The 54,394-nt window shown below is 70.4% G+C and carries 56 protein-coding genes, 1 tRNA gene and 1 riboswitch (2 of these 58 only partly in view); of the genes, 34 read left to right on the top strand and 23 right to left on the bottom strand.

From position 1 onward, the window contains the following. The 4 genes from M4V62_RS23575 to M4V62_RS23560 all read left to right on the top strand — a co-directional run. On the top strand, nucleotides 1-1,440 hold the 3' portion of the coding sequence (locus M4V62_RS23575; RefSeq protein ID WP_249589213.1) for a PTS transporter subunit EIIC. The gene continues 96 nt to the left of window position 1, outside the view; only the last 1,440 of its 1,536 coding nucleotides appear in the window; the start codon falls outside the window, past its left edge; it ends in the stop codon at nucleotides 1,438-1,440. A gap of 122 nt (nucleotides 1,441-1,562) precedes the next feature. Beyond that, nucleotides 1,563-1,838, top strand: coding sequence for a type II toxin-antitoxin system Phd/YefM family antitoxin (locus M4V62_RS23570; RefSeq protein ID WP_249589212.1), 276 nt, complete (start codon nucleotides 1,563-1,565; stop codon nucleotides 1,836-1,838). After that, nucleotides 1,835-2,104, top strand: a complete 270-nt coding sequence (locus M4V62_RS23565; RefSeq protein ID WP_249589211.1) for a type II toxin-antitoxin system RelE family toxin — start codon at nucleotides 1,835-1,837, stop codon at nucleotides 2,102-2,104. Before M4V62_RS23570 ends, M4V62_RS23565 begins: the two co-directional genes overlap by 4 nt. A gap of 20 nt (nucleotides 2,105-2,124) precedes the next feature. After that, the gene (locus M4V62_RS23560) at nucleotides 2,125-2,460 is read left to right on the top strand and encodes a helix-turn-helix domain-containing protein (protein WP_249589210.1); all 336 of its coding nucleotides are present in this window, start codon (nucleotides 2,125-2,127) and stop codon (nucleotides 2,458-2,460) included. Nucleotides 2,461-2,471: 11 nt separating this feature from the next. Here the strand turns inward: M4V62_RS23560 and M4V62_RS23555 are convergent, their stop codons facing one another. Next, nucleotides 2,472-3,668, bottom strand: coding sequence for an MFS transporter (locus tag M4V62_RS23555; RefSeq protein ID WP_249589209.1), 1,197 nt, complete (start codon nucleotides 3,666-3,668; stop codon nucleotides 2,472-2,474). 191 nt (nucleotides 3,669-3,859) lie between these two features. Between M4V62_RS23555 and M4V62_RS23550 the strand changes: the two genes are divergently transcribed. Then, nucleotides 3,860-4,615, top strand: a complete 756-nt coding sequence (locus M4V62_RS23550; RefSeq protein WP_249589208.1) for a polysaccharide deacetylase family protein — start codon at nucleotides 3,860-3,862, stop codon at nucleotides 4,613-4,615. A gap of 34 nt (nucleotides 4,616-4,649) precedes the next feature. Here M4V62_RS23550 and M4V62_RS23545 read toward each other — a convergent pair whose 3' ends face one another. The 3 genes from M4V62_RS23545 to M4V62_RS23535 all read right to left on the bottom strand — a co-directional run bounded on the left by M4V62_RS23545 (nucleotide 4,650) and on the right by M4V62_RS23535 (nucleotide 5,756). Beyond that, nucleotides 4,650-5,075 carry a PIN domain-containing protein gene (locus tag M4V62_RS23545; protein WP_249592952.1) on the bottom strand — a complete coding sequence of 142 codons (426 nt, stop codon included), beginning with the start codon at nucleotides 5,073-5,075 and terminating at the stop codon, nucleotides 4,650-4,652. Then, nucleotides 5,072-5,326 carry a type II toxin-antitoxin system VapB family antitoxin gene (locus tag M4V62_RS23540; protein WP_249589207.1) on the bottom strand — a complete coding sequence of 85 codons (255 nt, stop codon included), beginning with the start codon at nucleotides 5,324-5,326 and terminating at the stop codon, nucleotides 5,072-5,074. Before M4V62_RS23540 ends, M4V62_RS23545 begins: the two co-directional genes overlap by 4 nt. A gap of 217 nt (nucleotides 5,327-5,543) precedes the next feature. Beyond that, nucleotides 5,544-5,756, bottom strand: coding sequence for a hypothetical protein (locus tag M4V62_RS23535; RefSeq protein ID WP_249589206.1), 213 nt, complete (start codon nucleotides 5,754-5,756; stop codon nucleotides 5,544-5,546). A gap of 116 nt (nucleotides 5,757-5,872) precedes the next feature. Here M4V62_RS23535 and M4V62_RS23530 point away from each other — a divergent pair, with 116 nt between their 5' ends. From M4V62_RS23530 to M4V62_RS23505, 6 genes are all read left to right on the top strand, one after another. Next, nucleotides 5,873-6,715, top strand: coding sequence for a helix-turn-helix domain-containing protein (locus M4V62_RS23530; protein ID WP_249589205.1), 843 nt, complete (start codon nucleotides 5,873-5,875; stop codon nucleotides 6,713-6,715). Continuing rightward, complete coding sequence (locus M4V62_RS23525; RefSeq protein ID WP_249589204.1) at nucleotides 6,696-6,962, top strand: DUF397 domain-containing protein; 267 nt, start codon at nucleotides 6,696-6,698, stop codon at nucleotides 6,960-6,962. The genes M4V62_RS23530 and M4V62_RS23525 overlap by 20 nt, the downstream gene beginning before the upstream one ends. 290 nt (nucleotides 6,963-7,252) lie before the next feature. Then, a complete protein-coding gene (locus tag M4V62_RS23520) occupies nucleotides 7,253-8,065 on the top strand; it encodes a hypothetical protein (protein ID WP_249592951.1) in 813 nt (270 codons plus the stop codon). A gap of 77 nt (nucleotides 8,066-8,142) precedes the next feature. Then, nucleotides 8,143-8,394, top strand: a complete 252-nt coding sequence (locus tag M4V62_RS23515; protein WP_160505758.1) for a type II toxin-antitoxin system Phd/YefM family antitoxin — start codon at nucleotides 8,143-8,145, stop codon at nucleotides 8,392-8,394. Then, a complete protein-coding gene (locus tag M4V62_RS23510) occupies nucleotides 8,391-8,651 on the top strand; it encodes a Txe/YoeB family addiction module toxin (protein ID WP_160505759.1) in 261 nt (86 codons plus the stop codon). Before M4V62_RS23515 ends, M4V62_RS23510 begins: the two co-directional genes overlap by 4 nt. A gap of 361 nt (nucleotides 8,652-9,012) precedes the next feature. Continuing rightward, complete coding sequence (locus M4V62_RS23505) at nucleotides 9,013-10,236, top strand: esterase/lipase family protein (protein ID WP_249589203.1); 1,224 nt, start codon at nucleotides 9,013-9,015, stop codon at nucleotides 10,234-10,236. A 112-nt stretch (nucleotides 10,237-10,348) separates the two neighbouring features. Here M4V62_RS23505 and groL read toward each other — a convergent pair whose 3' ends face one another. The 4 genes from groL to thrC form a co-directional block, all read right to left on the bottom strand. Beyond that, complete coding sequence (groL, locus tag M4V62_RS23500; RefSeq protein ID WP_160505762.1) at nucleotides 10,349-11,974, bottom strand: chaperonin GroEL; 1,626 nt, start codon at nucleotides 11,972-11,974, stop codon at nucleotides 10,349-10,351. A gap of 288 nt (nucleotides 11,975-12,262) precedes the next feature. Further along, nucleotides 12,263-12,466, bottom strand: coding sequence for a cold-shock protein (locus M4V62_RS23495; protein ID WP_005315736.1), 204 nt, complete (start codon nucleotides 12,464-12,466; stop codon nucleotides 12,263-12,265). A gap of 424 nt (nucleotides 12,467-12,890) precedes the next feature. Continuing rightward, a complete protein-coding gene (locus M4V62_RS23490; RefSeq protein WP_249589202.1) occupies nucleotides 12,891-13,166 on the bottom strand; it encodes a MoaD/ThiS family protein in 276 nt (91 codons plus the stop codon). Nucleotides 13,167-13,268: 102 nt separating this feature from the next. After that, the gene (gene thrC / locus M4V62_RS23485; RefSeq protein WP_249589201.1) at nucleotides 13,269-14,576 is read right to left on the bottom strand and encodes a threonine synthase; all 1,308 of its coding nucleotides are present in this window, start codon (nucleotides 14,574-14,576) and stop codon (nucleotides 13,269-13,271) included. Between the two features lie 17 nt (nucleotides 14,577-14,593). Continuing rightward, nucleotides 14,594-14,728, bottom strand: a riboswitch (SAM riboswitch). A 168-nt stretch (nucleotides 14,729-14,896) separates the two neighbouring features. Here thrC and M4V62_RS23480 point away from each other — a divergent pair. The 4 genes from M4V62_RS23480 to M4V62_RS23465 all read left to right on the top strand — a co-directional run bounded on the left by M4V62_RS23480 (nucleotide 14,897) and on the right by M4V62_RS23465 (nucleotide 21,299). Continuing rightward, nucleotides 14,897-15,841, top strand: a complete 945-nt coding sequence (locus tag M4V62_RS23480; RefSeq protein WP_249589200.1) for a glucosyl-3-phosphoglycerate synthase — start codon at nucleotides 14,897-14,899, stop codon at nucleotides 15,839-15,841. Between the two features lie 56 nt (nucleotides 15,842-15,897). Then, complete coding sequence (locus M4V62_RS23475; protein WP_249589199.1) at nucleotides 15,898-17,985, top strand: DUF11 domain-containing protein; 2,088 nt, start codon at nucleotides 15,898-15,900, stop codon at nucleotides 17,983-17,985. A gap of 113 nt (nucleotides 17,986-18,098) precedes the next feature. After that, the gene (locus tag M4V62_RS23470) at nucleotides 18,099-19,511 is read left to right on the top strand and encodes an alpha,alpha-trehalose-phosphate synthase (UDP-forming) (RefSeq protein WP_249589198.1); all 1,413 of its coding nucleotides are present in this window, start codon (nucleotides 18,099-18,101) and stop codon (nucleotides 19,509-19,511) included. 147 nt (nucleotides 19,512-19,658) lie between these two features. Then, entirely contained in the window at nucleotides 19,659-21,299 is a 1,641-nt protein-coding gene (locus M4V62_RS23465; RefSeq protein ID WP_249589197.1) for a transposase, read from the top strand. A gap of 245 nt (nucleotides 21,300-21,544) precedes the next feature. Here M4V62_RS23465 and otsB read toward each other — a convergent pair whose 3' ends face one another. The 3 genes from otsB to M4V62_RS23450 are packed head-to-tail and all read right to left on the bottom strand — an operon-like array spanning nucleotide 21,545 to nucleotide 23,928. Then, complete coding sequence (otsB, locus tag M4V62_RS23460) at nucleotides 21,545-22,396, bottom strand: trehalose-phosphatase (protein WP_249589196.1); 852 nt, start codon at nucleotides 22,394-22,396, stop codon at nucleotides 21,545-21,547. Nucleotides 22,397-22,412: 16 nt separating this feature from the next. After that, nucleotides 22,413-22,652, bottom strand: coding sequence for a DUF3263 domain-containing protein (locus M4V62_RS23455; protein ID WP_249589195.1), 240 nt, complete (start codon nucleotides 22,650-22,652; stop codon nucleotides 22,413-22,415). Between the two features lie 10 nt (nucleotides 22,653-22,662). Then, nucleotides 22,663-23,928, bottom strand: coding sequence for an extracellular solute-binding protein (locus M4V62_RS23450; RefSeq protein ID WP_486388581.1), 1,266 nt, complete (start codon nucleotides 23,926-23,928; stop codon nucleotides 22,663-22,665). 132 nt (nucleotides 23,929-24,060) lie between these two features. On the opposite strand from M4V62_RS23450, the gene M4V62_RS23445 reads away from it, so the two are divergent. The 5 genes from M4V62_RS23445 to M4V62_RS23425 all read left to right on the top strand — a co-directional run bounded on the left by M4V62_RS23445 (nucleotide 24,061) and on the right by M4V62_RS23425 (nucleotide 29,657). Continuing rightward, nucleotides 24,061-24,954, top strand: a complete 894-nt coding sequence (locus M4V62_RS23445) for an SIS domain-containing protein (protein ID WP_249589194.1) — start codon at nucleotides 24,061-24,063, stop codon at nucleotides 24,952-24,954. Nucleotides 24,955-25,509: 555 nt separating this feature from the next. After that, complete coding sequence (locus tag M4V62_RS23440; protein WP_249589193.1) at nucleotides 25,510-26,490, top strand: ROK family protein; 981 nt, start codon at nucleotides 25,510-25,512, stop codon at nucleotides 26,488-26,490. Further along, on the top strand, nucleotides 26,490-27,632 hold the full coding sequence (nagA, locus tag M4V62_RS23435; protein WP_249589192.1) for an N-acetylglucosamine-6-phosphate deacetylase: 1,143 nt from the start codon (nucleotides 26,490-26,492) through the stop codon (nucleotides 27,630-27,632). The genes M4V62_RS23440 and nagA overlap by 1 nt, the downstream gene beginning before the upstream one ends. Nucleotides 27,633-27,799: 167 nt before the next feature. Further along, nucleotides 27,800-28,732, top strand: coding sequence for a 1-phosphofructokinase family hexose kinase (locus tag M4V62_RS23430; RefSeq protein ID WP_249589191.1), 933 nt, complete (start codon nucleotides 27,800-27,802; stop codon nucleotides 28,730-28,732). Nucleotides 28,733-28,799: 67 nt separating this feature from the next. Next, the gene (locus M4V62_RS23425; RefSeq protein ID WP_249589190.1) at nucleotides 28,800-29,657 is read left to right on the top strand and encodes a class II fructose-bisphosphate aldolase; all 858 of its coding nucleotides are present in this window, start codon (nucleotides 28,800-28,802) and stop codon (nucleotides 29,655-29,657) included. A gap of 21 nt (nucleotides 29,658-29,678) precedes the next feature. On the opposite strand, the gene M4V62_RS23420 is transcribed toward M4V62_RS23425, so the two are convergent. Together M4V62_RS23420 and cdgB are read right to left on the bottom strand one after the other, a co-directional pair. Next, the gene (locus M4V62_RS23420; RefSeq protein ID WP_249589189.1) at nucleotides 29,679-30,662 is read right to left on the bottom strand and encodes a CBM35 domain-containing protein; all 984 of its coding nucleotides are present in this window, start codon (nucleotides 30,660-30,662) and stop codon (nucleotides 29,679-29,681) included. An 87-nt stretch (nucleotides 30,663-30,749) separates the two neighbouring features. Then, on the bottom strand, nucleotides 30,750-32,423 hold the full coding sequence (gene cdgB / locus M4V62_RS23415; protein ID WP_249589188.1) for a diguanylate cyclase CdgB: 1,674 nt from the start codon (nucleotides 32,421-32,423) through the stop codon (nucleotides 30,750-30,752). A gap of 453 nt (nucleotides 32,424-32,876) precedes the next feature. Here cdgB and M4V62_RS23410 point away from each other — a divergent pair, with 453 nt between their 5' ends. Continuing rightward, nucleotides 32,877-33,368 (top strand): flavin reductase family protein, encoded by a 492-nt coding sequence (locus M4V62_RS23410; protein WP_249592949.1) that lies wholly within the window; start codon nucleotides 32,877-32,879, stop codon nucleotides 33,366-33,368. A gap of 73 nt (nucleotides 33,369-33,441) precedes the next feature. Here M4V62_RS23410 and arfB read toward each other — a convergent pair whose 3' ends face one another. Then, nucleotides 33,442-33,870 (bottom strand): alternative ribosome rescue aminoacyl-tRNA hydrolase ArfB, encoded by a 429-nt coding sequence (gene arfB / locus M4V62_RS23405; RefSeq protein ID WP_425575278.1) that lies wholly within the window; start codon nucleotides 33,868-33,870, stop codon nucleotides 33,442-33,444. Nucleotides 33,871-34,076: 206 nt separating this feature from the next. On the opposite strand from arfB, the gene M4V62_RS23400 reads away from it, so the two are divergent. The 4 genes from M4V62_RS23400 (at nucleotide 34,077) to M4V62_RS23385 (ending at nucleotide 37,572) form a co-directional block, all read left to right on the top strand. Continuing rightward, nucleotides 34,077-34,652, top strand: coding sequence for a TerD family protein (locus M4V62_RS23400; RefSeq protein WP_249589187.1), 576 nt, complete (start codon nucleotides 34,077-34,079; stop codon nucleotides 34,650-34,652). Nucleotides 34,653-34,862: 210 nt separating this feature from the next. Continuing rightward, a complete protein-coding gene (locus M4V62_RS23395; RefSeq protein WP_249589186.1) occupies nucleotides 34,863-36,113 on the top strand; it encodes a Tm-1-like ATP-binding domain-containing protein in 1,251 nt (416 codons plus the stop codon). 78 nt (nucleotides 36,114-36,191) lie between these two features. Beyond that, nucleotides 36,192-37,034, top strand: coding sequence for a phosphoenolpyruvate hydrolase family protein (locus tag M4V62_RS23390; protein ID WP_249589185.1), 843 nt, complete (start codon nucleotides 36,192-36,194; stop codon nucleotides 37,032-37,034). A 10-nt stretch (nucleotides 37,035-37,044) separates the two neighbouring features. Beyond that, the gene (locus tag M4V62_RS23385; RefSeq protein ID WP_249589184.1) at nucleotides 37,045-37,572 is read left to right on the top strand and encodes a GNAT family N-acetyltransferase; all 528 of its coding nucleotides are present in this window, start codon (nucleotides 37,045-37,047) and stop codon (nucleotides 37,570-37,572) included. Between the two features lie 4 nt (nucleotides 37,573-37,576). Here M4V62_RS23385 and M4V62_RS23380 read toward each other — a convergent pair whose 3' ends face one another. The 4 genes from M4V62_RS23380 to M4V62_RS23365 all read right to left on the bottom strand — a co-directional run bounded on the left by M4V62_RS23380 (nucleotide 37,577) and on the right by M4V62_RS23365 (nucleotide 41,478). Further along, nucleotides 37,577-39,025, bottom strand: coding sequence for a M1 family metallopeptidase (locus tag M4V62_RS23380; protein ID WP_425575277.1), 1,449 nt, complete (start codon nucleotides 39,023-39,025; stop codon nucleotides 37,577-37,579). A 76-nt stretch (nucleotides 39,026-39,101) separates the two neighbouring features. Beyond that, nucleotides 39,102-40,217, bottom strand: a complete 1,116-nt coding sequence (locus M4V62_RS23375; protein ID WP_249589182.1) for a YncE family protein — start codon at nucleotides 40,215-40,217, stop codon at nucleotides 39,102-39,104. Beyond that, nucleotides 40,214-40,819: an ankyrin repeat domain-containing protein gene (locus tag M4V62_RS23370; RefSeq protein ID WP_249589181.1), complete on the bottom strand. Its 606-nt coding sequence runs from the start codon at nucleotides 40,817-40,819 to the stop codon at nucleotides 40,214-40,216. The genes M4V62_RS23375 and M4V62_RS23370 overlap by 4 nt, the downstream gene beginning before the upstream one ends. A 101-nt stretch (nucleotides 40,820-40,920) precedes the next feature. Then, nucleotides 40,921-41,478: a GlcG/HbpS family heme-binding protein gene (locus M4V62_RS23365; RefSeq protein WP_249589180.1), complete on the bottom strand. Its 558-nt coding sequence runs from the start codon at nucleotides 41,476-41,478 to the stop codon at nucleotides 40,921-40,923. Nucleotides 41,479-41,720: 242 nt separating this feature from the next. Here M4V62_RS23365 and M4V62_RS23360 point away from each other — a divergent pair, with 242 nt between their 5' ends. Genes M4V62_RS23360 through M4V62_RS23350 form a run of 3 tightly spaced genes read left to right on the top strand, consistent with a single transcriptional unit; the run spans nucleotide 41,721 to nucleotide 44,223 of the window. Further along, entirely contained in the window at nucleotides 41,721-43,040 is a 1,320-nt protein-coding gene (locus tag M4V62_RS23360) for a sensor histidine kinase (RefSeq protein ID WP_425575276.1), read from the top strand. Then, nucleotides 43,037-43,681 carry a response regulator gene (locus M4V62_RS23355; protein ID WP_249589179.1) on the top strand — a complete coding sequence of 215 codons (645 nt, stop codon included), beginning with the start codon at nucleotides 43,037-43,039 and terminating at the stop codon, nucleotides 43,679-43,681. The genes M4V62_RS23360 and M4V62_RS23355 overlap by 4 nt, the downstream gene beginning before the upstream one ends. Nucleotides 43,682-43,725: 44 nt before the next feature. Continuing rightward, a complete protein-coding gene (locus tag M4V62_RS23350; protein WP_249592946.1) occupies nucleotides 43,726-44,223 on the top strand; it encodes a hypothetical protein in 498 nt (165 codons plus the stop codon). 697 nt (nucleotides 44,224-44,920) lie between these two features. On the opposite strand, the gene M4V62_RS23345 is transcribed toward M4V62_RS23350, so the two are convergent. After that, nucleotides 44,921-45,616, bottom strand: coding sequence for a pentapeptide repeat-containing protein (locus M4V62_RS23345; protein WP_249589178.1), 696 nt, complete (start codon nucleotides 45,614-45,616; stop codon nucleotides 44,921-44,923). 153 nt (nucleotides 45,617-45,769) lie between these two features. Here M4V62_RS23345 and M4V62_RS23340 point away from each other — a divergent pair, with 153 nt between their 5' ends. Together M4V62_RS23340 and M4V62_RS23335 are read left to right on the top strand one after the other, a co-directional pair. Further along, nucleotides 45,770-46,951, top strand: coding sequence for an FAD-dependent oxidoreductase (locus M4V62_RS23340; protein ID WP_249589177.1), 1,182 nt, complete (start codon nucleotides 45,770-45,772; stop codon nucleotides 46,949-46,951). Between the two features lie 127 nt (nucleotides 46,952-47,078). Then, a complete protein-coding gene (locus M4V62_RS23335) occupies nucleotides 47,079-48,092 on the top strand; it encodes a zinc-binding dehydrogenase (protein ID WP_249589176.1) in 1,014 nt (337 codons plus the stop codon). A gap of 12 nt (nucleotides 48,093-48,104) precedes the next feature. Here the strand turns inward: M4V62_RS23335 and M4V62_RS23330 are convergent, their stop codons facing one another. Next, nucleotides 48,105-48,584 (bottom strand): GNAT family N-acetyltransferase, encoded by a 480-nt coding sequence (locus M4V62_RS23330; RefSeq protein WP_249589175.1) that lies wholly within the window; start codon nucleotides 48,582-48,584, stop codon nucleotides 48,105-48,107. Between the two features lie 43 nt (nucleotides 48,585-48,627). Then, nucleotides 48,628-49,563 (bottom strand): aminoglycoside phosphotransferase family protein, encoded by a 936-nt coding sequence (locus M4V62_RS23325; protein WP_249589174.1) that lies wholly within the window; start codon nucleotides 49,561-49,563, stop codon nucleotides 48,628-48,630. Here M4V62_RS23325 and M4V62_RS23320 point away from each other — a divergent pair. Beyond that, complete coding sequence (locus M4V62_RS23320; RefSeq protein WP_249589173.1) at nucleotides 49,562-50,242, top strand: rhomboid-like protein; 681 nt, start codon at nucleotides 49,562-49,564, stop codon at nucleotides 50,240-50,242. The two genes, M4V62_RS23325 and M4V62_RS23320, sit on opposite strands and share 2 nt — an antisense overlap. Here M4V62_RS23320 and M4V62_RS23315 read toward each other — a convergent pair. After that, nucleotides 50,220-50,987, bottom strand: coding sequence for a DsbA family protein (locus M4V62_RS23315; protein ID WP_249589172.1), 768 nt, complete (start codon nucleotides 50,985-50,987; stop codon nucleotides 50,220-50,222). The two genes, M4V62_RS23320 and M4V62_RS23315, sit on opposite strands and share 23 nt — an antisense overlap. A gap of 125 nt (nucleotides 50,988-51,112) precedes the next feature. Between M4V62_RS23315 and M4V62_RS23310 the strand changes: the two genes are divergently transcribed. Beyond that, nucleotides 51,113-52,507 carry an NAD(P)/FAD-dependent oxidoreductase gene (locus tag M4V62_RS23310; RefSeq protein ID WP_249589171.1) on the top strand — a complete coding sequence of 465 codons (1,395 nt, stop codon included), beginning with the start codon at nucleotides 51,113-51,115 and terminating at the stop codon, nucleotides 52,505-52,507. A gap of 67 nt (nucleotides 52,508-52,574) precedes the next feature. Here the strand turns inward: M4V62_RS23310 and M4V62_RS23305 are convergent. Then, nucleotides 52,575-52,648: transfer RNA gene (locus tag M4V62_RS23305), tRNA-Thr, on the bottom strand. 207 nt (nucleotides 52,649-52,855) lie between these two features. Here M4V62_RS23305 and M4V62_RS23300 point away from each other — a divergent pair. Continuing rightward, nucleotides 52,856-53,992, top strand: coding sequence for an ABC transporter ATP-binding protein (locus tag M4V62_RS23300; protein ID WP_249589170.1), 1,137 nt, complete (start codon nucleotides 52,856-52,858; stop codon nucleotides 53,990-53,992). A gap of 207 nt (nucleotides 53,993-54,199) precedes the next feature. Beyond that, a protein-coding gene (locus M4V62_RS23295; RefSeq protein ID WP_249589169.1) for a hypothetical protein crosses the window boundary here: on the top strand, nucleotides 54,200-54,394 show its 5' portion. 264 nt of this gene lie beyond the right edge of the window; 195 of the gene's 459 nt are visible here — the first part of the coding sequence; the start codon lies at nucleotides 54,200-54,202; the stop codon falls past the right edge of the window.

Raw genomic sequence — 54,394 nt, 5'->3', positions numbered from 1 at the left:
CTGCGTCTGAGCCTCGCCGACCGCTCCCTCGTCGACGACGAAGCCCTGAAGGCGCTGCCCGCCGTGATGGGCGTGGTCGAGGACGACACGTACCAGATCGTCCTCGGCCCCGGCACGGTCGCCCGTGTCACGCCGGAGTTCGAGGCACTGGTGGAGGAGGCCAGGTCGGCTGAGCCCACCGCGGCCCCCGAACACGTCCTGACCGCCGATGAGTTGGCGGCGCAGGGTGCCGAGATCAGGGCGGCGAGGAAGGCGAAGAACTCCACCCCCTTCAAGCTCTTCCTGCGCCGCATCGCGAACATCTTCGTGCCGCTGATCCCGGCCCTGATCGGCTGCGGCATCATCGCGGGCATCAACGGCCTGTTGATCAACCTGGAGTGGCTGCCGGGCATCACCCCGGCGCTCGCGGCGATCGCCTCCGGGTTCATGGCGCTGATCGCGGTGTTCGTTGGCTACAACACGGCGAAGGAGTTCGGCGGTACGCCGATCCTGGGCGGCGCGGTCGCGGCGATCATCGTGTTCCCGGGTGTCGCGAACATCGAGGCGTTCGGTCAGAAGCTGTCGCCGGGCCAGGGCGGCGTCCTCGGCGCACTCGGCGCGGCGGTCCTTGCGACCTACATCGAGAAGTGGTGCAGGAGGTGGGTCCCGGAGGCGCTCGACGTCCTCGTGACCCCGACGATCACGGTCCTGCTCTCGGGCCTGGTCACGATCTTCGGCCTGATGTTCCTGGCGGGCGAGGTCTCGACGGGCATCGGCACGGCGGCGAACTGGCTCCTGGACAACACGGGCGCGTTCGCGGGCCTGGTCCTGGGCGGCCTGTTCCTGCCCCTGGTGATGCTGGGCCTGCACCAGGCCCTGATCCCCATCCACACGACCTTGATCGAGCAGCAGGGCTTCACGGTCCTGCTCCCCATCCTGGCGATGGCGGGCGCGGGCCAGGTCGGCTGCGCGATCGCGGTCTACAAGCGCCTCAAGCACAACAAGTCGATCCGTACGACGATCAAGTCGGCACTCCCCGCAGGCTTCCTGGGCGTGGGCGAACCCCTCATCTACGGCGTCTCGCTCCCCCTCGGCCGCCCCTTCATCACGGCGTGCGTGGGCGGCGCGGCGGGCGGCGCGTTCATCGGGTTCTTCTCGATGATCGGCGAGAAGGTCGGCTCCACGGCGATCGGCCCGTCGGGCTGGGCCCTGTTCCCGCTCCTGGACGGCAACAAGGGCCTGGGCCTGACGATCGCGATCTACGGCGGCGGTCTCCTCGTCGGCTATGTGGTGGGCTTCTTCGCGACGTACTTCTTCGGCTTCAGCAAGCAGATGCTGGTGGACTTGAACGCGGATGTGGATGCGGGCGAGTCGGTGGTGGCCCGGGGCGAGGCAGCCCCCTCGGCACCGACGCCCGTCGAAGGCGACGACGGCAAGGAGAGGCAGCCGGCGGCGGTCTGATCCTCCCGGTGGCCCCTGGGCCACCAGCGCCCGAGGGCGGCACCCCGCGCATGACGGGGGTGCCGCCCTCGGCTGATCTCGGGATCATGCCGCGTGTACACATTGATGCGTACACTTGCGTCATGAGCGAGAACGTCACCATCCGTGAAGCCCGCGCCCATCTCGCCGAGGTCGTCGACAAGGCCGAGGCGGGCGAGGTGACCGTGCTGACCCGTAAGGGGAAGCGCGTGGCGGCCTTGGTCCCCATAGAGGTCCTGGACGCACTCGAAGAGGCGAGCGACGAGCTGGCCGCGCGCGAGGCCGAGCAGCATCGCGACGACCCCACCGTCAGCATGGCCGAGCTCCTCGCAGACCTCTTCGAAGCAGACGGCGGCAAGGGCAAGGGCAACGCCGCGTGAAGTACGCCTTCCGCTTCACCACCTACGCTCAGCGCCAACTCCGCGCCATCGACCGACAACAAGCCCTGCACATCCTGACGGCTCTCACCGCACTCGGTGACGACCCACGTCGTGAAGACGCGGACAGCAAGAAGCTCACGGGCCATGACGGCCTGTACCGGCTGCGCGTCGGCAGCTTCCGAGTGGTGTACGAGATCCGTGACGAGGTCCTGGTGATCCTGGTCGTCCACGTGGGCAACCGGCGCGACGTCTACCGCAACCTGTAGCCCGAGGCAGGAAACACGAAATGAGCCACACCCGCTGGAAGCTGGCCCGCGAGAGGAAGCTCCGCGAGGGGTACGCCGAGTCACCGGAGGCCGAGGCCGACCGCGCCGAGATTCGCCTCGCCATGGCCTTCGCCAAGGCTGTGTACGACCGCCGCGCCGAACTCGGCCTGACCCAGACGCAGCTCGCCGAGCGGGCGGGACTAACCCAGGCCAAGATCTCCCGCATCGAAGGCGCGGACGCGGTACCCACCCTGCCCCTCCTCCGCCGCGTGGCCACCGCGATGAACGCCTCCTTGAACATCGCCCTGGACGCCGACCACGAGGAAGTCACGTTCATCGCCCACTCGGCGGCCTGAGGGATACGCGCCTACGCCCGCGCCCCCGCCCCCACCGGCCGCCGCAGCAGATAGACCCCCGCGGTCGAGACCAGCACCGCCATGCACGCGATGAACACGAGCCCCGCCCCCTCAAGACCCATCGGCCCCGTCAGCAGGCCCACGCCGATGACCGGCAGCGAGATGCCCGTGTACGCGACCACGAACAGCGTCGAGATCACCGCGGCGCGCCGGTCCGTGGGAGACGCCTCGGCCACCGCCGCCAGCGCCCCGCGGAACGCGAGACCCTGACCGCACCCGCCGACCAGCGCGCTCAGCACCACCAGCCACAACAGGTCCCACCGCAGCGCGCCCGCGAGCAACGCGAGGCCTACGAGGAGCCCGGCGCACCCCAGCGGCAGTGACCGCCCCACCCCGACCCGGCCCGTCGCCAACTGCCCTGCGGTCGAGGCGAAGAAGGCCAGCGCGACGACAAGGCCGCTCACCGCGTGGTTCTCCACGTCCAGGGACTCCGCGAGGAACTCCGGGCTGACCGAGGTGAACACCCCGAACAGCGCGAACCCCACGAACGAGGCGATCCCCGCGGGCACGAACACCGCCCGCACCTGCGGCGGCACCCCGGGCCGCTGCGGCCGCACCGTGCTCAGCGGACGCGGCTCCCGCACCGTCTCCGGAAGCCGCAGCAGGACGACGGCCGCGACCGCGACCAGCGCGAGGTGCACGGCGAACGGCAGGTACAGCGGCCAGGCGGCGTACTGCGCGAGCACACCCGCGAGCAGCGGACCGCAGCCGAGGCCGCCCATGTTGGCCGCCGTCGCCACGAACGTGGCCCGGGATGCGCCGACGTGCGGTGCCGTGTCCATCACGTACGCCGTGGCGGCCCCGGTGAACAGCCCGGCGGAAAGACCGGACAACAGCCGCCCCGCGTACAACCAGCCCATCCCGACGGCGCACAGGAAGCAGACGGCGCTCGCGGCCGCGCAGGCCAGGCCCCACAGCAGTACCGGACGCCTGCCCACGACGTCCGAGACGTTGCCCGCGAGAAGCAGCACGCCGATCACCGCGAAGGCGTACACGGCGTACACGACGGTGACCGTCAGCTCGGAGAACCCGAACTTCTCCCGGTAGAGGCCGTAGAGGGGAGTCGGCAGCGTCGTGCCGGCCATGCACACGGCGAACACCGCCCCGCTGAGGAGGCACTGCCGCCAACGTCGTTGATCAACGTCCATGCCGCCGACGCTAACCCCGCACACCGCCCCGTCCCCGGTCGCCGCTCGGGGTTGTCCGCGAACTTCCCCGGAATTGTCCTTGATCGGTAACGGACGCGCCCTCAGTGCATCCTCCGGCCGCCGAACCTCGTCCTGCCAGGTGGCCGCGAGGGACCGGAGCGCGGCACGGGACGGGACGCAAAGGGGCGGACATGGCGCGGCACAGCGTTGGACGTGGCTGGTACGGCAAGTTGATCGGGGCTGCGCTCGGGGTGACGATGCTCGCCACCGGCGCCTCCGTGTGGACGGCACAGGCTTCGGGCGACTCATCACCGCCAGCGAAGAAGCCCAGCGCCGTCAAGCCGGTCTCGGCGACCATCGCGCACGCCTCGGAGGCCGGTGAGCGCGGCATCAACCTCACCATCGACGACGGCCCCGACCCCCAGTGGACGCCCGAAGTCCTCGCCGTACTGCGGGAGTACGACGTGAAGGCCACCTTCTGCATGGTGGGGACGCAGGCCGAGGCCCACCCGGACATGGTGAAGAAGGTCGTCGCCGCCGGACACCGCCTCTGCGACCACTCGGTGTCGCACAACACCGGCATGGACAAGGACTCCAAGGCCTACCAGTCGAAGCAGATCCTCGACGCCGAACGCATGATCACCAAGGCGTCCGGCGGCGTACGCCCGATGTACTACCGCGCGCCCGGCGGCGCCTTCACCCCGCACAGCCGCAAGCTCGCCGCCGAGCGTGGCATGCGCCCGCTGGGCTGGAACGTCGACACCAAGGACTTCGAGCGCCCCGGCACGGACGCCATCGTCGCCACGGTCGAGCGAGAGCTGCCGAACGGGCCGACGCTCCTCTTCCACGACGCGGGCGGCGACCGCACCCAGACCGTCGAGTCCCTGCGCACGCTCATCCCCCGGCTCAAGAACCAGGGCTACACCTTCGGCTTCCCGGTCCGCTGACCTTCACGGCAGCCGCCGCTCACGGCAGCCGCCGCTACCGGTCCCCGAGCGGCCCTTCCCGCACATTGCGCTGACGCATCTCGACGGCGAACCTCTCAGCCGTCACGAAGTCGTTGTCGTCGTGCAGGACGATCAGGCCGTGGTGGGCCGCAGTCGCGCAGATCTGCAGGCCGACGGCGGAAAGTGCCTTGTGCGCCCCCTTCTCGGCAGCGCGCAGCTGCACGGCTCCGATCCACTTGGCCGCACCCTTGGGGACGGAGCCGTCTGCATAGAGGTCCGACAGCAAGGCACGGTAGGCCTCGTACTGCTTGCAGTTCCTGGCTGACATCAGGAACTCCGCACGTTGGGGATAGCACGAGCGGATGTCACCGTCCGCCGCGGCCTCACGCCATTTGGCGGCGAGCGCGTCGTCCCGCAGAATCCGCCAGAGCGCAGAGCTGTCCAACAGGTAGCGACTCACGTGCGCCATGCCTCCTTCTCGGCGCGGTGCGCCGCCTCAGCCCCTTCGACGTCCCAGTCCCGGCCGAGCTCGATGAACCTGTCGTACGCGGCGGCCCGCTCCAGCCGCTTGTTGTACTCCTCCAGCGCGTGCGCCACCGCAGCCGTCTTCGTCTTGTGGCCGCCAAGACGCTTGGCCGTCTCCACTGCCTCGTCGTCGATCTCGACGTGCGTACAAAGCGTGGCCGTCGCCTGCCTCCGCGATTCGCTCATGGCAACCGCCTCTCCCGGTTGAGCTGCCGCACCTTCTCCCGCAGCACCTCCCCTGGCGGTGCCTGCCCCACGGACTCCGGAGGGCAGTCCCACTCCCGCCCGCCACGCAGCGGCCTGAGCTGTACGAGGCCTCCCTCGCACCCCATCACTTGCCCGACACTGCCGTCCCTGAAGTCGACGGCGTACGTCCCTGTCTCCGGAACCATCGGGTCGCCGTTCATCGCGCACCCTCCAGTACGGCGGCGAGCCGCAGCGCGGTGTCGAGGTTGCAGCGCCCCAACTCGACCAAGGGGAGCGCCCCTTCGGCCGCCGCCGTCAGCGGGTCCATCCGCAGGGACGGCAGCCTGACGCCGACTTCTTCGAGCCCCGCTCTCAACTGCCGAACGGCCTCCTCCGCCGCCCGCACCCGCTCCTCCGCCGTCAGCGCCATGGTCTCTGCCTCTCACACTGGGTGTTGCTGTTTCCTCACCCAGCGTGGTCGGCGGTGCGTAGCCTGAGAAGCAGCCACGCCCCAACAAACCGGCTTGTTGGATGAGGAGTTGCCCCATGACGCGCCCCAAGGACCTCGACCCCTCGTCCAACCCCCGCGCCCTCCTGGGCTGCGAACTCCGTCACGCACGGGAGCGGAAGGGGATCAGCCAGGAGGCCCTGGGCGCGCCGCTGTTCGTCAGCGGCTCGTTCATCGGCCAACTGGAGGCCGGTACGCGTCGGATGCACCTGGAGTACGCGCAGCACTTCGATGAGGTTCTGGGTACGGGGGGCTTCTTCGCCCGCAATTGCGAGGCTCTCGCCAAGTCCAAGTATCCGGACCACTTCGCCGAGGCGGCGGAGATGGAGACGACCGCCACCACCATCAAGCACTATCTGCCGCTACTGATCCCCGGCCTGCTCCAGACCCCGGCGTACTCTGCCGCACTGTTCCGGTCCTACCGGCCGTTGGCCACGGACGACGAGATCAAGGAACTGGTAGCGACACGCATGGATCGCGGGCGCCTCGTCGAGGACCCAACAGCGCCCCTGTTGTGGGTGATTATGGATGAGGCCGCGATCCGACGTCCGGTCGGCGGCTCGGCCGTGATGGCTGAAGCTCTGCGTCGCGTAGCCGACCTGGCACGTCAGCACCGAATCATTCTGCAGGTAGTGCCGTTCAGCGCCGGGGCCCACGCAGGAATGGGCGGCTCCCTGAAGCTCATGGAGTTCACGGACGCCCCGACCCTCTGCTTCGTCGACGGGCTGGACACGGGACGTTTGATCGACGACCCCGCCACGGTCGCGCGCCACACCCTGACGTTCAGCCTCCTGCAAGCGTTGGGTCTTTCACCCCAAGAATCCCTGGCCGTAGTCGAGTCGGTGGCGCACGATTACGAACATGAGGAACAACACCCCTGAGCCCGGATCGAGCAGGATCGTTTGGCACAGGTCCAGCTACAGCGGCCCTGACGGCGGCAACTGCCTGGAGATGGCCCGCTGGCGCAAGTCCACGTACAGCGCCGGAGACGGCGGCGACTGCCTCGAAGTAGCCGACGGGTACCCCGAGATCGTCCCCGTCCGCGACTCCAAGAACCCCACCGGCCCGAAGCTCGTGTTCCGGGCCGCCAGTTGGTCCGAGTTCATCGCGAACCTCAAGGACAACTGACCCCGAGGCTCAAGCCACCAGCGCCGAGCCCTCTTTTCAAGGAACGGGAGGCGGGCCTCAACCCGCCCTCCCTCCCTTGGAGTTGGCACAGTCGATCACTTTCGGGCTTCGACTTGCCACGCAGCGTGACGACGCTCTAGCGTGCCCGATTAACGAACAAAAACAACCCCCGCCCGGTGCTGGAACACCTGCGGGGGTTTAACCATCACGATCGAAAGCAGAGTTTTCGACCCATGGCTGACGCCAAGCTTAGTGCTGCCTTCCGCCCCGCGCACGCGACCCCGCACCCGATGGCCAATCCGGGTTACGGAAAACGTTCGGCGCCCGAACAACGGCCCCGCACGAACGACGACTTCACGCACCTCCCGCCCCGAGAGGCAGCCATCGCAGCCTGCCTCGACCGGCTCCCCGACGGCGCGGACATCTCCGTAAAGACCCTGGCCAAGCACCTCCCATACGGCCAGTGCGCGCTCCGGACCGCCCTCAACAAACTTCAGGATGCAGGGCACTTGAGACGCGGCAGGGAACACCTGCGCGGCTCCGACAGCCCCCGCTGGATCACTCGAACGTGGTTTTCCAGAACCGCGCGCGACGACGCCTGGTGGACGGCCTTCACGCGCGGCGACGTACCGGAAACCGAGCCGGACAGACCCCGGCACCCGACCCGCAGCCGCGCGTTCATCCTCCTGGCGGCTCTCGGCCGGACGGCCCCCGTGCTCTCCCTCTCGTACGCGGACTGCGTCGCCCTGGAGCCCCAGGTCACCGAATGGTTCACGCGGGGCGCCACGGAGCCGGACATCCTCCGCGCCCTGACCGCAGGCCTCCCGACCCCCGTCCACAGCCCGGCGGCCCTGATCCGCAGCCGCCTCACGACAAAGCTCCCGCCAGAGCCAGCCCCCCGCCCCGTACTGCGCGTACTGGAATGCGGGAGATGCGGAGCACCCGGCCGCCCCGAGGCCCTGCCAGGCGGCACCTGCGGCCCCTGCCGGGGCGAACCCGGACCACCTCGCGCGGCGGCACCCCTGCCGCCCACAGCGGTCCACTCCCACGCGGCGGCTGCGCGCGCCGCCACCCGCAGCCCACAGGACGGGGCACACGCATGACCCATTTGCCCACCCAAGGTCCAGACCGTACAGTTTCCTGTACGTACAGGAAGTCGTACAACACCGAGGAGGCCGCGATGCGCACCATGACCTACACAGAGTCGCGAGCGAAGTACGCCGAGACGCTCAACGCCGTCACAGACGACCGCGAGGAAGTCATAGTGACCCGCGCGGGCCGGGAGCCGGTCGTCATCGTGGCGCTTGAGGAGTACGAGTCCCTGAAGGAGACGGCTTACCTGCTGCGGAACCCTGAGAACGCCCGTCGCCTACTGGCATCCATCGACCGCCTGGAGAGCGGTGGCGGCACAGTCAGGGAGCTCGCCGAATGAAGTTCGTCTGGGACGAATCCCCCTGGCAGGACTACGTCTGGTGGCAGACGCAGGACCGCAGGGTTCTCAAGCGGATCAATACACTCCTCCAGGACATCGCACGCAACGGCAACGAGGGCATCGGCAAACCCGAGCCTCTGAAGCACGGCTTCCAGGGCTACTGGTCCCGCCGCATCACCGATGAGCACCGCCTCATCTACAAGATCGTCGAGGACGAGATCCGTATCGCCTCCTGCCGGTACCACTACGAACGTTGACCCGCCGCGCGAAGGCGCAATGCCGGCAGCCCCTCCCCGGTCCTCTTCGCGACATACTTCCGCCGCGTCAGCACCCCGATGCTGACCGAGTTGCACGCTGACACGGCCTACGAGGCCCCGCCCTCGTAGGCCCCCGTCCGGGCCCTCGCCGGTCGGGGGCCCACCTCCGGAACACGCATGCCCCGGAAGGCGATGGTCACCGGACGAACCGGCCAACACACCCCTGTCCGAAAGGCCCCCGCTCCCCGAGTGGAAAGCCGGGACCACCTACCGGCTGCTACCCGACGTATCGAAGATGACACCGAACGTCATCGGAGTGCATGTCATCGAAGTCGGAGTCGCACCCCCGGAGGGGACCCTCATGACCGAGCCCAACGAACAGCAGATCGCCGAGGCCTTGCGCGCCCACCCCCCGATCACCCTGGCGCCGGGCCCCAGGGAAGCCCCCTCAGCCGCGCCGGAGCCCGACCAGACCTGGGAGCTGCCGGGCGGCACCGCGTGGGTGTATCTCGCGGATGCCGAGCAGGGCCTGCGCCGCCCGGTGATCCTCGCCGACGGCTTCAACATCGGGCCCAGCGACCTCGACTTCTCCTGGGAGACCCTGGAGCGCGGCCCGTACGCGTTCATCAGCGAACTGCGGGCCCGCGAGAGGGACGTCATCCTGGTCGGCTTCGACGAGCGCAGTGCCTCGATCCTGGACAACGCGGTGGTGGCCAAGGCCGCGATCCAGGAGGCGATCCGGCGGCGCACGGGCGAACACCGGCTGACGGTCGGCGGCTTCAGCATGGGCGGCCTCGTCGCGCGGTACGCCCTTGCGAAGATGGAGCACGACGGCGACGAGCACGAGACGACGCTGTACTTCTCCTACGACAGCCCGCACCGGGGCGCCTGGATCCCCCTCGCGCTCCAGGCCTTCGCGCACTACATCCGGCGCCTGAACGACTCGTTCTCGACGCAGATGAACAGCACGGCGGCGCGGCAGCTGCTGTGGCAGCACATCGCGGAGTGGGACGACACCCCGGAGACCGACAAGGAGCGCACCGAGTTCCTCGCGGAGCTGGAGCGGGTCGGCAGCTGGCCGCGGCACCCGCACAAGATCGGCGTGGCCAACGGCGTGCGCACCGGCGAGAGCAACGGCGTCCCGGCGGGTGAGCGGGCCTTCCGCGGCAAGGGCCTGGCCATCACGGGCACCAACCTCTACACCCAGTCCGCCGGGGTGGACCAACTGATCGCCCAGCTACGGGTGGTGACCCTGCGCAAGCCGAAGATCCACACCTCGGCCCTGCCCGAGATCGACGGCGCACCCGGCGGCACCCTGGAGGGCTTCGGCATCCTGGCCGACGAGCTCGACAAGATCCCGGCGCTCATCGGCCTCGGCTCGGAGGCGGAGATCCGCGAGCACTGCTTCGTCCCGTCGGTCAGCGCCATCGCCCTGCGCGAGATCGACGACCACAGCAAGCTGTACGACCCGGTCGCGGACTCCGAGGACAGCGAACTGGACGAGTACCTCTGCGCCTCCCAGAACGAGGGCCACACCCTGGTCACGGAAGAACTCTGCACCTGGATCCTGGACCGCCTGCCGTAGCCCGCACCGCTCCCGGCTCCCGGAAAACGCCCGAGGGCGGCACCCCTTCGTGAGAAGGAGTGCCGCCCTCGGTTCGCGTGGAGCGATGAACCGCTGATCAGCCAGAGGCGGATCAGAAGTCCATGTCACCGCCCGGCATGCCGCCGCCGGCCGGGGCAGCGCCCGCCTTCTCCGGCTTGTCGGCGATGACGGCCTCGGTGGTGAGGAACAGTGCGGCGATGGACGCGGCGTTCTGCAGGGCAGAGCGCGTGACCTTCGCCGGGTCGAGGATGCCCTCGGCGATCATGTCGACGTACTCACCGGTCGCGGCGTTCAGGCCGTGGCCGATGGGAAGGTTGCGGACCTTCTCGACGATGACGCCACCCTCAAGGCCGGCGTTGACCGCGATCTGCTTCAGCGGGGCCTCCAGGGCCAGCTTCACAGCGGCGGCACCCGTGGCCTCGTCGCCCTCGAGCTCAAGCTTCTCGAAGACAGCGGCGGCCTGGATGAGGGCCACGCCACCACCGGCGACGATGCCCTCTTCGACGGCGGCCTTCGCGTTGCGAACGGCGTCCTCGATGCGGTGCTTGCGCTCCTTGAGCTCGACCTCGGTCGCGGCACCGGCCTTGATGACCGCAACACCGCCGGCGAGCTTCGCCAGGCGCTCCTGCAGCTTCTCGCGGTCGTAGTCGCTGTCCGAGTTCTCGATCTCGGCGCGGATCTGGTTGACGCGACCCTGGACCTGGTCGCTCTCACCGGAGCCGTCGACGATCGTGGTCTCGTCCTTGGTGATGACGACCTTGCGGGCGCGGCCCAGGAGGTCGAGGCCCGCGTTCTCCAGCTTGAGGCCGACTTCCTCGGAGATGACGGTGCCACCGGTGAGGATGGCGATGTCGCCGAGCATGGCCTTGCGGCGGTCACCGAAGCCCGGGGCCTTGACGGCGACGGACTTGAAGGTGCCACGGATCTTGTTGACGACCAGGGTCGACAGGGCCTCGCCCTCGACGTCCTCGGCGATGATCAGCAGCGGCTTGCCGGACTGCATGACCTTCTCGAGGAGCGGAAGGAGGTCCTTCACGTTCGAGATCTTCGAGTTGACGATCAGGATGTACGGGTCGTCGAGCGACGCCTCCATACGCTCCATGTCGGTGGCGAAGTACGCCGAGATGTAGCCCTTGTCGAAGCGCATGCCCTCGGTGAGCTCAAGCTCAAGACCGAAGGTCTGCGACTCCTCGACGGTGATGACGCCTTCCTTGCCGACCTTGTCCATCGCCTCGGCGATGAGCTCGCCGATCTGGGTGTCGGCGGCGGAGATGGAGGCGGTCGAAGCGATCTGCTCCTTGGTCTCCACGTCCTTGGCCTGCTCGAGCAGGGCGCCCGAGACGGCCTCGACGGCCTTCTCGATGCCACGCTTGAGGGCCATCGGGTTGGCACCGGCGGCTACGTTGCGCAGGCCCTCGCGGACCAGCGCCTGCGCCAGGACGGTCGCGGTCGTCGTGCCGTCACCGGCGACGTCGTCCGTCTTCTTCGCGACCTCCTTGACCAGCTCGGCGCCGATCTTCTCGTACGGGTCCTCGAGCTCGATCTCCTTGGCGATGGAAACACCATCGTTGGTGATCGTGGGGGCACCCCACTTCTTCTCGAGGACGACGTTGCGACCCTTGGGGCCCAGGGTCACCTTGACGGCGTCGGCGAGCTGGTTCATGCCGCGCTCGAGGCCGCGCCGTGCCTCCTCGTCGAACGCGATGATCTTGGCCATGTGAAGTGGTCCTCCCGGACAGGGGTGGCATGCTTCCGGATCGCGCCAGCGCCCGCGACGGACGGCCTGCAAGCCTTGTGGTTCCTTGCCCCACCCGGCCTGCGGGCCTCACCGACCCGATCCAAGTTCTGTCACTCTCACTCGGAGAGTGCTAAGCCCAATGATTAGCACTCGACCCCTGCGAGTGCAAGCGCCTCTCACGGATCCCAGACGTACGAGGGGCCCGCACCCCCTGTGGGGATACGGGCCCTTCGTCACTCGCTAAGTCGCTGGCCGATCGCGCCGAGATCAGACGGCGAGCTTGACCATGTCCGCCTGCGGACCCTTCTGGCCCTGCGAGATCTCGAACTCAACTCGCTGACCTTCTTCAAGGGTGCGGTAGCCGTCCATCTGAATCGCGCTGTAGTGGACGAAAACATCCGCACCACCGTCGACCGCGATGAAGCCGTACCCCTTCTCCGCGTTGAACCACTTGACGGTGCCCTGAGCCATGCCTAACTCCCCTATTACTGGCCCTTGCACGGACCCGCACTTCGCGGACCCGGGTCAGACCTCACCCCCCCAATGGGTTGTGGAGGCGTGCGCCGGAACGCGTCGACCGCGGCTGAATGTATCTGTCCAACTGCCCTCTGCAACAGGTCAATCGGACGAGAATTCTGGGCACGCCTGATCGGAAATATGCGGAGGATTTACCGGAGTTCAGGGCAAGTCGGGCCAGACAAATGCCACGAGAAGGGCAAATGGGCAGTGCACTTTGGCTACTTCTTGTCGCCCTCGGGGCGACTTCGTATATGCGCTCGGCACAAACGGGGAAGCTCGCTTCCCAACTGTACCGCGCTCAACCACATGGAATTGCCCCCTCCGCTTCTCTCGCGGAGGGGGCAATGAAGATTACGCAGGGTGTTTCTTTAAAGGATCAACCACCGGCGACGGCGGGAATGATCGAGACCCCCGCGCCGTCCGGCGTCGCGGTCTGAAGGCCCTGCTCGAAACGGACGTCGTCGTCGTTCACGTACACGTTCACGAAGCGCCGCAGCTTGCCCTGGTCGTCCAGGACACGGGCCGCGATACCGGCGTGCTTGGCCTCCAGGTCGGCGATGACCTCGGAGAGGGTCGCCCCCTCTGCGGCGACCTCGGACTGACCGCCGGTGTAGGTGCGAAGAATGGTGGGGATGCGAACCTTGACGCTCATTGATTTCACCTCGGGGTGTGTGGGGCCCCTTCAGGGGCGCGGGGAACTGCGCGAGGACGGACCACGACCGCCGTCGACGACGGCGGTCAGGCCCTACGGCGGCTAGTCGGCGAGCCCGGCGGCGCGGAACGCGTCAAGGCTGGGCCGGATGGTAGCGGTGGCCTGCGAAGTCTCAGCGACAGCGTCAAGCGTTTTGAGGCCATCACCGGTGTTCAGGACCACCGTGGTCAGGGAGGGATCGATGAGGCCCGCCTCGATCAGCTTCTTCGTGACGCCGACCGTCACACCACCGGCGGTCTCCGCGAAGATCCCCTCGGTCCGGGCGAGCAGCTTGATCGCATCGACGACCTGCTCGTCGTTCACGTCCTCCACCGCACCGCCCGTGCGACGCGCGATGTCCAGGACGTACGGCCCGTCGGCGGGGTTGCCGATGGCGAGCGACTTGGCGATGGTGTCCGGCTTCTGCGGCCGGACGACGTCGTGCCCGGCCTTGAAGGCGGTCGACACCGGCGAGCAGCCCTCGGCCTGCGCGCCGAAGATCTTGTACGGCTTGTCCTCGACGAGGCCGAGCGCGATGAGCTCCTTGAGCCCCTTGTCGATCTTCGTGAGCTGCGAGCCCGAGGCGATCGGGATCACCAGCTGGTCGGGAAGGACCCACCCCAGCTGCTCGCAGATCTCGTACGCGAGGGTCTTGGAGCCCTCGCCGTAGTACGGCCGCAGGTTCACGTTCACGAAGCCCCAGCCCTCGCCCAGCGGGTCGCCGATGAGCTCGGAGCAGAAGCGGTTCACGTCGTCGTAGTTGCCCTCGATGCCGACGAGCTCGCCGCCGTAGACCGCGGCCATGACGACCTTGCCCTGCTCCAGGTCGTGCGGGATGAACACGCAGGAGCGGAAGCCGGCGCGTGCCGCGGCGGCACCGACGGCGCCGGCGAGGTTGCCGGTGGAGGAGCAGGAGAGGGTGGTGAAGCCGAACGCGCGCGCCGCCTCGATGGCCTGCGCCACGACACGGTCCTTGAACGAGTGCGTCGGGTTGCCGGAGTCGTCCTTGACGAACAACTTGCCCTGCTCGACGCCGAGTTCACGCGCGAGGTTGTCGGCCTTGACGAGCTTGGTCCAGCCGGGGTTGATGTTCGGCTTGGACGCCACGTCCGCGGGGACGGGCAGCAGAGGCGCGTAGCGCCAGATGTTGTCGGGGCCGGACTCGATCTGCTTCCGGAGCGCCTCGGGGTCACCGGTCGGCAGGTCGTACGCGACTTCGAGCGGGCCGAAACAGGCCTCGCAGGCGAAGATCGGGCCGAGCGCGTACAGCTCGCCGCACTCGCGGCAGGAAAGGCCCGATGCGGGGCCGAGGTCCACAGAACCCGTGGTGGAGGGGGTGTTTTCGAACGTTCCGACAGTCTGCGCAGCCATGGAGGCGAGGCCCTTTCTCCTCATCTTCCCCGTGACGCATCTCGTCACGAGACGGAATTGGCACCTTCCCCACCGAGACCTCGCGTGCGCGGTCGGCGGGATGGTTGCCGGGGCTTCAACGGGCCGTATCCCTCTGCCCCTCTGGATGAGCGGTATGGCGCCGGGGCTTTGGGGGCCCAGGGCATTTGTTACGCGTCGACCCCCGACATGCGATGGTCATCCGCGTTGTTCAAGACTGTAACCGACGGCCTGGACCCTTGAGATAGTCGTCCGAACCGCGAGATGGATCACATGTAGGCCACACACAGGAGGAGCAACCCGTGCTGGAAGAGGCCGAGCGCTGGCTGACCAGGCGTTCCTGGTCCGTTGCCGACCGTCCGCTCAGCGCACTCGTCGCCGCCAAACGGGCGTCGGGAGCCTCGGTGAGTGTCGTCCTGCCCGCGCTCGACGAGGAGGAGACGGTCGGGGAGATCGTCGCCGAGATCCGCCGGGAGCTGGTCGAGGAGGCCTGCCTGGTCGACGAGCTCGTGGTGATCGACTCCGGATCCCGGGACCGTACGGCCGAGGTCGCCCGTGAGGCGGGCGCGCGGGTCGTGCACCGGGACGAGATCCTGCCGCGCATCCCGGCCGTGCCCGGCAAGGGCGAGGTCCTGTGGCGCTCACTCCTGGTGACCGGCGGTGACATCGTCGCGTTCGTCGACGCGGACCTGAGGGAGTTCTCGGCGGACTTCGTCACCGGCATCGTGGGCCCGCTCCTGACCGAGCCCGACGTGGACTTCGTGAAGGCGATGTACGACCGTCCGCTGGCTGGAACCGCAGGTCAGGGCGGTCGGGTCACCGAGCTGATGGCGCGCCCGCTGCTGAACATGCACTGGCCCCAACTGGCCGGGTTCGTCCAGCCGTTGGGCGGCGAGTACGCGGCGCGCAGGTCACTCCTTGAGCGGCTGCCGTTCCCCGTCGGTTACGGAGTGGAGCTGGGCCTGCTCGTCGACGCCCTGCACACCGTGGGCCTGGACGCGCTCGCGCAGGTCGATGTCGGCGTGCGCAAGCACCGGCACCAGGACGGGCAGGCGCTGGGCCGGATGGCGGCGGCGATCTACCGGACGGCGCAGCTGCGGCTCGCGCGCGGCCATCTCGTACGCCCCGAGCTCACGCAGTTCGAGCGGGGTGCGGACGGGTTCGAGCCGCGGACCCATTCGGTGGACACGGAGGAGCGGCCGCCGATGGCCGACATCGCGGAGTACACCGCTCGCCGCGTGGCGTAACCGCCCAAGACCGGGCGTTTTGTCTACATTTCCCACTTATGTGGGTCAGACAGGTAATGGGAAGCGCGCGACGCATCGGCGGTGTGGCCCTGGCCACGGCCGGACTCGCGGCAGGGGCGCTCGGCGCCGCGGCCGCACCCGCCGCCGCGGATGTGATCGAGCCCTTCGCCAAGCGCTACGACGAATCGCTGTACGGCGACTTCAGGACCATCGGCAACACGGTCATGGGCTGCCCGACGACGCCCGCGGACATGGCGGCGCGCTGCGCCACCGCCGCGGACGGCCAGGGCCGCGACAACAACAACACCTTCGTCATGCAGCGGATCAACGCCGCGGGCATGGACCCCGAACACGGATCGAGCACCGGCCAGGTCGCGATCCCGCCCGGCGCGAAGGTCGCGTACGCACGCCTCTTCTTCGGCGGCAACGACGGAACGTACAAGGGCCCCAGCGGCGCCCAGCTGAGGCGCTGCGACATCTCGGGCGCCGACGTGCAGCCATCCCCCGGCGAACCCCTGGACGCGGTGCCCGCCGTCGGCGTGGACGGCGCGCCTCCCTCGAAGGTCACCCCGGCGAACCTGGTCAAGGACCCGGCGTCGACCAACGGCCCGCACTACTACACCGGCGAGGCCGACATCACGGGCCTCTTCAGCGGCGTCACCGGCACCGGAGCACCCGTCCCGGTCGCGGTCGGCGACATCTGGGCGCCCACCGGCAAGGGCTGCGTCGCGGGCTGGTCGCTCACCGTCGTCTACAAGTACGACGGCCCCAACGACGACCACGCCCCCGACCGCCGCAACGTCTACGTCTACGGCGGCCACGTCCTGCAGCGCTCCACGTCGCCCGCCACCAGCGTCACGGTCGACGGCTTCTACCGCACGGACGGCAAGCCGCGCGCCAGCGTCACCGCGTACGAAGGCGACTGGAACACCCCCGGCGACCGCTTCCTGGTCGGCGGCCAGACCATGACCGAGGCGCACACGGGCAGCACCAACAACTTCTTCATCAGCGAGGACGACGGCGCCCTCGACCCGAAGATGACCAACAACCTCTCCATCGACGCCAAGGAGTTCGACGTCACGGGCAGCGGTACCCGCGCCCCGGCCGCCGAGCCGATCCCGGTCGGCGCGACCTCCACGACGCTGAGCTTCTCCACGAAGGGCGACACGTACGTCCCCTCGGCGTTCGCGCTCTCCGTCCCGGTCCCCGACCTGGAGGTGACGAAGACGGCGAGCCCCAAGACGATCAAGCCGGGTGGCACGCTGACCTACACGGTCAAGGCGAAGAACATCAGCAAGCTCGACTACCCGAACGCCAAGTTCAGCGACGACCTGACGGACAACCTCGACGACGCGACGTACAACGACGACGCGAAGGCGAGCACCGGCGACGTCTCGTACACCAAGCCGAAGATCAGCTACACCGGCGACATCCCGGCCGGTGAGACGGCGACGGTGACGTACTCGGTCAAGATCAAGGACCCAGTCAGCGGCGACGGCAAGCTGCTCAACAACGTCGATGTCGAGACCCCGCGCTCCAACTGCGACGCGGGCAGCACCGACCCCAAGTGCGGGGCCGCGCCGGTCATCGAGCGGAAGCAGCCGCCGGTCAGGATCACCAACGTGCCCGCACGGCGGACCGCGCCGGTGTGCAGCGACGTCAAGAACACCATCACCATCAAGAACCCCTCGGGCAGCACGCGTACCGGAGCCACCGCGTCCTGGCAGGTGACGCCCGGCACCAAGCCCGTCGCGAGCAGCGGCAAGGTCACCAAGCAGGGTTCGAAGTACGTCTGGAAGGGCGACGTCCGCCCGCACGGCAAGGTCACCGTCACCCAGAAGCTGACGGTCTCCTGCACGGCGGGCCAGGTCAGGGTGGTCACCGTGACGGCGCCCGGCAGCAACTGCCCCGCATCCGTCCGGGGCGGCGACGACCCGTGCACCTCGGCGATCCTCGCCCAGCGCGTGCAGGCACGTCCTGCCCCGCAGGAGCCGCAGAACGGCCCCGTGGGACGCGCGGACGCCCCGCCCCAGCTGGCCGACACGGGCAGCGACTCGGACACGATGCTGTACGCGGGCCTCGCGATCGCCCTGTGCGCACTGGGCGCGCTCGCGGTGGCGGCGGCGAGGAGCAGGCGGGACTAGCCGCGGGTCCCTGGGTTCCCCGGATTCCCTGATTTCGCTGAATGTATACGGCCGGGCCCGCCACGGGTCCGGCCGTACGTTTGAGCGCTTCCGGGAAGGGCTAGGTTCGGCACATGGTCTCCGAGCACGCCGCCGCCCAGGTCCTCGTCGCGTCCAACCGCGGCCCCGTCACGTACGCCCTGGAGGACAACGGGGAGCTGACGGCCAAGCGGGGCGGCGGCGGACTCGTCTCCGGGCTGAGCGCGATCGGGGACTCCGACGGTTCCGACCCTGCTGCCCTATGGGTCTGCGCGGCGCTGGGTGAAGGCGACCGGGAGGCCGTGCGGCGCGGGGTGGGCGAGCCCGGGGTCCGGATGCTCGACATCGACGCGGGCTCGCACGAGGGGGTGCACGCCGACGCGTACAACGGCATCGCGAACTCGGTGCTGTGGTTCGTCCACCACATGCTCTACCAGACGCCGCTCGAACCGGCCTTCGGACCGGAGTTCCGGGCCCAGTGGGCGTCGTACGAGACCTACAACCGGGCCTTCGCCGAAGCGCTCGCGGAGAGCGCCGCTCAGGGCGCCGCGGTCCTCGTCCAGGACTACCACCTGGCGCTGGTCCCGGGGATGCTGCGCGAACTCCGCCCGGACCTGCGCATCGGCCACTTCTCGCACACGCCGTGGGCGCCGGTGGACTACTTCCGGATGCTGCCGGACGACGTCGCGGAACAGCTCCTGCGGGGCATCCTGGGCGCCGACCGGGCGGCGTTCCTGACGGGGCGGTGGGCGGACGCGTTCACGGAGTGCTGCGTGGCGGTCCTCGGCGGTACGTCGGGTACGCGGATCGGGGTGCACGGGCTCGGGGCCGACGCGGATTTCCTGCGGGAACGGTCGCGCCGTGCGGACGTGGAGGAGCGGCTTGTCGCGCTGCGGGAGCAGGTGGGGTCGGGCCGACGGGTGATCGTCCGGGTGGACCGGACGGAGCTGTCGAAGAACATCGTGCGGGGGCTGCGGGCCTACCGGGAGCTGCTGGCGTCCTGGCCGGAGTGGCGGGAGCGGGTGGTGCACGTGGCCTTCGCCTACCCCTCGCGGCAGGACCTCGCGGTGTACCGCGATTACACGGCGGAAGTGCAGCGGGTGGCCGACGAGATCAACTCCGAGTACGGGGTGGAGGGTTGGACCCCGGTCGTGCTGCACGTGAAGGACGACTTCGCACGGTCGCTGGCGGCGTACCGCCTGGCGGACGTGGCGCTGGTGAATCCGATCCGGGACGGGATGAACCTGGTGGCCAAGGAGGTGCCTGTCGTCTCCGACGAGGGGTGCGTGCTGGTGCTTTCGCGGGAGGCGGGGGCGTACGAGGAGCTGGGCGAGGACGCGCTTGTCGTGAACCCTTATGACGTGACGGGGACGGCGGCCGCGTTGCACGCTGCGCTGGCGATGCCGGTGGAGGAGCGGGCAGAACGAACGAAGCGGCTCGCTGCGGCGGCTACGGCGTTGCCGCCGGCGCAGTGGTTCCTGGACCAGCTGCGGGCGCTGGAGGGCTAGCCGCGGAGGGCACGCGACCCGTGCCGGACACGACCTCCAGAGGGCTGGGAACGGATTCTCTTCGGCCGAATGGGTGACCTGCGCGGGTACGGCTCGTTGATCAGGCCATGACGGGGAGGCGCAGTAGAGCGGCTGGGGGTGCGGGCAGTGGTTGCTGACGGGTTGCGGGTGCTGGCCTCACCGTTCGTCGCGCCCGCTGCGGGTGGGGTGGCGATCCGCGCCCGCCTGAAAGACCTCGGGCCCAACGATGAGGCGGTCCTACGTGAAGTCGGCCTGCATCTCGGGTCGTTGGCGTCTGGGGATTTGAAGGCGCGGTGTGCGGCCGGGGTAGGGCATGACGCCCCGGCATGGACAGTGCGCAAGCGGGCGTTGACGCCGCTGTCGTCCTCACGGTGGGCGGGGGCGATCACGAAGGCCAGCCATGATCAGTGGGCGCTGTCCCGGCGGGGACTGGCCGCACATATCGCTTCGTTGGAGGCGGGCATCGCGATGCTGCGCCAGCGCCTGGTCAAACCGCTGGGTTCGAAGGGCACGAAGCGCACGCCGGGCGGCTATCGCTCGCGGCGAGAGTGGCATGCCAAGTCCCGGCGCTTGGCGATCCTTGAGCAGCGGCACGCGCAGGCTGTGGCCGACTGGGAGGCGGGGCGGGTCCATGTGGTCCGCGGCGGTCGGCAGTTGGCCAACACGCGCCATCATCTGGCGGCAGCCGGCCTCGACGAACCCGCGTGGCGACGACGGTGGGAGGCGGCGCGGATGTTCCTGGCCGCCGACGGCGAGACTGGCAAGCAGGGCGGCAACGAGACAATCCGCATCACCCCAAGCGGCGAACTGACGATCAAACTCCCCGCCCCGCTGGCGCACTTGGCCAACGCCCCGCACGGGCGCTACCGGCTGCCCGACACCGTGGCGTTCGCGCATCGCGGTGAGGAGTGGGGCGACCGGGCCTTCGCTGATCGGGCAATCGCGTACCGCATCCATCACGACCCGGTGCGCGGGCGCTGGTATGTCACCGCCTGCTGGCAGCGTACCCAGCCGTCGGCCCTGACCGTGGAGGCGGCACTCGCCGGGCAGGGCGGTGTCATCGGCGTGGACACCAACGACGATCACTACGCGGCCTGGCGCCTGGACGCTCACGGCAACCCCGTCGGCGAGCCGCGACGCTTCTTCTACGACCTCACCGGCACCACGCAGCATCGTGACGCGCAGATCCGGCACGCCACCAGCCGCCTGCTGCACTGGGCCAAGGCCTGCGGGGCGGCGGCGATCGCGATCGAAGACCTCGACTTCACCAACGCCAAGACCCGCGAGAGGCACGGCCGCAAGAAACGCTTCCGCCGCCTGATCTCCCGCTTCCCCACCACGAAACTCGCGGCCCGCCTGGCCTCGATGGCCACCGAACAGCACATCACGGTGATCGCCGTCGATCCGGCCTACACCAGCAAGTGGGGCGCCCAGCACTGGCAAAAGCCGATGTGCACCCCCACCCGCAAGACCACCCGACACGACGCGGCAAGCATCGTGATCGGACGGCGCGCCCAAGGCCATGGAGCGCGGCGACGGACGGCACCGCCCCCACACCACCAGAGCGATGGTGTGGGGCATCGGACCGCCCAGGCCGCACCCCACGGCCTCAGGCGTGAGGGAACCCGCCCACCCCGCACCGGACCACCACCACGAGTGGTGTCACCACCGGGGACGCGAATGCGGCAACCCAGCTCGCCCAAGACCGTTCGGGACGAGCGCAGCGACCGGGAGTGGATCCACGCCCCACTCCCGCTCACTGTTTAGGAACGGTGCTGGCTCCCAAAGGTACGGATGCGGCCAGACGCCCCGTGCGCAGGATTCCTCCCGCCAAGGACAGCGTCAGTACGTACATGAACGACCTGTACTGGAACACCTTCCAGCCGCGCGATGCCACCGGCACTCCCCCGCTCGCGGGCTCGGCACGGCAGTCAACGACGGGATCACCCGCGACGACTTCGGCAACCCGATCCCGGATCTTCCCAACCTCGTTGCGGATCAGGGGGGTTGATTCAGTCCAGTCGAGCGGCGATGACGCCGAGCAGCGCCACCACGCCGCGCGGGCCGTCCACCACCAGGTCGGCCCGCTCGGCCAGTTCCGCCACCTCGCCGCTGCCGCTGCACACCAGGAGGCCCTTCACCTGGTCCGAGCGGAGCTTCTCCACGGCCGCGAAGGCGGGCAGGTCGCCCAGGTCGTCGCCCGCGTACAGGACGGTCTCGGCGCCCACCTCGCGTACGTAGTCGGCGAGGGCCACGCCCTTGTCGATGCCCGGGGGCCTCAACTCCAGGACCAGGCGGCCCGGTTCGACGATCAGGCCGTGGCGGGACGCCAGCTCGGCGAGGGGCTCGCGCAGCGCCTCGAAGGCGGCCTGCGGGTCCTGTGCGCGGCGGGTGTGGACCGCGACCGCGCGGCCCTTCTCCTCGATCCACGTGCCGCGCCAGGCACCGATCGTGTCCAGGAAGCCGGGCAGTTCGGCGCGCACGGACGCCACGCCCGGGTGCGGCTCGGCCGCGTGCACGGTGGAGGAGACGGCGTCCCAGCGCTCGGCTCCGTAGTGCCCGAGCACGACGAGGTGTTCGAGGGCGGGGACGCCCGCGAGGCCGCCGTAGCGCACCGCCACGCCCGCGGGGCGGCCGGTGACGACGGCGACCGACAGCACCTTCGGCGCGAGCGCGGCGAGTGCGGGGACGGCGTCGGGGTGGGCGCGGGCCTGCTCGGGGTCGGGCACGATCGGGGCGAGCGTGCCGTCGAAGTCGAGCGCGATCACGGCCTTCTCGGGCCGCGCGAGGAGCGCGGCGAGCCCCTCACGCCCGGCGGCGGTCACGGGCTCGGGCAGCTCGGGAGAGTACACAAGGTCACCCATGGGCCTGACCCTACGCTCAACGCTCCCCGCGCCGGGACTCCCTGACGCGCCGAAGCCGGTTGACGGTGACCGGATCGTGCGCCAGGGCGCGGGGGTCGTCGAGCAGGGCGTTCAGGAGCTGGTAGTAGCGCACCGGCACCAGGCCGAGCTGCTCGCGCACGGCCCGCTCCTTGGCGCCGGGACCACTCACCCAGTCGCGGCGCTCCAGGGCGAGGATCGCGCGGTCGCGCTCGGAGAGGCCGGTGTCGTCCGTCATACCGGCCACGCTATTCCGCGTTCTCCTCCGTCGCCGCCTTGGTCTGGATCTGACCGAGGATCGACGCCGGATTGCCGTTCTCGTCGACGGTCTTGCCGATGTACTTCTTGACGTCGACGGAGACCTGCGCCCAGGACGTCTTGCCCACGGGGTACAGCTGCGAGGTGGGCAGCTCGTCGAGGAACTCGGCGAGCGCCTTGTCGTTCTTGTTGCCCGTCATCTCCTGCGCGGCGGAGGTCGTCACGGGCAGCAGGTCGTACTCGCGCGAGAAGTCCAGGACGTTCTTGGTGCTGTAGGCGAAGTCGAGGAACTTGCCGATCTCCTCGCGGTGGCCCTTCTGCTTGAAGGCCATCATCCAGTCGGCGACGCCCATCGTGGCCTGCGCCTTGCCGTTCACCCCGGGCATCGGCACCATGCCGTACTTCACGCCCTTCTTGGCCGCCATCTGCATCAGCGTGGGGTGGCCGTTGAGCATGCCCACGTCGCCGCGCGTGAAGGCGGCGAAGGCCTCGGCGCGGTCGAGCTTGCCGGGGGGCGTGGGGCCCGTCAGGCCCTTGCCGACGAGCTCGTCCTTCAGCCAGGTGAAGGTCTTCACGTTCTGCGTGGAGTCGATGTCGTACGTGCCGACGTTGTCGGTGTAGCCGCCGCCACCGCTGAGCAGCCACTGCATCGTCTCGGCCTGCGCCTCTTCCTTGCCGAGCGGCAGGGCGTAGGGGATCTTCACGCCGCGCGCCTTGAGCGCCTTGGCGTCGGCCGCGAGGTCGGTCCAGCTCTGCGGCGGGGTGAGACCGGCGTCCTTGAAGATCTTCTCGTTGTAGAAGAGCAGGCGCGTGGAGGAGGCGAACGGCATGCCGTACTGGACGCGCTTGACCTCGCCCGCCTCGGAGAGGGGGGCCATGAAGTCGGCCTGGGTGGAGATGGAGACCAGGTCCTCGGTGCGGTACAGCTTGTCCTGCGCGGCGTAGTCGGCGTAGGCGCCGATCTGGGCCATGTCAGGGGCGTCGCCCGCCTTGACCATCTCCTTGACCTTGCGGTCGACGTCGGTCCAGGAGTAGACGTCGACGTCCACCTTGATGCCGGGGTTCTTGGCCTCGAACTTCTCGGCCAGCTCGTCCCAGTACTTCTGGGAGCTGTTGGCCTTGGAGTCGCCGTAGTCGGCGGCCACCAGCTTGAGGGTGACGTCGCCGGAGTCGCCCGGACCGCCGCAGCCGGCGAGTGCCGCCGCCATGCCCAGTGCGGCTATCGCCGCGGTCAGTCCTGTCGCGCGCCGCTGCACAGCTGTTCCCACCCTCGATGATCTACGTGAACTGCGATTTTCCCTCGCGTATGGACACGAGGTCTACACCACCTCAGTATCGCTTGTGCAACGGCGTACCAATGACGTCCCACCGGCAAGGAGCCTTGACGCATGTCGCGTACCGCAGCAGAGATAGCAACTCAGCCCGCCTGCTGGCACCGGGCGGCCGATGCCGCCTCGACCTTCGACGGACTGCCGAAGCCGGGCGAGCGGGTCGCCGTCACCGGGTGCGGGACGTCGTGGTTCATGGCCATCGCGTACGCGGCGCTGCGCGAGGCCGCCGGGCAGGGCGAGACGGACGCGTTCGCGTCGTCGGAGTTTCCCGCAGGGCGGACGTACGACCGGGTGGTCGCGATCACCCGCTCCGGCACGACGACGGAGGTTCTTGAGCTCCTCGGCGAACTGAAGGGCGTGGTCCCGACGACGGCCCTGACCGCCGACCCGAAGACGCCGGTGATGGACGCGGCCGACTCGGTGGCGGTCCTGGACTGGGCGGACGAGGAGTCGGTCGTCCAGACCCGCTTCGCCACGACCGCGCTCGCCTTCCTGCGGGCCGGGCTCGGGGACATCCCCGGCGTGAAGTCGATCGCGGATGCGGCGGTCGACGCGGAACTCGCGGTGACCGAGCCGCTGCCGGCCTCCGTGGTCGCCGCCGAGCAGTGGACGTTCCTGGGGCGTGGCTGGACGTACGGGCTCGCCCTTGAGGCCGCGCTGAAGATGCGGGAGGCGGCGGGGGCGTGGACGGAGTCGTACCCGGCGATGGAGTACCGCCACGGGCCGATCTCCATCACCGGCCCCGGCCGGGTGGCGTGGATGTTCGGCGTGCTTCCTGAGGGGCTTGCGGGGGACGTGGCCCGGGTGGGCGGGGAACTGGTCGCCCGCGAGGAGCTGGATCCCCTGGCGGACCTCGTACGCGCCCAGCGCCTTGCCGTGGCCCTGGCCGAGTCCCGTGGCTTCGACCCCGACCGCCCGCGGAACCTGACACGGAGCGTCATCCTGACCTGAGTCCGCCGTTCCCCAGGGGCGGGTGGGGCGGGGGCGGGCACTGAACCGCCGCGACTTCCCGGGGCGGGTGGATGCGGGCACTGAACCGCCGCGACCTCCTCGGGCTGTTGGGTGCCAGCCCTGAACCGCCGCTTCGCGGCGGATGATTCCCACCCACCCACCCGATTGCCCTGCGGGGTAATGGGTGGGTGGGCGGGAGAGATCCGCCGCGAAGCGGCGGGCTTGTGTGCGGGGAGGTCTCCCCGTGCACCGACGGGATTACCGGGCCCCCACGCAGCCCCCCACGCAGCGTCGGGCTTGCCAGCGCCGAGCCCGACGCACCGACGGGATTACCGGCGCCGAGCCCCCCCCCACCGACGGGATCGCCCGCGCCGAGCGCCCCGCACCGACAGGCTTGCCAGCGCCGAGCGCCCCGCAGCGGCGGGATTGCCCGGCGCCGAGCCCCACGCGGCCGTACGGCACAAAGGGGCACCCCACCCCGAAAGGGACCTTTGCCCGGGTGCAATCCCCCGAAGTGGACTAGACCTCTCGCGGCCGACGCGCGAGACTGTCCCCGTGAGACACGTCATCGCCCTCGATGTGGGCGGCACCGGAATGAAGGCCGCCCTGGTCGGGACGGACGGCGCGCTGCTCCACGAAGCGCGGCGGGCCACCGGCCGGGAGCGCGGACCCGACGCCGTGGTCGAGTCCATCCTCGACTTCGCCGCCGACCTCCGCGCCCACGGGATCAAGGAGTTCGGGGAACCCGCCGCCGCGGCAGGCGTCGCGATCCCCGGGATCGTCGACACCGAGCGCGGCATCGCCGTCTACGCCTCGAACCTCGGCTGGCGCGACGTCCCCATGCGCGAGCTCCTGAGCCGCAGGCTGGAAGGCGTACCCGTGGCCCTGGGCCACGACGTCCGCACCGGCGGCCTCGCCGAGGGCCGGATCGGCGCGGGCAAGGGCGCCGATCGGTTCCTGTTCGTGCCGCTGGGCACCGGCATCGCCGGAGCCATCGGCATCGGCGGCGGCATCGAGCCCGGCGCCCACGGCTCGGCGGGCGAGATCGGGCACATCATCGTGCGCCCCGGCGGACCCCTCTGCGGCTGCGGCCAGCGCGGCTGCCTGGAGCGGCTCGCCTCCGCGTCCGCGGTGAGCGAGGCCTGGGCCGCGGCCAGCGGTGACCCGGACGCGGACGCCGCGGACTGCGCGAAGGCCGTGGAGTCGGGCGACCCGCGGGCACGGGAGGTCTGGCAGAACGCCGTCGACGCGCTCGCCGACGGCCTCATCACCGCCCTCACCCTCCTGGACCCGCACACCCTGATCATCGGTGGCGGTCTGGCCGAGGCCGGGGAAACCTTGTTCACACCCCTGCGGGCGGCCATGACGGCACGCATCGTCACGTTCCAGACCCAGCCCCTCATCGTCCCGGCCGCCCTGGGGGACACCGCCGGGTGCCTGGGCGCGGGCCTGCTCGCCTGGGATCTGCTCGAAGGAACCGACCCCGCTCCCGACCCCGCCCCCGACCCCACCCAATCCACGGAGGTAACCACCTGATGGCCACTAGCAAGGTCCTCGCCGGTGCTCAGGTGGTCCTGCCCACCGGGACCCTTTCCAACGGCCGTGTGATCGTCGACGGCACGCGCATTTCCGGGAGCGCTCCCGCGGACGCCGAGACGATCGACCTCCCGCCCGGCCACTGGGTGGTCCCCGGCTTCGTCGACATCCACAACCACGGCGGCGGCGGCGCCTCCTTCACCTCCGGCACCGTCGAGGACGTACTCAAGGGCGTCCACACGCACCGCCTGCACGGCACCACGACCGTCGTCGCCTCCACCGTCACCGGCGAGATGGACTTCCTCGCCCAGCGGGCCGGACTGCTGGCCGAGCTGGCCGAGCAGGGCGACATCGCGGGCATCCACTTCGAGGGGCCTTTCATCTCGCCGTGCCGCAAGGGCGCGCACAGCGAGGCGCTCCTGCGCGACCCCGACCCCGCCGACGTACGCAAGCTGATGGACGCGGCCCACGGGCGGGCCAAGATGTTCACGCTCGCCACCGAGCTGCCGGGCGGCATCGACTCCGTGCGCCTGCTCGCCGAGCACGGCGTGATCGCGGCCATCGGCCACACGGACGCGACGTACGAGCAGACGCAGGAAGCCATCGACGCGGGCGCCACCGTCGCCACGCACCTCTACAACGCGATGCCGACCCTCGGGCACCGCGCGCCGGGCCCGATCGCCGCGCTCCTGGAGGACGAGCGGATCACGGTCGAGCTGATCAACGACGGCACGCATCTGCACCCCGCCTCGTTCGAGCTGGCCTTCCACCACGCGGGCGCGGCCCGCACCGCGCTCATCACGGACGCGATGGACGCGGCGGGCTTCGGCGACGGGCGGTACATGCTCGGCCCGCTGGAGGTCGTGGTGTTGGACAGCGTCGCGCGCCTCGTCGAGGGCGGCTCCATCGCGGGCTCGACCCTCACCCTGGACCGCGCGTTCAAGCGCTCGGTGACCGTCGACCGCCTCCCGGTCGAGGACGTCGTGCGGGCGATCTCCGCCAACCCGGCCAGGCTGCTGGGGATGTACGACACGGTCGGCTCGCTGGAGCCCGGCAAGGACGCCGACCTGGTGGTCCTGGACGCGGAGTTCGAGCTGAAGGGCGTCATGCGCAAGGGCGAGTGGGTGGTTGCGCCCAATTAGGTCCGACTGGGGTGATTTCACCTCCCGTTGCCGCCCCGTTGAAGTGGCAACAAACAGCAGGCGGTTGGCCCGGACCTCTGGGCCAACCGCCTTCTCTTTGGCATGATCAGCCCCGAAAGAAGCCGACAGCAAGCGCGTTCTCACATGATCTCGGGGGTGAGTGACAAGTGATCCTCACAGTGACGCTGAACGCCGCCCTGGACATCACCTACCGCGTCCCCGCCCTCGTCCCGCACGCCTCGCACCGCGTCACCGAGGTCACCGAACGCCCCGGCGGCAAGGGCCTGAACGTCGCCCGCGTCCTCGCGGCCATCGGCCACGACGTGACGGTGACGGGCTTCGCGGGCGGTGACACGGGCCGCGTCCTGCACGAGCGCCTCGCGCACGAGCCCCGCGTCACGGACGCGCTCGTGCCCGTGGAGGGCGCAAGCCGCCGCACGCTCGCCGTGGTCGACGCGGCCACCGGCGACACCACACAGCTGAACGAGCCGGGCCCCGCGATCTCGCCCGCGGAGTGGTCCGCGTTCCGGGAGTCGTACGAGGAGTTGCTGCGTCGGGGCACGACCGCGGTCGCGCTCTGCGGGAGCCTGCCGCCGGGGGTCCCGGTCGGCGCGTACGCGACGCTCGTACGGGCGGCGCGCGCCGCCAAGGTCCCCGTCCTCCTGGACACCAGCGGCGAGGCGCTGCGCCGTGGCGTCGCGGCCCGCCCCGACATCGTCAAGCCGAACGCCGACGAGCTCGCCGAGCTGACCGGCTCCCACGAGCCCGCCCAGGCGGCCCGTGACGCCCGCCGCAGGGGCGCGCACGCGGTGGTGGCGTCGCTGGGCGCGGAGGGCCTGCGTGCCGTCACACCGGAGGGCACCTGGCAGGCGGCCCCGCCCGCCCTCGTGCGCGGCAATCCGACCGGCGCCGGTGACTCGGCGGTGGCGGGCCTGCTCTCCGCCCTGGTGGAGCAACTCCCGTGGCCCGAGCGCCTCGCACGCGCCGTGGCCCTCTCGGCGGCGACGGTGTCGTCCCCCGTGGCGGGCGAGTTCGTGCCCTCTGTGTACGAAGACCTGCTCACGCGGGTCGCGGTGACCGGGGAGGCCACCGCGGCGTGACGGCACGCGTCACCGCGTGGGCGACGCACAACGGGCCGTACCGGCCCAGGAATTGGGGACATTCATCGTGCCACTCGTATCCACCGGCGACCTGGTAGCCGACGCGCGCACCGCGGGGCGCGGAGTCGCCGCGTTCAACGTGATCACGCTGGAGCACGCGGAGGCGATCGCCGCGGGCGCCGAGCAGGCGGGCAGCCCCGCGATCCTCCAGATCTCCGAGAACGCCGTGAAGTTCCACGGCGGCAACCTGTCCGCGATCGCGGCGGCGGCAGCAGCGGTGGCGAAGAGTTCCTCGTCCCCGCTCTCCCTGCACCTGGACCACGTCACGGACCCGGAACTCATGCGGGCCGCACACCCCGACGGCTTCAGCTCGGTGATGTTCGACGCGTCGAAGCTGCCGTACGGCGAGAACGTCAAGGCGACGGCGGACGCGGTGCGTTGGGGCCACGAGCGCGGCATCTGGATCGAGGCGGAACTGGGCAAGGTGGGCGGCAAGGAGGGCGAGGCCCCCTTGGACGCACACGCTCCGGGCGTCCGCACGGACCCCACGGAAGCGGCGTCCTACGTGTCGGACACAGGCGTGGACGCCCTCGCGGTGGCGGTCGGCTCCTCGCACGCGATGACGTCCCGCACGGCAACGCTGGACCACGAGTTGATAGCCGCCCTCACGGCCGCCGTCCCGGTCCCGCTGGTACTCCACGGCTCAAGTGGCGTACCGGACAACGAGATCCGGGCGGCGATCGCAGCAGGCATGGTGAAGATCAACGTGGGCACGGCCCTGAACACGGCGTTCACGGGAGCGGTCCGGGAGTACCTCACCACCCACGAGCAGGGCGTAGACCCCCGGAAATACCTCGCCCCGGCTCGCGAGGCGATGGCCGGGACGGTGGCGGGGTTCCTGGGGCTCCTGAAGCCCCAGGAGTGACCCCGGGCGGGCGGTGGAGGGTCAGCCGTTGCTGCCCTCCACGAGCCACATCTGGTCGATGTTCGCCCCGGTCGTCCCGCACAGGTCGCTCTGGGCGCAGGTGAGCGTGACCGCGTTGGTGCCCTTGTTGAGCTGGACCACCGCCCAGGTGTTGGTCCAGCCCTTCTCCCAGTCCCCCTCATCCGCCTTCGCGAAGTTCTCCATGTTCAGGGGACGGGTCTGCTTCTTGCCGTTGACGAGGATCGTGGCGTTGGAGTCCTTGCCGGGGACGCCGTACTTCACGTGGAGGCTGTACGAGCCGGCCTTGGGGATGCCGTTGACGGTCCACGTCACCTGGGCACCGACCTTGTCGAACCCGGACACGTAGGCACCGCCCGCGGACTCGGCGCCCTCTATGTCCGAGGCCGTCGTCGTGCCGCCCTCCAGCTTCAGCGCCTTCGCGTCCGTCTTCGGGAGCTCGACCGGGTCCGCCGGGTCCTTGGTCGGCTTCTCGCTGGGCTTGACCGTCTCGCCCTGCGTCGAGCCGCCGCCCGCTTCCTTGTCGCCGCCCTCGTCGCCGCCGCCGGACAGCATCGCCGCGGCGATCCCGATGGCGACGACCGCGACGACCGCGATCGCCGCGATCAGGAGGCCCTTGGTGTTGGGGCCGCCGCCGCGGCCGCCGGAGCCGCGGGACGCCGGGGTGTACTGCGGGCCCGCGGGGGCTCCGCCGGGCTGCGTCTCCGGGGCGGCGTAGTGCGCGTTCGGCTGGCCGTAGGCCTGCTGCTGCGGGGGCACCTGCTGGCCGTACGTGGGCGCGGCCTGCGTGCCGTAGGCGTTCGGGCGGCGGTCGCCGACCGCGCGCACCTGGTTGTACGAGGACCGGGTGCCCGGGTATCCGTAGCCGCCCCCGCCGCTGGGCGGGGTGGCGCCGGCCGCCTGTCCGTCTTCGTACAGATAGCCGAACACGTCCTCGTCGCCCTCTGGCGCGTTCGGCGTAGGTTCGCCGTTATTGCCGGGCGTCATTCCCAGGTCACTCCCTCACATCGCTGACCGGGGGAGCCTACCCGCTCCGAGTGAGGTCACGGGGTGGCGTTGACCTCATCCGGACCCTCAGCCCGCCCGCCTGTGCTGCTTGGCACGTGACCGTTTCTCCACGTACATCCGCTGGTCAGCGGAGTGCAAGACTTCGTCCGCCGACATCCCGCAGTGCGCCCAGCCGATGCCGAAACTGGCCCCTACCCGGACCGCACGCCCGTCCACCCGGATCGGCGGGATGATCGCGTTCCGCAGCCGCACCGCGAGGTCCTGCGCGTCGGCGCGGCCCAGGCCGTCGGCGAGGACGACGAACTCGTCGCCGCCGAGCCTGGCGACCGTGTCCCCGTCGCGGACGCCGCTGGTCAGCCGCCTCGCCACCTCTATGAGGACGGCGTCACCGGTGTGGTGCCCGAAGCGGTCGTTGATCGACTTGAAGCCGTCGAGGTCGCAGAAGAGCACCGCGAGGCCCTTGGTGCCGTCGTCCGTGTCACCGTGCCCCTCGGGCGGCGCGACGGTGTGCACGTGGTGATCGAAGCCCTCGCCGCCCTGCTGGAGGGCGTGCGCGTTGTTCGAGCCGTAGTCGAAGCTGTGCTGCCCGTCCGCGTCGTACACGCCGTCGTACGCCGCGTCCAGCGAGTCCACCGCGCTCGGCTGACCCGCGTGCGGCCTGCGACAGAGCCGGGCGCTGAGGCGCGAGCGCAGCTCGGCGGAGTTCGGCAGGCCGGTGAGGGAGTCGTGCGACGCGCGGTGCGCGAGCTGGAGCTCGCGGCGCTTGCGCTCCTCTATGTCCTCGACGTGGGTCAGGAGGAAGCGCGGCCCGTCCGCCGCGTCCGCGACGACCGAGTTGCGCAGGGAGACCCAGACGTACGTCCCGTCGCGCCGCGCGAGGCGCAGCTCGGCGCGGCCTCCCTCGGCGGAGGTCCGCAGGAGTGTGCCGATGTCCTCGGGGTGGACCAGGTCGGAGAACGAATAGCGGCGCATCGCGGACGCGGGGCGGCCGAGCAGGCGGCACAGGGCGTCGTTCGTGCGCAGGATCCGCCCGTGCTGGTCGCCGCCCATCTCGGCGATGGCCATGCCGGACGGCGCGTACTCGAAGGCCTGCCGGAAGGACTCCTCGCTGGCCCGCAGCGCCTGCTGCTCGCGCTCCAGGCGGACCAGGGCGCGCTGCATGTTGGCGCGGAGCCGTGCGTTGCTGATCGCGATGGCGGCCTGGAAGGCGTACATCTGGAGGGCCTCGCGGCCCCAGGCGCCGGGCCTGCGGCCGTTGCGCGGCCGGTCCACGGAGATCACGCCGAGCAGTTCGCCGCCGGCGGCGCCGGTGGCGTACATCGGGGCGAAGAGGCGGTCGGCGGGGTGCCACTCGTCCTCGAAGCGGGGCTCGGGTCCGTCGGTGTACCACTGCGGGACGTCGTCCTCGTCGAGGACCCAGCCCTCGGTGTACGAGATGAACCTCAGGGCGCCCCAGGCCTCGCCCATGGAGAGCCGCTTCTCCCAGGCGTCACGGGAGCCGACCCGGCCGGTGATGAGCGCCTCGGCGGCGGTGTTGCCCGCGAAGGCGGCGACGACGAGATCGCCGTCAGGGCGCACGAGATTGACGCACGCCAGCTCATAGCCAAGGCCGTTGACCACGCCGTCGGCGACGGTCTGCAGCGTGTCCGCCAGGCTCCGGGCCGTGTTGAGATCCGCCACCACCTGATGCAGCTGCCGCAGGGTCGCAAGACGGACGTACGGCTCCGACTCGGTCTCCATTGCTCGCTCTCCCCGAGACCTCGACAGCAACTCCAGGATTCGCAGCGCCCTTACTGTTCTCTCAGTACCTGAGTTCTCTCAGTGTCTGATTGCCACGGTCACTGAATCACAGCGAGCAGCTCACTCGGTACACAGGGTCAACAAAATATGGGTCCTGTGACTCAAGTCACAGATGGGAAGCCTTCGTTGGTCCAGTCCACTTGCCCGAAGCGTGCCCGGTGAGGGCCCGGTGAGGGCCCCGGCGGCCGCCTCGGCCATCGGTCCTAGGCCTGGTCTCGGCCCAGGGCCCGATGTGGTGACGGGGGCGGCAGGGCTAGCGTCGCTCCCGTGGTTCCCGTACTGAAGACATCTCCGGAGAGCGCTCCAGCGACTCCCCCAGCACCTCCCTCCCCACGCGTCCCGTCCCCCGACGGGCATCCTGTGGGGGTGAGCAACGAACAGTTCCGCGCCGCCATGTCCCGGCTCGCCGCGGGCGTGGTCCTGGTGACCGCCTGCGAGCCGTCCCTGGACGCGGACGACCCGCAGGCACCGGTCGGCGAGGACGTCGGCATGACCGCGACGGCCTTCCTCTCCGTGTCCCTCGACCCGCCGCTCGTGCTGGTCAGCCTGCGTGAGGGCTCCCGGATGGACGACCTGCTCGACGAGCAGCCGCTGTGGGGCGTCTCGGTGCTCTCCGAGAGCCAGCGCCACATCGCGGGCCGGTTCGCGATGAAGGGCAGGATCAGCGACCGGCTGCTCTTCGAGGACATCCCCTACGCAAGGGGAGAGACGTCAGGGGCGCCCTTGGTCGGCGGGGCGCTCGCGACGCTGGAATGCCGGACCGAACAGACAGTGACGGCGGGTGATCACACCCTCGTCATCGGGCGAGTACTTTCGGCTGATCTGCCGAGCGCCGACGGGGGCCCGCTGATGTATTTCAAGGGGAAGTACCGACAGCTGGGCTGACGGATCCGGGCTGCGCGGTCTTTGCTCGCGCACCTTTGCGGCCGGGCCGGGATTCAGCTCCGGGCCTCGGTGTTCAGCCCCAGCCCTCCCCCGCGCGGCCCCGCTTGGTCTGGCTGCGCTGCTTCTTCTCGCGCAGCCGCCGCTCGTTGATCCCCCGGGGGATCTTCGTGGCGCGGCGGGGCCGGGGCGGCGGCGCGGTGGCCTCGGCGAGCAGCGAGGCGAGGCGGGTGGCCGCCATCTCGCGGTTGCGCCACTGGGAACGGTGCTCGGAGGCCCGCACGCTGACGACGCCGCCGACGAGCCGGTTCGCGAGCCGCTCAAGGGCGCGCTCCTTCCACACCGGAGGCAGCGCTTCCGTGCCGGCCAGGTCGAAGCGCAGCTCCACCTGCGAATCGCTGGTGTTGACGTGCTGACCGCCCGGCCCGGAGGACCTGGAGAAGCGCCACATGAGCTCGGCCTCGGGCAGACAGACGGAGCCGCGGATGACATAGGGACCGGACATGAGTCCTATGGTCCCGCGTCTGTCCGGTCCACGTCACCCGTATTTGCGGCGCGCCCCGCTTGTGACGGGAGGGGCGCAAGAGATGAGTAAAGAAAGTAAAAGGACCTGGAACCTCTGGGACCCCGGTCGACGTTCATAGGGGTGACGGTAGCTTCGTCCCCAGTACGAAGCCCGTTCGTACGCAACGAGGGAAGGGACTCCCAACAATGGCAGTAAGCCTGTCCAAGGGTGGCAACGTCTCGCTCACCAAGGAGGCTCCGGGCCTGACCGCCGTCACCGTGGGCCTCGGCTGGGACGTCCGTACCACCACTGGCACCGACTTCGACCTGGACGCCTCGGCCATCGCGGTGAACCCGCAGGGCAAGGTCTTCTCGGACCAGCACTTCGTCTTCTTCAACAACAAGGTGACGCCGGACCAGACCATCGAGCACACCGGTGACAACGTCACGGGTGAGGGCGAGGGCGACGACGAGCAGATCAAGGTCAACCTGGCGGGCCTCCCGGCCGACATCGACAAGATCGTCTTCCCGGTCTCGATCTACGACGCGGAGAACCGCTCGCAGAACTTCGGCCAGGTGCGCAACGCCTTCATCCGCATCATCAACCAGGCCGGTGGCACCGAGATCGCCCGCTATGACCTGAGCGAGGACGCCGCCACCGAGACCGCCATGGTCTTCGGCGAGCTGTACCGCAGCGGTGCGGAGTGGAAGTTCCGCGCGGTGGGCCAGGGCTACGCGTCCGGCCTCGTCGGCATCGCGCAGGACTTCGGCGTCAACGTCTGAGGTTCATAGCCTCTGAGGTTCACAGCCACGTTCACTAGGGCCCCCGGCGGTATCTCCGCCGGGGGCCCTAGTGTGTCCGCGGCGGTATCTCCGCCGGGGGGCCCTCTCATGTCCGCCGCCCCCGTCGACCGGCCCTGCGGTCATTGCTTCCGCGCGGCGGCGGCAGCAGGATCGGCAGCACCACCCACCACTTGAGGGAGTGTGAGGGCCATGGCGACCGTGGTGCTGGTCGGGACGCTCGACACCAAAGGCGCGGAGTACGCCTGGCTGCGCGAGCGGCTCAGGGAGTACGGCAGCGACACCCTGCTCGTCGACACCGGCATACTGCCCCCGCCCGCCCAGGCCCCCGCCCCCGACGTCACGGCCGACACCGTGGCCCGCGCGGCCGGGCACGACCTGGCCGAGCTGCGCACCGCGGGCGAACGGGGCGCGGCCGTCGCGGCGATGGCGGACGGCGTGACCGAGGTGGTCCTGGACCTGCACCGCAAGGGCGAGCTGCACGCGGTGCTCGCCGCCGGGGGCAGCGGCGGCTCGTCGATCGCCGCGCAGGCGATGCGCGCGCTGCCGATCGGGGTGCCGAAGGTGCTGGTCAGCACGATGGCGGGCGGTGATGTGGCGCCGTACGTCGGCAGCAGCGACATCACGCTCATGTACAGCGTCGTGGACATCTCCGGCATCAACGCGGTCTCCCGGCAGGTCCTGGGCAACGCGGCGGCGGCCGCCGCGGGCATGGCCCGCCGCTTCGAGCGCAACCACGACGAACTGGCGGGCCAGGGCCGCAAGGTGGTCGCCGCGACGATGTTCGGCGTGACGACGCCCGCGATCGACGCGGCCCGCGCCCGCCTCGACCAACTCGGTTACGAGGTGCTCGTCTTCCACGCGACGGGCGCGGGCGGCCGTGCGGTGGAGAAGCTGGCCTCCGACGGCCTCCTGGACGGCGTACTGGACCTGACGACCACCGAACTCGCCGACGAACTGGTCGGCGGCGTCCTCTCCGCGGGCCCCGAGCGCCTCACCGCGGCGGGCCGCGCGGGCATCCCGCAGGTGGTCGCCCCCGGCGCCCTCGACATGGTCAACTTCGGCCCCGCGTCGACGGTCCCGCCCCACTTCGCGGACCGCACGCTCCTCGTGCACAACCCCACGGTCACCCTGATGCGCACGACGGCCGACGAGATGGCCGCGCTCGGCACCACCCTCGGCCACAAGCTCGCCGCCGCGCGCGGCCCCGTCGAGTTCTTCTGGCCGCTGCGCGGGGTCTCCGCGGTGGACGTCGAGGGCGGCCCTTTCGAGGACCCGGCGGCGGACGAGGCCGGGCTCGGCGCGCTGCGGACGACGGTGCGGGGCAGCGGCGTACGGCTCCATGAGGTGGACGCGCACATCAACGACGCGGAGTTCGCGGTGACGATGGCGGACCGCCTGGACGAACTGATCACCGCACGCGCGCTGAAGCGGACGCCGTGACCCACGCCCCGCCGTGAGCCACGAGCCGCCGTGACCCCCGCATCGCCGTGCCGCACGACTTCACCCGAGGAGAAGCTGATGACACAGATCACCCGCAAGGAAGCACTGGCGCGCCTCAACTCCCAGGTGGCGAAGGGCAGTCCGGTGATCGGAGCGGGAGCGGGCACGGGCCTGTCCGCCAAGTGCGCGGAGGAGGGCGGCGTGGACCTCCTGATCATCTACAACTCGGGCCGCTACCGCATGGCGGGCCGCGGCTCCCTCGCGGGACTGCTCCCGTACGGCGACGCGAACGCCATCGTGGTGGACATGGCCAGGGAGGTGCTCCCGGTGGTCAAGGACACCCCGGTCCTCGCCGGGGTCTGCGGCACCGACCCGTTCCGGGACATGGGCCGCTTCCTCGACGAGCTGAAGGGGATGGGCTTCACCGGCGTACAGAACTTCCCGACGGTCGGCCTGTACGACGGCACGTTCCGCACCAACCTCGAAGAGACGGGCATGGGGTACGGCCTGGAGGTCGACATGATCCGCGAGGCCCACGCCCGCGACCTCCTGACGACCCCGTACGTCTTCGACCCCGGCCAGGCGGCGGACATGGCGCGGGCGGGCGCGGACGTCCTGGTCCCCCACGTGGGCCTGACGACGAAGGGCGCGATCGGCGCGGGCACGGCCCTGACCCTGGACCAGGCGGCGACGGCGGTCCAGGAGATGCACGACGCGGCCAAGCGCGTGAACCCCGACATCCTGGTCCTGTGCCACGGCGGCCCCATCGCGGAACCTCAGGACGCGGCCCACGTCCTGTCCCGCACCACGGGAATCGTCGGCTTCTTCGGCGCCTCGTCGATCGAACGCCTCCCCACGGAGCGCGCGATCGTGGACCAGACGCGGGCCTTCAAATCCCTGGCGGCAAAGGAACACGGCTAACCTGCGCCGCATGATCCTCGAACCGCTCACCTCCGCGGAGGACGGCGCACTCCCCGGTGAGCTGCTCACCGAGCTCACCGCCCTGTACGCGTCGAACCGCGCCTTCCACGCCCTCTCCGGGGACTTCCCCGACCCCGACGACATCCGGCCCGAACAGGTCGCCGCCGCGCTCGCGGACGAGCTGGCCGAACCGGCGGCCCAGGTGCTCCTCGCGCGGTCGAGGGGGCGGGTCGTCGGGGTCGCCATCACGCTGGACCGGCACCCCGACCCCGCCGACCCCGACCCGTGGATCGGCCTGCTCATGGTCGACGCGGGGCAGCAACGCCGGGGGTACGGGCGGGAGTTGGCGGGCCTGATCGAGGAGCGCTTCCGGCAGGACGGACGCGAGGGGGTGCGGCTCGCCGTCCTGGACGGGAACGAGGCCGGGCTCGCCTTCTGGGGCTCGCTCGGCTACGAGGTCATCGGCCACCGGCGCGACCTCGCCGCGGACCGCCCCTGCGCCGTGCTCCGCAAGCCGCTGCCACTGCCGCTGCCGTGACGCCCTACGGGCGCTCCGGCTTCCCGTCCCCGTACAGCCACGGCCCCCAGATCGCCCGCACCTTCTCGCGCGCCGCGTCGCCGCCCGCGTGCTTCTCCACGTACCGCGTGAAGTCCTCGGTGTCCGCGTTGCCGTGGCGGTGTTCCTTCGTCCAGCCCTGCACGATGTCGTAGAAGGTTTCGTCGCCCACCGCCTGGCGGATCTTGTGGATGACCATGCCGCCGCGCTCGTACACCGGACTGTCCGAGATGTTCGCCGCGGACGGCGGCTTCGCGGGCGGGAAGGCCCAGATGGCGTCGTTGTCCTCTTTGTCCTCGTAGTAGTCGCCGACGTAGATCTGGTCGAAGGTCTCCTGCACGCTGTCGCCGTCGTGGTCCTCCTCCCAGAGCCACTCGGCGTACGTGGCGAAGCCTTCGTTGAGCCACATGTCCTGCCAGGACTTGGGCGTCACGGAGTTCCCGAACCACTGGTGCGCCAGCTCGTGGACGACCAGTCCGGTGTCGGGGGCGCCGGGGAAGGTGGGGCGCGTCTGGGTCTCCAGGGCGTATCCCGCGTCCCCCTCGCGGGCGACGATCGCGCCGGTCGACGAGAAGGGGTAGGGGCCGAAGTTCAGCTCCTGCCACTCCATGATCTCGGGGATGCGGCCGAGCGCCTTCGCGCTGTCCTTGGCCTCGGAGGGCTCCACCGCCGTGAGCACCGGGATGCCGGACTTCGTCGTCGACTTCTTCACCTCGTACGGCCCGATGGCGACGGTCGCCAGATAGCTCGCCATCGGCTCCGCGCTGTGCCAGGCGAAGGTGGTGCGGCCGTTCTTGGTCGACTCGCGCGTCAACTCGCCGTTGGAGATGGCCTTCAGGCCCTTGGGGACGGTGAGGCGTATGTCGTACGAGGCCTTGTCCGAGGGATGGTTGTCGGAGGGGAACCAGGCCATCGAGCCCGTCGGCTCGCCGAGCGCCAGGGCGCCTTCCTTCGTCCGCAGCCAGCCCTCCTCGGAGTCGTCCGGGTCGGTGATGGTCTCCGGGTCGCCGGAGTAGCGGACGGTCGTGCGGAACGTCTCGCCCTGGTCGAGGTCGTCCGGCGGGCGGATCGTCAGCTCCTGCCCGTCACGGTGGAAAGAGGCGTCCTTCCCCTCGACACTCACGCTCTTCACGTCCAGACCCTTGAGGTCGAGGTTGAAGGCGCTCAGGTCCTGGGTGGCGCGCGCCGTGACCTCCGCCGTGCCGGTGAGGCGGTGCGCGTCGGGGTCGTAGCCGAGGGTCAGGTCGTAGTGCGCGACGTCGTAGCCGCCGTTGCCCAGTTTCGGGAAGTACGGGTCACGCAGGCCGTCGGCTCCGGGCGTGCCGTGCACTCCGGAGCCGCCGCAGGCGGTCAGGGCGAGGGCGGTGAGGGCGGCGACGGATGTGCCGCGGAGCGCCGTGGATCGTGGGTGCACGCCTGTGATCTTATGCGGCATATGTTCGCTGGGCCGCGTGGACGCCTGCGGGCGCCTGGCCCGCCACCGCGGGCCTGCCCATCCGTCGCCGCCCTGCCTAGAGAACGGCGATGCCCAACGGGCGTTCCCCTGCCGGGAGTCGACGCGTGTCGCCGCTCTCCAGGTCGATGACGGTGATCCCGTTCCAGAACCCGTCGCGGGTGAAGCCGCCGGAGACGTAGGCGGTGCCGCCGTCCTTGGAGACGGCGACGTCCTCGTGCGGGCCTTCGAGCGGGAAGACCTTCTCCTCGCCGTCCTTCGTACGCATGGTCAGCGAGGGCCCCTTGTCCTCCGAGGGATCGATGGGCCCCGTGCCGACCGCGAACAGCGTGCCGTCCTCCATGATCTGCGCGCCGTGCTGATGAGTGTTGGCCGTCATCGGCTCGATGTCGGACTCGCCGGTGCGCGGGTCGACCACGACGAGCTTCTCGCCCTCGAAGGGGAAGAGGAGCTTGCCGTCCGAGGGGCGTACGGCGGCGTAGTGCGGCTTGAGCCAGGAGCCGAGGCCGCCTTCGGTGCCGTAGGGGGCGACTTCGATGCGGCGGGGCTTGAGGGAGTCGGCGCGTACGACGGTGACGTCGAAGGAGTCGTGGTTGGTCGCGTAGACCTCGCGGCCGTCCTTCGACACGTCCACGTCGAAGGGGCGCCTGCCCACCGGGACGGTGTCGGTGACCTCGCGCTTCTTGGTGTCGATGACCTCCAACGTGCCCTTTCCGTCAGGGACGTTGACCCCCACATAGGCGTGCTCGCCGTCCGGGGAGAGGGCGATGCCCATGCCGCCGCCGCGGTACTCGCCGGTCGTCGCCGGGCCGCTTTCCGTCTCGTACGGGATGCGGTCGACGCGTTCGCGGGTGCTGGTGTCGACGACCGCGACGGCGTCGGCGGTGGCGACCCAGGCGCGGCCGTCATCGCCCACGGTGAGCCCGTAGGGGGCGGTGCCGACCTTCACGGAGTCGATGGGGCCGCGCTCGGGGTCGACGAAGGTGACGGTGTCGGAGCCGAAGTCGGCGACCAGCAGGGTGCCTTCGGGGGTGCGCTGCTCGGCGGGGAGGGTGGACGTGGCGGCGGCGGGCTCGGGCCCTTCGGACGAGGCCGCCCCGTCGCCTCCGGCACCGCAGCCCGCGAGGACGGCGACGCCCAGGAGAGCGATGACGACCGTCCGGGACGCCTTCACGAGGCAGCACCCCTCAACAGCGCGGCGATCTCCGCGAATCCACGGCGCTCGGCGTGCCCGAGGGGGGTGACGCCGTCCCGGTCGGCGAGACCGGGCGTGGCGCCCGCGGCGAGCAGCAGCTCCACGATCTCTTGATGCGCGCGGCCGCCGTCGCCGAGGATCACTGCCTCCAACAGGGCGGTCCAGCCGAGGTCGTTGACGTGGTCGACGTCGATGTCCGTGACGCGCAGGACTTCCCGTACGTACGCGACATGCCCGCGCTCCGAGGCCGGGATCACGGAGATCCCGCCGAAGCGGTTGCGCAGCTTCAGGTCGGGCCCCGCGGGAAGCAGGACGTGCAGCATGGCGACGCTGCCGGTCACGCCGGTGGCGAGCCAGGGGCTGTCGGCGCGGTGGTCCTGCGCGTCGACGTCGGCGCCCGCGGCCACCAGGAGCCGGGCGGCCTCCACGTGGTCGCCGAGCGCGGCGAGCAGCAGGGGCGTGCGCAGCTCGGTGTCGCGGGCGTCGACGCGGGCGCCCGCGTCGAGGGCCGCCCTCACACCGGCGGCGTTCCCGGCCCGTGCGGCGTCGAGCAGCCGCTGGTCGTCAGCGGTCCTTGTCATGATCGTTCTCCTCGTCGTCGTACGGACCGGGAACAGCCTCGGCATGATGAGATCCGGCGGCTTCGGCAGCTCAGCGTCTCGGCTTCAGCGGCTCAGCGGCTTCAGCGGCCGAGCGCCGCGACGCCCGCCTTCGCGAACTTCTCGTCCAGGTCGCCGGACGGGGCGCCCGCGACACCGATGCCCGCGATGGGCGCGCCCTTGGCGGTCACCGGCGCACCGCCCGCGAGGAACAGGGTGCCGGGGATGTCCTTCAGGTTCGGCGTCTTCTCCAGGTTCTTGGCCAGCTCGGAGGTGGGCGCGTTCCAGGAGACGGCGGTGTACGCCTTCTTCTCGGCGGACTCGTACGACTGCGGGCCCGCGCCGTCGCCGCGCAGCGTGACGACGGTGTTGCCGTTGCGGTCGACCACGGCGACCGTGACGCGCTGGTTCTCCTTCTCGGCGGCGTCGAGAGTGGCCTGGGCGGCCTTGGTCGCGGCGTCGATGTTCAGGTGCGTCGACTGCGTGAGGTTCTTGCTGCCCGCGTCGGCGGAGACGGCGGCCTTCGCGGCGGCGGCCGGGGCCTCGGCGCTGGCGGAGACGGCTCCGAAGGTGCCGGCGCCGAGGACGGCGGCGGTCGCGGCGACGGTGAGGACACGGGTGCGGCGGGAGATCTTCTGCATCGGGGGCTCCTTGAGATGAGGCGGGGATCGGGAGGGAGAGGGGAGGTTGTTTTTTCCTCTGCCATCGATCCTCCGGCCGTTTCCGGTCCGAACCCCTCGGCGTACCGGCTGGGAGCCGCGCGCGACTCGGCCGACACCAGGGTCAACCGATCGGTTGACCCTCCCGTGGCCCCACCGGGTCACAATGAGGGTGTTTGCCCAGTTCAGCGACCGCGTGACGGCAGTACGAGAGGAGGCGCCCAGTGGACCAGGGACACGGGCAGGGACGACACCGCCAGGGACGACACGGCCAGGGTCAGGGTCAGCGCCCACCCGGCCCGCCCGGCCTGGCCCCCCGCACGCCGGACCCGGACGCCCGCTGGCTCGCGGCCGTCATGCACACGGCGTTCTACCTGCTCCTGGGCGCCTCGCTGGCCCGCTTCCTGCTGCGCCACCCCGGAGGTGCGCGCGTCCCGTGGATCATCGCGCTCTCCGTGGTCCTCGCCGTCCTCTACGCCCTGCCCCTGCTGGGGAACCGTTCCGCGCCCCGCTCTCCCGGCGGCCCGGCACCCGGCACCCGCCGCACCAGCCGCACCCCCCGCCGCCTCTCCTGGCTCGCCCTGGTCGTCGCGGTCTGGCTGGTCCTCGTGATCCTCGCGCCGAGCTTCGGATGGTGCGCGGTGCCGCTCTTCTTCACCGGCATGCGGATGCTGCCCCTGCGCGCGGCTCTGGTCCTGGTGGCCGTCCTGACCGGCTGTGTCGTCGCGTCCCAACTGCGCCTCGCGGGCCGCTACGACCCGGACCTGATCCTCGGGCCGCCCGCCGTGTCGGCAATCGCGACAGCCGTCTTCGCCTACATGCAGCGCCAGGCGGCCCGCCAGCGCGAACTGATCGACGACCTCATCCGCACCCGCCGCGAACTGGCCGCCACCGAGCGCCGCGAAGGCACCCTCGCCGAACGCCAGCGCATCTCCATGGAGATCCACGACACCCTCGCCCAGGGCCTGTCCAGCCAGCAGATGCTGCTCCAGGCCGCCGACCGCGTCTGGGACACGGACCCGGCCAAGGCCCGCGCCCATGTCCGTACCGCCGAGTCGATCACCGAACGCGGCCTGGCCGAGGCACGCCGCTTCGTGCACGACCTGGCGCCCGCCGACCTCGCCGACGGCGGCGGCCTCGACGAGGCCCTTCGGACGCTGGCCGCGCGCACCGCGCAGGACGCGGGCCTCGCGGTCCGCTTCCACTCCGAGGGCACGCCCGCGCCACTCCCCGACCAGACGCGGTCCGCGCTCCTTCGCATCGCGCAGGGCGCCCTCGCCAATGTGACGGAGCACGCCTTTGCGACGACGGCGGCGCTGACGCTCACGCACCTGGACGACCAGGTGGTGCTCGACGTCGCGGACGACGGCCGCGGCTTCACGCCCGCGCAGCAGCCGCCCGCATCGGACCGGCGGGGACACGGCCTTCCCGCGATCCGCGCCCGTGCGCGGCAGCTCGGCGGCACACTGACGATCGAGTCGACACCGGGCGAGGGCACGGTCCTCTCGGTCTCGATCCCGCTGACCCCCCAGGAGTCCCCATGACGCCCCCCGCACCCCCGGTCCGCCTCGTGGTCTGCGACGACCACATCGTCGTACGCGCCGGACTGCTCGCCCTGCTCGGCAGCGCGCCGGACATCGAGGTGGTCGGCGAGGCGGGCACGGGCGAGGAGGCGATCGCCCTTGCCGCGAAGCTGACCCCGGACGTGGTCCTGATGGACCTGCAGCTGGGCGAGGGAATGGACGGCGTGGAGGCAACGCGCCACATCACGTCATCCGCCACACCCCGCCCACCCCACGTCCTGGTCCTGACCACATACGACACGGACGCCGACATCACCCGCGCCATCGAGGCGGGCGCGACGGGCTACCTCCTGAAGGCCGAACGCCCCGAGGAGCTCTTCGCCGCGATCCACGCCGCCGCGCAGGGCCGCACCACGCTCTCCCCGCCGGTCGCGTCCCGCGTGATGGCCCGCATGCGCAAGCCGCTGCCCACGCTCACCGACCGCGAGCTCGACATCCTCGCGCAGCTCTCCCACGGGCTCGGCAACCGCGACATCGCCCGCGCGCTGTTCATCAGCGAGGCCACGGTCAAGACGCACCTGGGCCGGATCTACGACAAGCTCGGCGTGGACACGAGGGCGGGAGCGGTGGCGGTGGCGAAGGAACAACGCCTGCTGCCGTGAGCAGCGCGGTCGTCCCCCTCACGGGCCATGACACCATCAACCACGTGCTCGACATCGGCTACGCCCTCTCCCACCGCTTTCCCGACCCCCCGCAGTTCGACTACCGCCGCGCGGACGTCCACGCGCTGCGGCACGACCTGTTCTGCGGGGACGTGTATCTCGCGGACACGAAGGCGGACCGGGAGCTGTCCACAGCCTGGGGATGGGTTCCCGTCCTCGACTTCGCGTGGGCGCTGTGCGACATCGTCGAGCTCCTGGATCAGGACCCCCGGGGGAGCCGGGCCTCCCGCCCTCAGTACGCGGAGCTCGACTTCACGGAGTCGACGGACCGCATGCTGTTCACGCGGCGGTTCGGCTGGGTGGACATCGAGGCGGACTGGATGCGGGCGGAGGACCCCCCGCTGACCTTCTCCCACTCCGAACTCCGCCGCGAGGCGCGGGACTTCCTCCAGGACCTCCTGGCGGACCTCACGGACCTCCACGAGCCCCTGTCGGACAACCCCGCAATCTGGGCCCTCCAGTCCCGCTTCCCCCGGGCGTAGGCGCCCAGCGGTTCACCCCCGCAGCCCCGACCGCACCGAACAAGCCTTTCCCACCACCCACCCGATTGCCCCGCGGTGCCAGGGTGCTCTGACGGGAGCGGGAAGCATCCAGCCGGGGTGGGCCGGTGAGTGTCAGCAGGGACGCGCCCCAGCCATGGGAGACCGGCCCGCACGCACCGGCAGTCGGCAGCGCCCCCAAGGGGACGTGCCGGTATGTCCGCCCGGAGCACGGCTCCCGACACTCCAACACCGAAGCAACCCCGCGGCCACCGGACGATAGCGAGGACGGACATACCGGCACGGCCCCGCACCCAGATGGAGTGGCGCCGCAGCACGGGTGCACCTGCAGCCGGGAGCACTCGCGAGGGGACGGGCCGGTATGTCCGCCCGGAGCACGGCTCCCCGCACTCCATCCCCGAAGCAGCCCAGCGGCCACCGGACGATAGCGAGGACGGACATACCGGCACGGCCCCGCCCACAAGACGGACCGACCCCGCAGCACGAATACACCCGCACCCGGCCACGCACCCACAGCCGGAGCAGACCCGCAGCACGAATACACCCGCAGCCGGGAACACACCCGAAGGGCCCCGCCCCCACAGACGGACACCCCCGCAGCCCGCCAAAGCCGGACGCTAGTCCACCCGCACGCACCCGCACCCGCAGCCGCAGCGACACCGCACCGCCAAGCCGGACGCTAGTCCACCCGCACACCCACCTGCGCAGCGAACGCCGGCGCCAGATCCATGAGCTGCGCAGTACTGATCACCGACCCCGCCAAGCAGTCGATCCCCCGCATGATGCCCACCTCTGCGGCCTCCCTCAGGTCGACATCCTTCATCCGGACCCCGCTGAAGTCCGCCCCCTTCAGCACGCAGCCCACGAACTCCACCCGCTCTAGAGACGCCTGCCCGAAGTCCGGCTCGACCAGCACGCACCCCTCGAAGACGACGTCCTTCAACCGCGCCTTCCGCAGGTTCAGATAGTCGATCTTCCCGCCCCGCACGACCACCCGCTCCAGCACACTCCCGTGCAGCTGAACGCCCCCCAGCCGCGCGTCCACCACCTCCACGTCCCGCAGCGAAGCCTCCACCAGCTCCGTGCCGACCCCCCGCAGCTCCGTCAACACGGAGTCCACGAACCGCGCCCTGCTGAGCCGCGTCTCGGTCACCCCGCAGCCCGTCACCGCACAGTCCAGGAACAGCGCTCCCCCGCCGTCCTGCCCCGCGAGATCGAGGTCCCGGAACTCGACCCCGTCATAGTCCCCGTCAGGCTCCAACTCGCCCCCGCCGAGCCCCAACTCCCCGAACCCCCGCAGCACGGGCAACCGCACCTCGGGCCGCCGAGCCTTCTTCACCCCTGCCGCGTCCCTCTGCCGATCCTTCTGTCCCATGCACCCATCGTGCACCCACCCACTGACACCCACGGCCCCCTCTACCCGCCACCGACAACGCCGTGACACCCCGATGTCACATCCCGGGCACCCCCGTCCGTCGTACCGAGTGACCGCAACCAAAGCCACCCGTCCACGACAGGAGCCCACCCCATGTCCAAGCCCGCCACCCCCCTGACCATCATCGGCGGCGGCTTCGCCGGCCTCACCGCGGCCATCTCCGCCGCCGAAGCCGGCGCCCGGGTCACCCTGCACGAGTCCCACCACACCCTCGGCGGCCGAGCCCGCACCGCCGAAGGCACGTACCGCACGAACGAAGGCCCGCACGCCCTCTACAACGGCGGCCCCCACTGGACCTGGCTCAAGCAGCGCGACCTCATCGGCCCCCTCGCCCCACTCCCGCCCATCGAAGGCACCCGCCTCCGCCTCCACCACCAGGGAAAGCTCCGCCGCACCCCACCCCTCGCGATGCTGAAGCTCCTGCGCCGCAAGCCCGAACAGGCCCCCGTGGAGCAGGACTTCATGACCTGGGCCACCGGCGAGGTCGGCGAGGAAGGCGCACGCGCCGCCGCTCACTACATCGCCGTGGCGACGTTCCACCACGACCCCGGCTCCCTCTCCGCCAGGTTCGTGCACGAACGCCTGCGCCGCGCCACGAAGCTGCCCCCGGAGGCGCACTACCCGCGCGGCGGCTGGGGCTCGGTCATCGACCGCATGGCGACACTCGCCTGGAACCTGGGCGTACGCGTGGAGACGCTGTCCCGCGTCGACACCCTCACCTCGCTCCCCGCCGCGGGCCCCGTCATCGTCGCCACGTCCCTCCCCGCGGCCCGCCGCCTCCTCCAGGACGACACCCTCCAGTGGGACAGCGCCCGCACCACCCTCGTCGACGTGGCCCTCAGAACCCGCAAGGGCGACCCCTTCGCGATCTCCGACCTGGACAGGACCGGCTGGGTCGAACGGTTCACCACCCAGGACCGCACCCTCGCCCCCGCGGGACAGGAACTCATCCAGGGGCAGATCCCGCTCGCCCCCGAGGAGTCCAAGGCGGACGGCACGGCCCGCGCCGACCACCTCCTCGACCTCGGCTTCCCCGGCTGGCGCGACCGCCTGGTCTGGCGCCGCGACGCCGTGTCCAACGGCCGCACCGGCGCGGTGGACCTGCCGGGCACCACCTGGCGCGACCGCCCCGCGATCAACCGCGGCAACGACGTCTACCTGGCCGGAGACCAGGTGGCGGCACCCGGCCTGCTCTCCGAGGTCTCCTTCAACAGCGCACTGGAGGCGGTGACGCTCGCGCTGGCCCCCGCGGGGCTTGACCTCAAGTCCGCTTGAGGAACCAGGGTGGTGAGTCCAACCCCTGAACCGACAACCGCGCCGCACACCCCACACCCCACACCCCAACGCCCCACACCCGAACGCCCCAACGCCCCAACGCCCCAACGCCCAAGGAGCAAGCCCCATGCACGCCATCCGCCTGCACACCTTCGGCCCGGCCGAGCACCTCACGTACGAGGAGGCCCCCGACCCGGCACCGGCCCCCGGCCAGGTCCGCATCGCGGTGACCGCGGCGGGCGTGCACCTCCTGGACACCGCGATCCGCGCCGGAATCAAGGGCCCGCTCCCCGAACTCCCCGAGCTGCCCACGATCCCGGGCCGCGAGGTGGCAGGCACCGTCGAGTCCCTCGGCGAGGGAGTCGACCCCGCCCTGCTCGGCAAGCGCGTGGTCGCCCACATCGGCTTCGCCCCCGGGGGATACGCCGAGCTCGTCGTCACGGAGGCGTCCCGCCTGCACGAGCTCCCCGAGGACCTGGACGACGCACAGGCCGTGGCCCTGATCGGCACGGGCCGTACGACGATGGGAATCCTGCGGTTCGCCGAGCTGACCCCCGACTCCGTCGCCGTCATCCCGGCGGCGGCGGGCGGCATCGGCACGCTCCTGGTCCAGTACGCCAAGCACGCGGGCGCCACGGTCATCGGCCTGGCGGGCGGCCCGGAGAAGACGGACCGGGTCGCCACGTACGGCGCTGACCTCGCCGTCGACTACAGGAACCCGGACTGGCCGGACGAGGCGCACGCGTTCCTGACGAAGATCGGCGTCCCGGGCGCGACCGTCGTCTTCGACGGAGTCGGCGGGGCATCCGGCCTGGCCGCCGTGGACCTCCTCGCCCCCGGCGGCACGCACCTCGTCTTCGGCTGGTCGGGCAAGGGCCCGCACGACGGCGAGCCCCTCACCCTCACGGACGAGCAGCTGGCGGCCCGCGGCATCACGCAACTCAACGTCCTGGGCCCGGTGATGATGCGGAAGGCAGGCGGCGACAACCCCATCCGCACCCTGGAGCTCGCGGCGCTCGCCGAAGCGGCGAAGGGCCACTTCACCCCGGCGGTCCAGCGCTACCCCCTGTCGAAGGCGGCAACGGCCCACGCCGACCTGGAGAACCGCCGCACCACGGGCAAGGTGGTACTCATCCCCTGAGCCCCCGGAGGTTCAGGAACCCAGCTCGGCCAGCGCCCCGTCGGTCAGCCGATACACGGTCCACCCGTCCTGCGGCAGCGCACCGAGCGACCTGTAGAAGTTGATCGACGGCTCGTTCCAGTCGAGCACGGACCATTCGAGCCGCTCGTAACCCCGCTCCTCACAGATCCGCGCGAGCTCGGTCAGCAGCGCCTTGCCGTGGCCACCGCCGCGCGCCTCGGGCCGTACGTACAGGTCCTCCAGGTAGATCCCGTGCACCCCACGCCACGTGGAGAAGTTCAGGAACCACAGCGAGAACCCGACGACCTCCTCCGCACCCGACCCATCGTCCACCGCAATGTGCGCGAACGCGGCAGGCCGCTCCCCGAAGAGCGCCTCACGCAGCTGCTCCTCGGTGGCCCTTGCCTCGTCGAGGGCCTTCTCGTACTCCGCGAGGTCGCGGACCATGGCGTGGATCAGGGGAACGTCGTCAGGCGTGGCGCTACGAATCATGGCCGCAGGCTAACCAGACCGCCCGCCGGGGCCAACCTGCGTCTCACGCCCCGAGCAGCAGCCGCGCGACCTCCAGATCGTCCTCGTCCAGCGCCCGCCCGTCCTCGATCTCCCAGAGCGCGTTCTGCAGCACCCGCCCCAAGGTCCAGGCGCGCGCCCGCTCCCTGTCCAACGCCAGCACCTCGGTCATCGCGTCGAACCGCCACAGCACATCGTCAGCATCAAAGCGATTGTTGAGCGCGGGCCAGAGGTCGAACCCGGGGTCCCCGGCCAGCGGCTTCGGATCGATGGCGAGCCACGGCTCGCGCTCGGCCGCGAGGACGTTCTCGAAGTGCAGGTCCCAGTGCAGCAGCCGGTCACCGGGCTCCCCCATGACCTCGCGCACGGCGCCCCCGCACCGCTCCACGATCGCACGCTCGGCCGGATCGGAGATCGCCTTCAGCGCCCCCGGCAGGTCGTCGACCATCTCCCCCGCGATGTCCCCGAGCCGCCGCATCCCCTCCGGCGCGGGCACAGCGGTGAGCCGTGCGAGGAGCTCGGCGATGACCAGGACCGCCTTCCGCGTGTCCGCCCGCTCCCCCGCCATCGTCGACAACATCCGCCCGGAGTCCAGGCGTTCGAGCAGCATCGTTCCGGTGCCCGCGTCGTGGTCGAGCAGCCGCACGGCCCCGTCGCCGTCCCACACCCGGAGCCCGACGGGCTCCCCCTCGGTCTCCTCGTCGAGCAGCTGGAACTTGACCGCGGCGGGAGTGCCGTCCCGCCGCACCACGGGCAGCACGAGCGCGGCCATGCCGTGCATCGAGGGCCCGTCGACCGTCAGCTCCCACCGCTCCACGAACTCCGCCACGCGCGCGGGCAGCGCCGCGATGAAGGCACGGCCCGGCTCCCCCGCGTACGCGTACTGCGACTCGATAAGCCCGTCCGGAATGCGAATGTCGATCACCCTCGCGACGCTACCGGCGTGGGTGAATCGCCGCATGGGGATTATTCGGGCCTGCGCCGACGGCATTCGGGCCTGCGCCGGCGGCATTCGCTCCTACATCCGCAGCGCTCCCGGCACGTACATCTGGCTCGCGGTCCTCTTCGTCACGACGGTCGCGATGCACCACATGTCACCGGAGTTCGAGCAGGACTTCCTGCGGCAGCGCTCCACGAACATCCATGAGCTGTCGAAGAACCCCGTCCGCGTCCTGGTCTCCAGCGCGCTGTGGACCGACGGCGGCACCTGGCTCTCGTACGCCGTGCTCTACACCGTCTTCCACGCCACCGCCGAACGCTGGCTCGGCACGGCGCGCTGGCTCGCGGTGGCCGCGGGCGCGCACATCATGGCCACGCTCATCAGCGAGGGCGTCCTCGCGCTCGCGATCCACCACGGCGCCGCGCCGCCGTCCTCGGTCAACACCCTTGATGTGGGCGTCAGTTATGCCCTCGCGGGCGTGGTGGCGGTCCTCACCTACTGGGTCCCCACACCCTGGAGACACGCGTATCTCCTGATCGTCATCGCCGTGTACGGCACTCCGCTGATCACCGGCAGGACCTTCACCGACCTGGGCCACTTCACCTCGGTCCTGATCGGCCTGGCCTGCTTCCCGCTGACCCGGAGCGCCGTACGCCCGGCGCCGACGCGATGGGTGATCAGGAGATCCCGGAAGCCTTGAGCTCCTTGGCGAACGCGTCCTGATCGAACAGCGAGTTGGCGTCCGCCTTCTTGCCGTCGATGACGACGGTCGGCGTGCCCTGCATGCCGTCGTCGGTGAAGGCCTGCATGGCCTCACCGACCCACTTCTTGTACGTCCCCTTCTGCACGGCCTTGTCGAACTCGGCGCCCCGAAGACCGTCCACCTTGTCGGCGATCTTCAGCAGGAAGGCGGGCGTGTAGGCGTCCTCGGTCTCGCTCTCCGGCTGGTTGGCGAAGACCGCGGCGTGGAACTGCGGGAACTTGCCCGCATCCACCGACGCCCGCAGCGCGTTCGCCGCGTTCACCGAGCCGCTGCCGCCGAGGTTCTTGTCGAGGAACGAGGCGAGCGTGTACTCGACCTTCACCTTGCCCTCGGCCACCGGCTTCACCAGGGCCTGAGCGCCGGACTCCTCGAACTTCTTGCAGATCGGGCAGCGCGCGTCCTCGTACAGCTTGACCGTGTGCCCGGCCTTCGGGTCGCCGACCGTGATCACGCCGCCCTTCACCGTGGCGGGCGTCTTGGCGAGCGCGTCGGTGCCGGCCGGCGGCTCCTTCGCCTCGGGACCGCCTGCGGACGCGGACTCCGAGGCCGACGCCCCCTTGTCGTCGCCCCCGCCCGTGAGGTCCTCGGGCCCGCAGGCGGCTGCGCCCCCGGCGACGAGTGCGGTGGCGGCCACCGCGGCGACGATGCGCCCGGCCTTGCGTGCGGCCTTGCGTACGGCCATCTGAACAGTCCTCCATGATCTCGGCACGTGACGCTTCGACATCGCCACGCACCGGATCAACGTATCGGAATGCCCTCCCCTGTACCCCTCCCCAAAGCCCCCACCAGCGCAGTAACGTCCGGCTCATGAGCAGCACGATCAATGGCGGCATCTCGTACTGGTACGCGGACCACGGCACCCCGGCCCCCCGCGAACCCCTGCCGGGCGACGAGAGTGCCGACGTCTGCATAGTCGGCGGCGGCTACACGGGCCTGTGGACCGCGTACTACCTGAAGAAGGCCGCCCCCTTCCTCCGCATCACCGTCCTGGAGCAGAAGTTCTGCGGCTACGGAGCCTCCGGCCGCAACGGCGGCTGGCTCTACAACGGCATCGCGGGCCGCGACCGCTACGCCCGCCTGCACGGCAGGGACGCGGCGGTCCGCCTCCAGGAGGCGATGAACGACACGGTCACCGAGGTGATCGAGACGGCGAGGGCGGAAGGGATCGACGCGGACATCCACCACGGCGGCGTACTCGAAGTGGCGTACACCCCAGCCCAGTTGGCACGCCTGAAAGCCTTCCACGAAACAGAACTGGCCTACGGCGAGAAGGACCGCACCCTGCACGGCGCCCGGGAGACGGCCGACCGGATCCGCGTCGCGGGCGCCGTCGGCTCCACCTGGACCCCGCACGGCGCGCGCCTGCACCCGGTGAAGCTGGTGAAGGGCCTGGCGGCGGCGGTCGAGGCGCTCGGCGTCACGATCCACGAGTCGACCCCCGTCACGGAGATCAAGCCGAAGCACGCCATCACCCCGTACGGCACGGTCCGCGCCCCGTACATCCTGCGCTGCACGGAGGGCTTCACGGCGTCCCTGAAGGGCCAGCGCCGCACCTGGCTCCCCATGAACTCCTCAATGATCGCAACGGAACCCCTCACGCCCACCCAATGGGAGTCGATCGGCTGGGAGGGCCGCGAGACGCTCGGCGACATGGCGCACGCGTACATGTACGCCCAGCGCACCGCCGACGGCCGCATCGCGCTGGGCGGCAGAGGCGTCCCATACCGCTACGGCTCGCGCACGGACAACGACGGCCGCACGCAACCCGCCACGATCGAAGCCCTCCACGAAATCCTGACCCGCTTCTTCCCCCAACTGGCCGGAGTACAGGTGGCCCACGCCTGGTCCGGCGTGCTCGGCGTCCCCCGCGACTGGTGCGCCACCGTCACCCTGGACCGCGCGACGGGCCTCGGCTGGGCGGGCGGCTACGTCGGCTCGGGCGTGGCCACGGCCAACCTCGCGGCCCGCACCCTGCGCGACCTGGTCCAGCAGGACTCGGGCCAGGCGGGCAGCACCGACCTCACCACACTCCCCTGGGTCAACCACAAGGTCCGCAAGTGGGAGCCGGAACCGTTCCGCTGGATCGGCGTCCAGGGCATGTACGCGACGTACCGCAACGCGGACCGCCACGAACTGACCACCCCGACCGCCAGGGCCCCCCGCCTGGCCCGCATCGCGGACCGCTTGTCGGGCCGCCACTGACGTACGCACGAGAACGCACGAAGGCCCAGGACACCTCTCCGTCGTCCTGGGCCTTCGCCCTGCTCCGAGCCCCCTGTCGGATTCGAACCGACGACCTACGCATTACAAGTGCGTTGCTCTGGCCATCTGAGCTAAGGAGGCATGCGCTGCACTGACGTGCCCGAGCAGTGTAACCAACACCGCCCGTGCGCCCGTCGAAAATTTCCTCGAAGGTCGCGGGTGCAGGACTACAGACAGACCGGTCCCCCCCGGGGTACCGTCCGAGCAGTTCACTCAGGTGGACTACACCACTCCTCTCTTTACAACGGATCGTCCGGCACGTTCCTGCCGGTGAAGGGGGCCTTCACCATGGCCACTGTTTCGTTCGACAAGGCGACCCGCATCTACCCGGGTGGCGACAAGCCCGCCGTCGACCAGCTCGAGCTCGACGTAGCGGACGGCGAATTCCTCGTCCTCGTCGGTCCCTCCGGCTGCGGAAAGTCCACCTCCCTGCGCATGCTCGCGGGCCTGGAGGACGTGAACGCCGGCGCCATCCGCATCGGTGACCGCGACGTCACGCACCTGCCGCCCAAGGACCGGGACATCGCCATGGTGTTCCAGAACTACGCGCTCTACCCGCACATGACGGTCGCCGACAACATGGGCTTCGCCCTGAAGATCGCGGGCGTCAACAAGGCCGAGATCCGCCAGAAGGTGGAGGACGCGGCGAAGATCCTCGACCTCACCGAGTACCTGGGCCGCAAGCCCAAGGCGCTCTCCGGTGGTCAGCGCCAGCGTGTCGCCATGGGCCGCGCCATCGTGCGTGAGCCCCAGGTGTTCCTCATGGACGAGCCGCTGTCGAACCTCGACGCCAAGCTGCGTGTCTCCACCCGTACGCAGATCGCCTCGCTCCAGCGCCGCCTCGGCATCACCACCGTGTACGTCACCCACGACCAGGTCGAGGCCATGACCATGGGCGACCGTGTCGCGGTCCTCAAGGACGGTCTGCTCCAGCAGGTCGACTCGCCGCGCAACATGTACGACCGCCCGGCCAACCTCTTCGTCGCGGGCTTCATCGGCTCCCCCGCCATGAACCTCGTCGAGGTCCCGATCACCGACGGCGGCGTGAAGTTCGGCAACTCCGTCGTGCCGGTCAACCGCGAGGCGCTGTCCGCCGCGGCCGACAAGGGCGACCGCACGGTCACGGTCGGCGTCCGTCCGGAGCACTTCGACATCGTCGAGCAGGACGGCTCCACCGCCAAGTCCCTCTCCAAGGAGACCGAGGACGCCCCGGCGGGCCTCGCCGTCTCCGTGAACGTCGTCGAGGAGCTCGGCGCCGACGGCTACGTCTACGGCTCCGCCGAGGTCGGCGGCGAGCACAAGGACCTCGTGGTCCGCGTGAACGGCCGCAAGGTCCCGGAGAAGGGCACGCAGCTGCACGTCGTGCCGCGTCCGGGCGAGATCCACGTGTTCTCGACGTCCACGGGCGAGCGCCTCACCGACTGACCTCACCGACTGGCCCCGCGCCATACGGAGGGCCCCGCACTTCGGTGCGGGGCCCTGCGCGTTCGCCCATGGTGTCGACAAATACCCCGGCAGACCGGTCATTTCGCCCGGCGCCCGTCAACGCCGCTCCAGAGAAACCTCATTCTCCGTCGCTCGACCGAGTGACGTAATGTCGCCAAATCATCACCGACCGCTACGCTCACTCGCGTGACGCACTCCGCCAACTACACCCAGAAGCCGCGCCGAGCCCACCGAGGCCCCGCCCGACGCATCGGCCGCACGCTCTCCCTCGTCCTGCCCGTGATGCTGGTGCTCTCCGGGACCCTCGCGGTCACCAGCGTCAACTGGTCCGGGAACTCCTCGGATTCGATGCTCACCGCATCCGCCGACGACCTCTCCGTA

This window comes from Streptomyces durmitorensis (assembly GCF_023498005.1).
In the GTDB taxonomy this organism is placed as follows: Bacteria; Actinomycetota; Actinomycetes; order Streptomycetales; family Streptomycetaceae; genus Streptomyces; species Streptomyces durmitorensis.
This window is presented reverse-complemented; position numbering and strand designations above follow the sequence as displayed.

What these genes read in the sequence shown, in the direction of transcription:
- M4V62_RS23570 (WP_249589212.1), top strand. Translation starts at nt 1,563, where the DNA reads ATGAGCGAGAACGTCACCATCCGTGAAGCCCGCGCCCATCTCGCCGAG.
- M4V62_RS23560 (WP_249589210.1), top strand. Translation starts at nt 2,125, where the DNA reads ATGAGCCACACCCGCTGGAAGCTGGCCCGCGAGAGGAAGCTCCGCGAG.
- M4V62_RS23555 (WP_249589209.1), bottom strand. Translation starts at nt 3,668, where the DNA reads ATGGACGTTGATCAACGACGTTGGCGGCAGTGCCTCCTCAGCGGGGCG.
- M4V62_RS23550 (WP_249589208.1), top strand. Translation starts at nt 3,860, where the DNA reads ATGGCGCGGCACAGCGTTGGACGTGGCTGGTACGGCAAGTTGATCGGG.
- M4V62_RS23540 (WP_249589207.1), bottom strand. Translation starts at nt 5,326, where the DNA reads ATGAGCGAATCGCGGAGGCAGGCGACGGCCACGCTTTGTACGCACGTC.
- M4V62_RS23535 (WP_249589206.1), bottom strand. Translation starts at nt 5,756, where the DNA reads ATGGCGCTGACGGCGGAGGAGCGGGTGCGGGCGGCGGAGGAGGCCGTT.
- M4V62_RS23530 (WP_249589205.1), top strand. Translation starts at nt 5,873, where the DNA reads ATGACGCGCCCCAAGGACCTCGACCCCTCGTCCAACCCCCGCGCCCTC.
- M4V62_RS23525 (WP_249589204.1), top strand. Translation starts at nt 6,696, where the DNA reads ATGAGGAACAACACCCCTGAGCCCGGATCGAGCAGGATCGTTTGGCAC.
- M4V62_RS23520 (WP_249592951.1), top strand. Translation starts at nt 7,253, where the DNA reads ATGGCCAATCCGGGTTACGGAAAACGTTCGGCGCCCGAACAACGGCCC.
- M4V62_RS23515 (WP_160505758.1), top strand. Translation starts at nt 8,143, where the DNA reads ATGCGCACCATGACCTACACAGAGTCGCGAGCGAAGTACGCCGAGACG.
- M4V62_RS23510 (WP_160505759.1), top strand. Translation starts at nt 8,391, where the DNA reads ATGAAGTTCGTCTGGGACGAATCCCCCTGGCAGGACTACGTCTGGTGG.
- M4V62_RS23505 (WP_249589203.1), top strand. Translation starts at nt 9,013, where the DNA reads ATGACCGAGCCCAACGAACAGCAGATCGCCGAGGCCTTGCGCGCCCAC.
- groL (WP_160505762.1), bottom strand. Translation starts at nt 11,974, where the DNA reads ATGGCCAAGATCATCGCGTTCGACGAGGAGGCACGGCGCGGCCTCGAG.
- M4V62_RS23495 (WP_005315736.1), bottom strand. Translation starts at nt 12,466, where the DNA reads ATGGCTCAGGGCACCGTCAAGTGGTTCAACGCGGAGAAGGGGTACGGC.
- M4V62_RS23490 (WP_249589202.1), bottom strand. Translation starts at nt 13,166, where the DNA reads ATGAGCGTCAAGGTTCGCATCCCCACCATTCTTCGCACCTACACCGGC.
- thrC (WP_249589201.1), bottom strand. Translation starts at nt 14,576, where the DNA reads ATGGCTGCGCAGACTGTCGGAACGTTCGAAAACACCCCCTCCACCACG.
- M4V62_RS23475 (WP_249589199.1), top strand. Translation starts at nt 15,898, where the DNA reads ATGGGAAGCGCGCGACGCATCGGCGGTGTGGCCCTGGCCACGGCCGGA.
- M4V62_RS23470 (WP_249589198.1), top strand. Translation starts at nt 18,099, where the DNA reads ATGGTCTCCGAGCACGCCGCCGCCCAGGTCCTCGTCGCGTCCAACCGC.
- otsB (WP_249589196.1), bottom strand. Translation starts at nt 22,396, where the DNA reads ATGGGTGACCTTGTGTACTCTCCCGAGCTGCCCGAGCCCGTGACCGCC.
- M4V62_RS23455 (WP_249589195.1), bottom strand. Translation starts at nt 22,652, where the DNA reads ATGACGGACGACACCGGCCTCTCCGAGCGCGACCGCGCGATCCTCGCC.
- M4V62_RS23445 (WP_249589194.1), top strand. Translation starts at nt 24,061, where the DNA reads ATGTCGCGTACCGCAGCAGAGATAGCAACTCAGCCCGCCTGCTGGCAC.
- nagA (WP_249589192.1), top strand. Translation starts at nt 26,490, where the DNA reads ATGGCCACTAGCAAGGTCCTCGCCGGTGCTCAGGTGGTCCTGCCCACC.
- M4V62_RS23420 (WP_249589189.1), bottom strand. Translation starts at nt 30,662, where the DNA reads ATGACGCCCGGCAATAACGGCGAACCTACGCCGAACGCGCCAGAGGGC.
- cdgB (WP_249589188.1), bottom strand. Translation starts at nt 32,423, where the DNA reads ATGGAGACCGAGTCGGAGCCGTACGTCCGTCTTGCGACCCTGCGGCAG.
- M4V62_RS23410 (WP_249592949.1), top strand. Translation starts at nt 32,877, where the DNA reads ATGTCCCGGCTCGCCGCGGGCGTGGTCCTGGTGACCGCCTGCGAGCCG.
- arfB (WP_425575278.1), bottom strand. Translation starts at nt 33,870, where the DNA reads ATGTCCGGTCCCTATGTCATCCGCGGCTCCGTCTGTCTGCCCGAGGCC.
- M4V62_RS23400 (WP_249589187.1), top strand. Translation starts at nt 34,077, where the DNA reads ATGGCAGTAAGCCTGTCCAAGGGTGGCAACGTCTCGCTCACCAAGGAG.
- M4V62_RS23395 (WP_249589186.1), top strand. Translation starts at nt 34,863, where the DNA reads ATGGCGACCGTGGTGCTGGTCGGGACGCTCGACACCAAAGGCGCGGAG.
- M4V62_RS23390 (WP_249589185.1), top strand. Translation starts at nt 36,192, where the DNA reads ATGACACAGATCACCCGCAAGGAAGCACTGGCGCGCCTCAACTCCCAG.
- M4V62_RS23385 (WP_249589184.1), top strand. Translation starts at nt 37,045, where the DNA reads ATGATCCTCGAACCGCTCACCTCCGCGGAGGACGGCGCACTCCCCGGT.
- M4V62_RS23380 (WP_425575277.1), bottom strand. Translation starts at nt 39,025, where the DNA reads ATGCCGCATAAGATCACAGGCGTGCACCCACGATCCACGGCGCTCCGC.
- M4V62_RS23370 (WP_249589181.1), bottom strand. Translation starts at nt 40,819, where the DNA reads ATGACAAGGACCGCTGACGACCAGCGGCTGCTCGACGCCGCACGGGCC.
- M4V62_RS23365 (WP_249589180.1), bottom strand. Translation starts at nt 41,478, where the DNA reads ATGCAGAAGATCTCCCGCCGCACCCGTGTCCTCACCGTCGCCGCGACC.
- M4V62_RS23355 (WP_249589179.1), top strand. Translation starts at nt 43,037, where the DNA reads ATGACGCCCCCCGCACCCCCGGTCCGCCTCGTGGTCTGCGACGACCAC.
- M4V62_RS23345 (WP_249589178.1), bottom strand. Translation starts at nt 45,616, where the DNA reads ATGGGACAGAAGGATCGGCAGAGGGACGCGGCAGGGGTGAAGAAGGCT.
- M4V62_RS23340 (WP_249589177.1), top strand. Translation starts at nt 45,770, where the DNA reads ATGTCCAAGCCCGCCACCCCCCTGACCATCATCGGCGGCGGCTTCGCC.
- M4V62_RS23335 (WP_249589176.1), top strand. Translation starts at nt 47,079, where the DNA reads ATGCACGCCATCCGCCTGCACACCTTCGGCCCGGCCGAGCACCTCACG.
- M4V62_RS23330 (WP_249589175.1), bottom strand. Translation starts at nt 48,584, where the DNA reads ATGATTCGTAGCGCCACGCCTGACGACGTTCCCCTGATCCACGCCATG.
- M4V62_RS23320 (WP_249589173.1), top strand. Translation starts at nt 49,562, where the DNA reads ATGGGGATTATTCGGGCCTGCGCCGACGGCATTCGGGCCTGCGCCGGC.
- M4V62_RS23325 (WP_249589174.1), bottom strand. Translation starts at nt 49,563, where the DNA reads ATGCGGCGATTCACCCACGCCGGTAGCGTCGCGAGGGTGATCGACATT.
- M4V62_RS23315 (WP_249589172.1), bottom strand. Translation starts at nt 50,987, where the DNA reads ATGGCCGTACGCAAGGCCGCACGCAAGGCCGGGCGCATCGTCGCCGCG.
- M4V62_RS23310 (WP_249589171.1), top strand. Translation starts at nt 51,113, where the DNA reads ATGAGCAGCACGATCAATGGCGGCATCTCGTACTGGTACGCGGACCAC.
- M4V62_RS23300 (WP_249589170.1), top strand. Translation starts at nt 52,856, where the DNA reads ATGGCCACTGTTTCGTTCGACAAGGCGACCCGCATCTACCCGGGTGGC.